55 protein-coding genes and 1 riboswitch (2 of these 56 cut by a window edge) are annotated in these 56841 nt (G+C 57.3%); of the genes, 24 read left to right on the forward strand and 31 right to left on the reverse strand.

Features of this window, described 5'->3' with window-relative positions; all coding sequences use genetic code 11:
* Positions 1-605, forward strand: the 3' end of a protein-coding gene (gene pitA / locus ACFQW4_RS19375; RefSeq protein ID WP_137386695.1) for an inorganic phosphate transporter PitA. It extends 895 nt beyond the left edge of the window; the window shows 605 of its 1500 coding nt (coding positions 896-1500); its start codon lies beyond the left edge, outside the window; it ends in the stop codon at positions 603-605.
* 164 nt (positions 606-769) lie between these two features.
* Here the strand turns inward: pitA and uspB are convergent, their stop codons facing one another.
* Complete coding sequence (uspB, locus tag ACFQW4_RS19380) at positions 770-1105, reverse strand: universal stress protein UspB (RefSeq protein WP_008108136.1); 336 nt, start codon at positions 1103-1105, stop codon at positions 770-772.
* A gap of 418 nt (positions 1106-1523) precedes the next feature.
* On the opposite strand from uspB, the gene uspA reads away from it, so the two are divergent.
* Positions 1524-1961 carry a universal stress protein UspA gene (gene uspA, locus ACFQW4_RS19385; protein WP_007889892.1) on the forward strand — a complete coding sequence of 146 codons (438 nt, stop codon included), beginning with the start codon at positions 1524-1526 and terminating at the stop codon, positions 1959-1961.
* Between the two features lie 66 nt (positions 1962-2027).
* Here uspA and rsmJ read toward each other — a convergent pair whose 3' ends face one another.
* The 4 genes from rsmJ to ACFQW4_RS19405 all read right to left on the reverse strand — a co-directional run bounded on the left by rsmJ (position 2028) and on the right by ACFQW4_RS19405 (position 6811).
* On the reverse strand, positions 2028-2777 hold the full coding sequence (gene rsmJ / locus ACFQW4_RS19390; RefSeq protein WP_110867661.1) for a 16S rRNA (guanine(1516)-N(2))-methyltransferase RsmJ: 750 nt from the start codon (positions 2775-2777) through the stop codon (positions 2028-2030).
* Positions 2778-2785: 8 nt separating this feature from the next.
* Positions 2786-4828, reverse strand: a complete 2043-nt coding sequence (gene prlC / locus ACFQW4_RS19395) for an oligopeptidase A (protein ID WP_110867662.1) — start codon at positions 4826-4828, stop codon at positions 2786-2788.
* Positions 4829-4968: 140 nt separating this feature from the next.
* Positions 4969-6234 (reverse strand): hypothetical protein, encoded by a 1266-nt coding sequence (locus ACFQW4_RS19400; protein ID WP_377726786.1) that lies wholly within the window; start codon positions 6232-6234, stop codon positions 4969-4971.
* Between the two features lie 127 nt (positions 6235-6361).
* Positions 6362-6811, reverse strand: coding sequence for a hypothetical protein (locus ACFQW4_RS19405; protein WP_255602812.1), 450 nt, complete (start codon positions 6809-6811; stop codon positions 6362-6364).
* 329 nt (positions 6812-7140) lie between these two features.
* Between ACFQW4_RS19405 and ACFQW4_RS19410 the strand changes: the two genes are divergently transcribed.
* The gene (locus tag ACFQW4_RS19410) at positions 7141-7983 is read left to right on the forward strand and encodes a 23S rRNA (adenine(2030)-N(6))-methyltransferase RlmJ (RefSeq protein ID WP_101762727.1); all 843 of its coding nucleotides are present in this window, start codon (positions 7141-7143) and stop codon (positions 7981-7983) included.
* A gap of 40 nt (positions 7984-8023) precedes the next feature.
* The gene (locus ACFQW4_RS19415; RefSeq protein ID WP_377726791.1) at positions 8024-8836 is read left to right on the forward strand and encodes a CPBP family intramembrane glutamic endopeptidase; all 813 of its coding nucleotides are present in this window, start codon (positions 8024-8026) and stop codon (positions 8834-8836) included.
* On the opposite strand, the gene rnz is transcribed toward ACFQW4_RS19415, so the two are convergent.
* The gene (gene rnz, locus ACFQW4_RS19420) at positions 8833-9744 is read right to left on the reverse strand and encodes a ribonuclease Z (protein ID WP_110867666.1); all 912 of its coding nucleotides are present in this window, start codon (positions 9742-9744) and stop codon (positions 8833-8835) included. The genes ACFQW4_RS19415 and rnz overlap by 4 nt on opposite strands.
* 126 nt (positions 9745-9870) lie before the next feature.
* On the opposite strand from rnz, the gene gorA reads away from it, so the two are divergent.
* The 4 genes from gorA to ACFQW4_RS19440 all read left to right on the forward strand — a co-directional run bounded on the left by gorA (position 9871) and on the right by ACFQW4_RS19440 (position 13271).
* Entirely contained in the window at positions 9871-11223 is a 1353-nt protein-coding gene (gene gorA / locus ACFQW4_RS19425; RefSeq protein WP_377726794.1) for a glutathione-disulfide reductase, read from the forward strand.
* Positions 11224-11443: 220 nt separating this feature from the next.
* The gene (locus ACFQW4_RS19430; protein WP_101762731.1) at positions 11444-12376 is read left to right on the forward strand and encodes a nucleoside recognition domain-containing protein; all 933 of its coding nucleotides are present in this window, start codon (positions 11444-11446) and stop codon (positions 12374-12376) included.
* A 163-nt stretch (positions 12377-12539) separates the two neighbouring features.
* The gene (locus ACFQW4_RS19435; RefSeq protein ID WP_101762732.1) at positions 12540-12815 is read left to right on the forward strand and encodes a type II toxin-antitoxin system RelE/ParE family toxin; all 276 of its coding nucleotides are present in this window, start codon (positions 12540-12542) and stop codon (positions 12813-12815) included.
* Positions 12816-12902: 87 nt separating this feature from the next.
* The gene (locus ACFQW4_RS19440) at positions 12903-13271 is read left to right on the forward strand and encodes a helix-turn-helix domain-containing protein (RefSeq protein WP_110867668.1); all 369 of its coding nucleotides are present in this window, start codon (positions 12903-12905) and stop codon (positions 13269-13271) included.
* Between the two features lie 75 nt (positions 13272-13346).
* On the opposite strand, the gene ACFQW4_RS19445 is transcribed toward ACFQW4_RS19440, so the two are convergent.
* Positions 13347-14168, reverse strand: a complete 822-nt coding sequence (locus ACFQW4_RS19445) for an SDR family oxidoreductase (protein WP_217549863.1) — start codon at positions 14166-14168, stop codon at positions 13347-13349.
* Between the two features lie 95 nt (positions 14169-14263).
* Here ACFQW4_RS19445 and ACFQW4_RS19450 point away from each other — a divergent pair, with 95 nt between their 5' ends.
* Together ACFQW4_RS19450 and ACFQW4_RS19455 are read left to right on the forward strand one after the other, a co-directional pair.
* Entirely contained in the window at positions 14264-15166 is a 903-nt protein-coding gene (locus ACFQW4_RS19450; RefSeq protein ID WP_101762735.1) for a LysR family transcriptional regulator, read from the forward strand.
* A gap of 108 nt (positions 15167-15274) precedes the next feature.
* On the forward strand, positions 15275-16192 hold the full coding sequence (locus ACFQW4_RS19455; protein WP_192414752.1) for a bestrophin family protein: 918 nt from the start codon (positions 15275-15277) through the stop codon (positions 16190-16192).
* Here ACFQW4_RS19455 and ACFQW4_RS19460 read toward each other — a convergent pair whose 3' ends face one another.
* From ACFQW4_RS19460 to ACFQW4_RS19475, 4 genes are all read right to left on the reverse strand, one after another.
* A complete protein-coding gene (locus tag ACFQW4_RS19460) occupies positions 16193-17089 on the reverse strand; it encodes an alpha/beta hydrolase (protein WP_101762736.1) in 897 nt (298 codons plus the stop codon). It lies immediately after the preceding gene.
* Between the two features lie 275 nt (positions 17090-17364).
* Positions 17365-17712, reverse strand: coding sequence for a hypothetical protein (locus tag ACFQW4_RS19465; RefSeq protein ID WP_101762791.1), 348 nt, complete (start codon positions 17710-17712; stop codon positions 17365-17367).
* A 26-nt stretch (positions 17713-17738) separates the two neighbouring features.
* Positions 17739-19088 carry a sodium:proton antiporter gene (locus ACFQW4_RS19470; RefSeq protein ID WP_192236938.1) on the reverse strand — a complete coding sequence of 450 codons (1350 nt, stop codon included), beginning with the start codon at positions 19086-19088 and terminating at the stop codon, positions 17739-17741.
* 53 nt (positions 19089-19141) lie between these two features.
* Positions 19142-20347, reverse strand: coding sequence for an MFS transporter (locus ACFQW4_RS19475; protein ID WP_110867673.1), 1206 nt, complete (start codon positions 20345-20347; stop codon positions 19142-19144).
* A gap of 92 nt (positions 20348-20439) precedes the next feature.
* On the opposite strand from ACFQW4_RS19475, the gene ACFQW4_RS19480 reads away from it, so the two are divergent.
* Complete coding sequence (locus tag ACFQW4_RS19480; RefSeq protein ID WP_192236937.1) at positions 20440-21372, forward strand: LysR family transcriptional regulator; 933 nt, start codon at positions 20440-20442, stop codon at positions 21370-21372.
* 150 nt (positions 21373-21522) lie between these two features.
* Here ACFQW4_RS19480 and ACFQW4_RS19485 read toward each other — a convergent pair whose 3' ends face one another.
* From ACFQW4_RS19485 to ACFQW4_RS19530, 10 genes are all read right to left on the reverse strand, one after another.
* Positions 21523-22032: a TIGR00645 family protein gene (locus tag ACFQW4_RS19485; RefSeq protein WP_101762740.1), complete on the reverse strand. Its 510-nt coding sequence runs from the start codon at positions 22030-22032 to the stop codon at positions 21523-21525.
* A gap of 54 nt (positions 22033-22086) precedes the next feature.
* Complete coding sequence (gene kdpD / locus ACFQW4_RS19490; protein WP_377726807.1) at positions 22087-24759, reverse strand: two-component system sensor histidine kinase KdpD; 2673 nt, start codon at positions 24757-24759, stop codon at positions 22087-22089.
* Between the two features lie 89 nt (positions 24760-24848).
* A complete protein-coding gene (gene kdpC, locus ACFQW4_RS19495) occupies positions 24849-25421 on the reverse strand; it encodes a potassium-transporting ATPase subunit KdpC (protein WP_271461166.1) in 573 nt (190 codons plus the stop codon).
* 11 nt (positions 25422-25432) lie between these two features.
* Complete coding sequence (gene kdpB / locus ACFQW4_RS19500) at positions 25433-27481, reverse strand: potassium-transporting ATPase subunit KdpB (RefSeq protein WP_137386708.1); 2049 nt, start codon at positions 27479-27481, stop codon at positions 25433-25435.
* Positions 27482-27488: 7 nt separating this feature from the next.
* Positions 27489-29168 carry a potassium-transporting ATPase subunit KdpA gene (kdpA, locus tag ACFQW4_RS19505; RefSeq protein ID WP_061723482.1) on the reverse strand — a complete coding sequence of 560 codons (1680 nt, stop codon included), beginning with the start codon at positions 29166-29168 and terminating at the stop codon, positions 27489-27491.
* Positions 29168-29257: a K(+)-transporting ATPase subunit F gene (gene kdpF / locus ACFQW4_RS19510; RefSeq protein WP_081113208.1), complete on the reverse strand. Its 90-nt coding sequence runs from the start codon at positions 29255-29257 to the stop codon at positions 29168-29170. Before kdpF ends, kdpA begins: the two co-directional genes overlap by 1 nt.
* Positions 29258-29366: 109 nt before the next feature.
* Complete coding sequence (locus ACFQW4_RS19515) at positions 29367-30530, reverse strand: HD-GYP domain-containing protein (RefSeq protein ID WP_377726812.1); 1164 nt, start codon at positions 30528-30530, stop codon at positions 29367-29369.
* A 156-nt stretch (positions 30531-30686) separates the two neighbouring features.
* Positions 30687-31019 (reverse strand): HigA family addiction module antitoxin, encoded by a 333-nt coding sequence (locus tag ACFQW4_RS19520; protein WP_101762746.1) that lies wholly within the window; start codon positions 31017-31019, stop codon positions 30687-30689.
* 43 nt (positions 31020-31062) lie between these two features.
* Positions 31063-31371 carry a type II toxin-antitoxin system RelE/ParE family toxin gene (locus tag ACFQW4_RS19525; protein ID WP_101762747.1) on the reverse strand — a complete coding sequence of 103 codons (309 nt, stop codon included), beginning with the start codon at positions 31369-31371 and terminating at the stop codon, positions 31063-31065.
* A gap of 123 nt (positions 31372-31494) precedes the next feature.
* Positions 31495-32886, reverse strand: a complete 1392-nt coding sequence (locus tag ACFQW4_RS19530; protein WP_377726816.1) for an MFS transporter — start codon at positions 32884-32886, stop codon at positions 31495-31497.
* Between the two features lie 410 nt (positions 32887-33296).
* On the opposite strand from ACFQW4_RS19530, the gene ACFQW4_RS19535 reads away from it, so the two are divergent.
* Positions 33297-34211: a sugar ABC transporter substrate-binding protein gene (locus ACFQW4_RS19535; protein ID WP_377726819.1), complete on the forward strand. Its 915-nt coding sequence runs from the start codon at positions 33297-33299 to the stop codon at positions 34209-34211.
* Positions 34212-34293: 82 nt separating this feature from the next.
* Here ACFQW4_RS19535 and ACFQW4_RS19540 read toward each other — a convergent pair whose 3' ends face one another.
* Positions 34294-34788 (reverse strand): GNAT family N-acetyltransferase, encoded by a 495-nt coding sequence (locus ACFQW4_RS19540; RefSeq protein WP_336769084.1) that lies wholly within the window; start codon positions 34786-34788, stop codon positions 34294-34296.
* Positions 34789-34852: 64 nt separating this feature from the next.
* Here ACFQW4_RS19540 and ACFQW4_RS19545 point away from each other — a divergent pair, with 64 nt between their 5' ends.
* A complete protein-coding gene (locus tag ACFQW4_RS19545; RefSeq protein WP_217549848.1) occupies positions 34853-36685 on the forward strand; it encodes an ABC transporter ATP-binding protein in 1833 nt (610 codons plus the stop codon).
* Here ACFQW4_RS19545 and ACFQW4_RS19550 read toward each other — a convergent pair.
* Positions 36682-37806, reverse strand: coding sequence for a GNAT family N-acetyltransferase (locus ACFQW4_RS19550; RefSeq protein WP_280172185.1), 1125 nt, complete (start codon positions 37804-37806; stop codon positions 36682-36684). The genes ACFQW4_RS19545 and ACFQW4_RS19550 overlap by 4 nt on opposite strands.
* Positions 37807-38001: 195 nt before the next feature.
* Here ACFQW4_RS19550 and ACFQW4_RS19555 point away from each other — a divergent pair, with 195 nt between their 5' ends.
* The 3 genes from ACFQW4_RS19555 to ACFQW4_RS19565 all read left to right on the forward strand — a co-directional run bounded on the left by ACFQW4_RS19555 (position 38002) and on the right by ACFQW4_RS19565 (position 40559).
* Positions 38002-38901 carry a LysR substrate-binding domain-containing protein gene (locus ACFQW4_RS19555; RefSeq protein ID WP_377726824.1) on the forward strand — a complete coding sequence of 300 codons (900 nt, stop codon included), beginning with the start codon at positions 38002-38004 and terminating at the stop codon, positions 38899-38901.
* A 99-nt stretch (positions 38902-39000) separates the two neighbouring features.
* A complete protein-coding gene (locus tag ACFQW4_RS19560) occupies positions 39001-39942 on the forward strand; it encodes a glutathione S-transferase family protein (RefSeq protein ID WP_350261258.1) in 942 nt (313 codons plus the stop codon).
* Positions 39943-39953: 11 nt separating this feature from the next.
* Positions 39954-40559 carry an alpha/beta hydrolase gene (locus ACFQW4_RS19565; RefSeq protein WP_377726827.1) on the forward strand — a complete coding sequence of 202 codons (606 nt, stop codon included), beginning with the start codon at positions 39954-39956 and terminating at the stop codon, positions 40557-40559.
* On the opposite strand, the gene ACFQW4_RS19570 is transcribed toward ACFQW4_RS19565, so the two are convergent.
* The 3 genes from ACFQW4_RS19570 to ACFQW4_RS19580 form a co-directional block, all read right to left on the reverse strand.
* Positions 40556-41353, reverse strand: coding sequence for a sugar phosphate isomerase/epimerase (locus ACFQW4_RS19570; RefSeq protein ID WP_192236925.1), 798 nt, complete (start codon positions 41351-41353; stop codon positions 40556-40558). The genes ACFQW4_RS19565 and ACFQW4_RS19570 overlap by 4 nt on opposite strands.
* Positions 41354-41459: 106 nt before the next feature.
* Positions 41460-41837: a fluoride efflux transporter CrcB gene (crcB, locus tag ACFQW4_RS19575; RefSeq protein ID WP_101762757.1), complete on the reverse strand. Its 378-nt coding sequence runs from the start codon at positions 41835-41837 to the stop codon at positions 41460-41462.
* Positions 41838-41927: 90 nt separating this feature from the next.
* Positions 41928-42003: riboswitch (Fluoride riboswitch) on the reverse strand.
* A 145-nt stretch (positions 42004-42148) separates the two neighbouring features.
* On the reverse strand, positions 42149-43177 hold the full coding sequence (locus ACFQW4_RS19580; protein WP_377726832.1) for a zinc-binding alcohol dehydrogenase family protein: 1029 nt from the start codon (positions 43175-43177) through the stop codon (positions 42149-42151).
* Between the two features lie 135 nt (positions 43178-43312).
* Between ACFQW4_RS19580 and ACFQW4_RS19585 the strand changes: the two genes are divergently transcribed.
* On the forward strand, positions 43313-44215 hold the full coding sequence (locus ACFQW4_RS19585; RefSeq protein ID WP_377726835.1) for a GntR family transcriptional regulator: 903 nt from the start codon (positions 43313-43315) through the stop codon (positions 44213-44215).
* A gap of 174 nt (positions 44216-44389) precedes the next feature.
* Positions 44390-45742: an MFS transporter gene (locus ACFQW4_RS19590; RefSeq protein WP_101762760.1), complete on the forward strand. Its 1353-nt coding sequence runs from the start codon at positions 44390-44392 to the stop codon at positions 45740-45742.
* Positions 45743-45847: 105 nt separating this feature from the next.
* Here the strand turns inward: ACFQW4_RS19590 and ACFQW4_RS19595 are convergent, their stop codons facing one another.
* The gene (locus tag ACFQW4_RS19595) at positions 45848-46756 is read right to left on the reverse strand and encodes a LysR family transcriptional regulator (protein WP_192236921.1); all 909 of its coding nucleotides are present in this window, start codon (positions 46754-46756) and stop codon (positions 45848-45850) included.
* A gap of 2 nt (positions 46757-46758) precedes the next feature.
* Positions 46759-47814 (reverse strand): dipeptidase, encoded by a 1056-nt coding sequence (locus ACFQW4_RS19600; RefSeq protein ID WP_377726840.1) that lies wholly within the window; start codon positions 47812-47814, stop codon positions 46759-46761.
* A gap of 198 nt (positions 47815-48012) precedes the next feature.
* Between ACFQW4_RS19600 and ACFQW4_RS19605 the strand changes: the two genes are divergently transcribed.
* From ACFQW4_RS19605 to ACFQW4_RS19630, 6 genes are read left to right on the forward strand one after another with little or no spacing between them, the layout of a single operon-like run.
* Positions 48013-49608: an ABC transporter substrate-binding protein gene (locus ACFQW4_RS19605; protein ID WP_377726843.1), complete on the forward strand. Its 1596-nt coding sequence runs from the start codon at positions 48013-48015 to the stop codon at positions 49606-49608.
* Positions 49608-50618, forward strand: a complete 1011-nt coding sequence (locus ACFQW4_RS19610) for an ABC transporter permease (protein ID WP_377726846.1) — start codon at positions 49608-49610, stop codon at positions 50616-50618. The genes ACFQW4_RS19605 and ACFQW4_RS19610 overlap by 1 nt, the downstream gene beginning before the upstream one ends.
* Complete coding sequence (locus ACFQW4_RS19615) at positions 50615-51514, forward strand: ABC transporter permease (RefSeq protein WP_061719814.1); 900 nt, start codon at positions 50615-50617, stop codon at positions 51512-51514. The genes ACFQW4_RS19610 and ACFQW4_RS19615 overlap by 4 nt, the downstream gene beginning before the upstream one ends.
* Positions 51515-52342 (forward strand): ABC transporter ATP-binding protein, encoded by an 828-nt coding sequence (locus tag ACFQW4_RS19620; RefSeq protein ID WP_192415463.1) that lies wholly within the window; start codon positions 51515-51517, stop codon positions 52340-52342. It begins immediately after the preceding gene.
* A 3-nt stretch (positions 52343-52345) separates the two neighbouring features.
* Positions 52346-53086, forward strand: coding sequence for an ABC transporter ATP-binding protein (locus ACFQW4_RS19625; protein WP_101762764.1), 741 nt, complete (start codon positions 52346-52348; stop codon positions 53084-53086).
* Positions 53083-54594 (forward strand): serine hydrolase domain-containing protein, encoded by a 1512-nt coding sequence (locus ACFQW4_RS19630; RefSeq protein WP_377726851.1) that lies wholly within the window; start codon positions 53083-53085, stop codon positions 54592-54594. The genes ACFQW4_RS19625 and ACFQW4_RS19630 overlap by 4 nt, the downstream gene beginning before the upstream one ends.
* 150 nt (positions 54595-54744) lie before the next feature.
* Here ACFQW4_RS19630 and ACFQW4_RS19635 read toward each other — a convergent pair whose 3' ends face one another.
* The 3 genes from ACFQW4_RS19635 to ACFQW4_RS19645 form a co-directional block, all read right to left on the reverse strand.
* The gene (locus tag ACFQW4_RS19635; protein ID WP_377726854.1) at positions 54745-55581 is read right to left on the reverse strand and encodes a fumarylacetoacetate hydrolase family protein; all 837 of its coding nucleotides are present in this window, start codon (positions 55579-55581) and stop codon (positions 54745-54747) included.
* 159 nt (positions 55582-55740) lie between these two features.
* Entirely contained in the window at positions 55741-56562 is an 822-nt protein-coding gene (locus tag ACFQW4_RS19640; RefSeq protein ID WP_377726857.1) for a M55 family metallopeptidase, read from the reverse strand.
* Positions 56562-56841, reverse strand: partial view of a P1 family peptidase gene (locus tag ACFQW4_RS19645; protein ID WP_377726860.1) — the 3' portion only. The gene runs 761 nt beyond the window's last position; 280 of the gene's 1041 nt are visible here — the last part of the coding sequence; its start codon lies off the right edge, out of view; the stop codon is at positions 56562-56564. Before ACFQW4_RS19645 ends, ACFQW4_RS19640 begins: the two co-directional genes overlap by 1 nt.

Genomic DNA, 56841 nt, shown 5'->3' on the forward strand with positions numbered 1-56841 from the left:
TTGGCGGTCCGCAGGAGTTCCATTGCGACAGCAGCCGTGCGCTGCAGGCTATTGATCGTGCGCAGCTGCTGCTGAACAATCTGCAGAGCTACGATCAGCTGACGGTTGATCAACGCAGCCAGATGCGTCGCCTGCTGCTGTGCGTTTCCGATACCGTAGATAAAGTGGCCAAGCTGCCGGAAACCAGCGCGGACGATAAGCGCTTCCTCAATAAGCTGAAAAGCGATTTGCTGGGCACCGTTGAGTACGCACCGATCTGGATTATTGTGGCTGTGGCGCTGGCGCTCGGCATCGGTACCATGATTGGCTGGCGTCGTGTTGCCACCACCATTGGTGAGAAAATCGGTAAGAAAGGCATGACGTATGCGCAAGGGATGTCGGCGCAGGTGACGGCCGCAGTATCGATTGGCGTGGCCAGTTACACCGGTATGCCCGTTTCTACCACGCACATTCTGTCGTCGTCGGTGGCCGGTACTATGCTGGTCGATGGCGGTGGATTGCAGAGTCGCACCATCAAAAATATCGCTATGGCGTGGGTGTTCACCTTGCCGGTGTGTATTTTGCTGTCGGGTTCGCTCTACTGGATTGCACTGAAACTGATCTGATGGATACCCTAAATAATTCGAATGACAGCAAGGCGGCAAGTGAGTGAATCCTCAGGAGCTTACTCAAGTAAGTGACTGAGGTGAACTCGCGCAGCTAACGCGGCTGTGATTCGAAGTATGACGGGTATGAGGGCGACGCGATGTCGCCCTTTTTATTGCCCTTTTTATTGCCAGATCGCCATCGCAATCAAACTCACCACCACCAAAAAGCAGAGCCCGCTGGTCAGCACAAACTGCCCGCGCACGCGCTCACAGCGGCGAATGAACTCGTCGTCATGATGATCGTGATAGCGCTTCTCCCAGATATAGCGCACCAGCCGCACCTGCTTACTCGGCTGCCCGTGCGACGTGAAGAAACCCGCACCATCCACGTATTGATATAACAGCGGATCGCAACCGCGCAAAACGGCTAAAAGTGAGCGCAAAGAAGAGAAATAGCGCGCCATATTCACCAGACAAACCACACACAGAGCCCAAAAAAGCGCGATAGTGCTGATCATGTTCCCCTCCCGGCTGGAGCCGCAACGACGTCGAACGCAGCGGGGAATTGCTGTAGACGCCGCACGGGAAATAAACCAGCCATTGAATGATGTCGATTGCATTGTTGTTATGCGAACCTGAGTGCGCAACGCATATGGCAGTGGCACTTATTTTCAGTGTAGGAGATCTGTTGAATTTTTTTCCAGCGATGATTTTCGTTCAGGGCGAGTGAAAAAGCCGATAACGCTTGATCTTCCTCACAAGCGAACTTGCGCTTGCAGCATTTGTTAACAACTCTGGCTATACTCAGGACATAACAAAAACCGCCTGCAAGGCTGAAATAGTTGGTTGGTGGCGCTTCATCGCCGTCTCGCGCAAAGGAATCGCCGACCGTGAAAGCAGGAAGATTGCCCCGAATCTTGAGAAAGGAGTTTTATCATGGCTTATAAACACATCCTGATTGCAGTAGACCTTTCCCCGGAAAGCCAGTTGCTGGTTGATAAAGCCGTTTCGCTGGCCCGTCCTTATGATGCAAAAATCTCGCTGATCCACGTTGATGTGAACTATTCAGACCTCTACACCGGGCTGATTGATGTCAATCTGGGCGACATGCAGAAGCGTATTTCTGAAGAGACGCACACCGCGCTGAAAGAGCTGTCGATTAACGCCGGTTATCCGATCAGTGAAACCCTGAGCGGCAGCGGCGATCTTGGCCAGGTGCTGGTGGATGCGATTAAGAAATATGATGTGGATTTGGTAGTGTGTGGTCACCATCAGGACTTCTGGAGCAAGCTGATGTCATCGGCGCGCCAGTTGATTAACACCGTGCATATCGACATGTTGATTGTGCCGTTACGCGACGAAGACGAAGAATAAAAATCAGGCCGGGTTACCGGCCTGATTTTTTGTAGCGGCGCAATGTATTGCGCATTGTTTGCGTTATTACCCCTGCGGCGGATAAATATCAAAACGATGGCTTTTGGTCACCACCGCATCCTGCGTCACCACGCCCGCTAACGGCGGCGCGTAATCCGGACGCTTCACCACAATGCGCTTCTTCGCCAGACGGCGCGCCGGTTCCAGCAACGCATCAGCATCATCATCCGCACCGACCAACGACTGAAACACCCGCATCTCTTTCTTCACCATCGCGCTTTTCTGGCGATGCGGATACATCGGATCGAGATAGACCACATCCGGCGCGGGCGTGATATCGCTCAGCGCTTGCTGGCTAACAGCGTGCAGCAACGTCAGCCGATCGCGCAGCCAGCCGCCAATCTCCGCATCCTGATAACCGCGACGCAAACCATCGTCCAGCAAGGCCGCCACCACCGGATGGCGCTCCAGCATGCGCACGCGACAGCCCAGCGCCGCCAGCACAAACGCATCGCGCCCCAAACCGGCCGTTGCATCAACCACGTCTGGCAGATAACCGCTTTTGATGCCGACCGCTTTTGCCACCGCTTCGCCGCGACCGCCGCCAAACTTACGCCGATGCGCCATCGCGCCCGAGACGAAATCCACGAAGATGCCGCCGAGTTTCGGCTCATCCAGTTTACGCAGCTCAAGATGCTCTGCGGTTAACACCAGCGCCATCGTCGCCTGTTCGTCCTGCTGCAAACCCCAGCGCTCGGCTAAATGTAATAAGGCGCCGTCTCCGGCGCCCGTTTCATCGATTAAACCAATTTTCACAAGCCGGCTTATCCCTGAATTCCGTAGTGTTCCAGCATCGCATCGAGCTGCGGTTCACGACCACGGAAGCGTTTGAACAGCTCCATGGGCTCTTCGGAACCGCCACGCGTCAGGATGTTGTCGAGGAACGACTGACCAGTCTGACGGTTGAAAATGCCCTCTTCTTCGAAGCGCGAATAGGCATCGGCAGCCAACACGTCGGCCCACAGATAGCTGTAGTAACCAGCCGCATATCCGCCAGCAAAGACGTGGCTGAAGGCGTGCGGGAAACGGCCCCATTCCGGGCTTGGCACCACGGCAACCTGCTTCTTCACTTCACGCAGGGTTTCGAGGATGCGCGCACCTTGGGCGGGATCGAACTCGGTATGCAGACGGAAATCGAACAGGCCGAACTCCAGCTGACGCAGAATAAATAGCGCCGCCTGATAATTTTTCGCCGCCAGCATTTTATCCAGCAGTTCCTTCGGCAGCGGTTCACCGGTTTCGTAGTGGCCGGAGATAAACGCCAGCGCTTCCGGCTCCCAGCACCAGTTTTCCATAAACTGGCTCGGGAGCTCGACGGCATCCCACGGCACACCGCTGATGCCAGACACGCCCGGCGTTTCGATGCGCGTCAGCATGTGATGCAGACCGTGACCGAATTCATGGAACAGCGTGATCACTTCATCGTGCGTGAACAGCGCCGGTTTGCCCTGCAGCGGACGGTTAAAGTTGCAGGTGAGATAGGCCACCGGCTTCTGCAGACTGCCGTCGGCTTTACGCATCTGGCCGACGCAATCGTCCATCCACGCACCGCCACGCTTGTGTTCACGTGCGTAGAGATCGAGGTAGAAGCTGCCGCGCAGTTCACCGCTTTCGTCGAACAGGTCGAAGAAGCGCACGTCTGGATGGTAAACATCGACGTCTTTACGCTCTTTAGCGGTGATGCCGTAAATGCGTTTAACCACCTCGAACAGACCACTTACCGCGCGCGCTTCCGGGAAGTACGGACGCAGCTGCTCGTCGCTGATGGTGTAGAGATGCTGTTTCTGTTTCTCGCCGTAATACGTCAGATCCCACGGATTCATCTCGTCGACGCCGTACTCTTTCTTCGCGAAGGCGCGCAGCTGAGCCAGCTCTTTTTCACCCTGCGGACGGGCGCGTTTCGCCAGATCGGTCAGGAAGTCGATGACCTGCGCCGGATTTTCCGCCATTTTGGTTGCCAGCGATTTGTCGGCGTAAGAGTCGAAGCCCAGCAGCTGAGCCAGTTCATGACGCAGCGCCAGCTCTTCCGCCATCACCGGACCGTTGTCCCATTTGCCGGCATTCGGGCCCTGTTCGGAAGCACGCGTTGAATACGCGCGGTACAGCTCTTCACGCAGCGCAGCGTTGTCGCAGTAAGTCATGACCGGCAAATAACTTGGGATATCCAGCGTCAGAAGCCAGCCTTGTTGCTCTTTGGCTTCGGCCTGCGCTTTGGCGGCGGCCAGCGCGCTTTCCGGCATACCCGCCAGCTCCGCTTCATCGGTCACCAGCTTGCTCCAGCCCATGGTGGCGTCGAGCACGTTGTTGCTGTAGGTCGAACCCAGTTCAGAAAGACGTGCCGCGATTTCGCCGTAGCGCTTTTGCTTCTCTTTATCGAGGCCAATACCGGACAGCTCGAAATCACGCAGGCTGTTATCCACCGCTTTCTTCTGCGCGGTATCCAGCGCCGCGTAGCTATCGCCCTCTTTCAGGTTGCGATAGGCCTGATACAAACCTTCATTCTGGCCGACCCAGGTGCTGTATTCGGACAGCAGCGGCAGCGTTTGCTCGTAAGCTTCGCGCAGTTCCGGGCTGTTTTTCACCGAGTTCAGATGGCTGACCGGCGAGAACAGGCGACCTAAGCGATCGTCAACTTCAGCCAACGGCTGCACCAGATTTTCCCAGGTGTAAGGCGCGCCTTGCGCCACAACGCGCTCTACCGCTGCGCGACAGTCGTTCAGCGCTTCGGTAACCGCAGGAACCACATGTTCAGGTTTGATAGCAGAAAACGGGGGCAGCGAAAAAGGCGTGAGTAACGGATTGGTCATAAGCGCAGTCCTTTCATGATGAAGTAGTGGCGCGAATGCTCGCGCGACGCATTTTACTAACATGCGGCTTGATGACAGGAAAATCAATGCCACTGAGCCTGTACCCATGAAGAAAAGCCCGCCAGAAGGCGGGCTGAAGATTATTTAATCGCGAGTTGGTAGTGAATCACATCGTAGGGCGCCACCCACGGCGGCAGCGGTTCGCGTTCGATGATATCTTTTGCCAGTGCCCAGCCTTCTACTGCGCCGCCGGCTCCCGTTAACGACATCCCTTCATACAACATGGGAGGCAGATTGTTATCAAACGGCACTTTGTCATCAGCAAAATCGTTAATCACTTTGCCGCCTAAGGTACTGACTTTCACGCTGACTTCCACTTGCTGGTCAGGAATAAGCTTAGCTTTGGCTGTTTTTACGGCAAACCAACGCACACCATTTTGCGTCACTAACGCTTTGCGCTGTTCTAAATGTTTGTTGAGCTGGTCATAGCCCTTCTCAATCAGCGATCCCATCTTTTTATTGATCGTCTCCTGCATCGCAGCATATCGCCGTGACATCTCTTCACTATTCATTACCGAAGTGCCGGTTTGTAACTGCGTGCTGAATCCCGCGATCAACTGATCAATGCTGATGGTGAGACCGGTATCTTTTACCATCTGTAGTTGAACGACCGCATTGCTGGCGATCGATTGCCCCAGCATATAGCCATCGCGCTCAGCATCGGTTTTGGGTTCTGCGGCTGCAACCACTGCTGCTGGCTGCTTTTTCGCAGCCTCCAGTTCAGCGGTGAGTTTCACTATGTTTTGCTGCTGCATCACTTTTACTTCATTCAGTGACGCGAGCTTTTTCTCACTCTCAGATTGTTGTTTTTGTAGTGCCTGCGACATTTTTTCACTTTCGGCCAGCTGAGTTTTTAGCGCATCCTGATCGCGCTTAGCAGCAGCCTGCGCTGCGGTAAGTTGCTTACGTAGCGCGGTTGCATCCGTCGTTTGCTGCTGTGCGGCTTTGAGCTCTTGAGTCAGCCGGATGGTATTTAGTGTTTGCTGCTGTTTTTCTTCATCCAGCGCCGCCCGTTTGTTATCACTGTTCGCCTGCTGTTCTTTCAGCGCTTTTTCATGCTGTTCATTCTTTAGTTGCAGTGCGGCTTTCTGTTTTTCCAGCTCGCTTATTTGCGCACGCAGCTGGTAAAACTGCTCCGGCGTTTTCGATTTTACGGCAGGTTTCTCAGCTAATTTTGGCGCTACCGGTTTTAGCTGAGGTTTTGGCTTTTGCACTGGAACAGGAGGCAACGTGCGGGCTGCATCGCCAAACGCTTGCAATACATCATCTTCAGCGGCCGCGCAGGCCAGAGCAGGGAAGAACAATGCGATGATAATAAAGACAAACGGCAGATGACGCTGTGTCATCACAATCTCCTGTAACAGCCTTAAGAACACAAAAGGCTTCATCTCTATTAATAAAATAGAGATGAAGCCCATCCTCAGCGCGAAATTTCGCGCTGCTACTTAGCGAATGCAGTTAAATAGTTATGGTTTAACCGGCCTGACGAATAATTAACTGTGACAGACGTGTCTTAATACGGAAGCACAATTCACGAATCTGGAATTGATAACGCGGCATCACTAAGTCGTTAATATCCGCGCCAATCGAATCTTTAATTTGCAGATATTTATTGGTCTGGGCACCGATTTTCTGGAATTCGGCTTGATAGCTATCATATGACGCTTGGCTATACAGACGCATCGCGTCGAGCTCTTTACGGCACTGCTGAATGTTGCTGGAACGGTCGTCACTGAGTGAAGCCGTCGCGGGTTGCGCCGGCGCTGAAGCCACAAATGGCGTACCTTGCTGCTCTGGCGCGGTTTGCGCGGCGGATTGTTCGTCCGCAGTCGGCGGCGTTACTAAACTATGAACGGGTTGTTGTTTCGCGCAGCCAGTCAGTACCAACAGGCTTGCCACCGCGACACCAGTCATTTTTTTCATTATTGTCACCAGGAGTTGTTTGAGATGCTTTAAGCAAAAAATTATACGGTCTTCACCGGAAAGTTTCCTGCCAGAACCACCTGGCATTTCGCTCATGACCGCTTCGTTATCGGAAACTAACTTACTTAATCCGCGATGAAATTTCGAGTATCACGTCATTTCGTAGCAAATTACCGATAAGAAGTCTGATCGCAACCGGCTATAGCGGCGCATTGGCGCAAAACTTAAGCGGCAGCCAAAACGTCAGCAATTTTTATGCAGCGCGGCTATAATCGCGCCACACACGATGTTTTCACTCCCTTTGATGCAACCGCGGACCCCCTTTTTTTATGCTGAGTTATCGCCACAGTTTTCATGCCGGCAACCATGCCGACGTGCTGAAACACACCGTTGAAAGCCTGATCCTCACCGCTCTGATGGAGAAGGAAAAACCTTTCCTCTATCTGGATACCCACGCCGGTGCCGGACGTTACCTGCTGAGCGGAGAGCACGCCGAGCGTACCGGTGAATATCTGGAAGGCATCGGCCGCATCTGGCAGCAGCCGGATGTACCTGAGTTGCTCAAGCCGTATCTTTCGGCGGTGCGTAATCTCAATCCGCACGGCACCTTAAAGTACTATCCTGGTTCGCCGTTGATTGCCCGCTTCCTGCTGCGTGAAGAGGACAAAATGGAGCTGACCGAGCTGCACTCCAGCGATTACCCGCTGCTGCGCACCGAGTTCAGCAAAGATTCCCGCGCGCGCGTGGCGCGTGGTGATGGCTACCAGCAGCTGAAAGCCAAGCTGCCGCCGCTGAGCCGCCGCGGCCTGATTCTGATCGATCCGCCATATGAGTTGAAAAGCGATTATCAGGATGTGGTGAAAGGCATTCAGGAAGGTCACAAGCGTTTCGCCACCGGCGTGTTTGCGCTGTGGTATCCGGTGGTGATGCGTCAGCAGATCAAACACATGGTTAAAGATCTGCAGGCCACCAATATCCGCAACATTCTGCAGATTGAACTGGCGGTGCGTCCAGACAGCGATCAGCGCGGCATGACGGCTTCCGGCATGATCGTGATTAACCCGCCGTGGAAGCTGAAAGCGCAGATGGAAGAGCTGCTGCCGTGGCTGCATCAGAAGCTGGTGCCAGCCGGAACCGGTCACTTCAGCGTCACGCAGATCGTGCCAGAATAAATTCGCCTTACCGCGTCGCCAGCCTATTAGGACTATTATCATGTGGATCATTCTGGCTGGCGCGCTTGCTATGCTGTCGCCCGCCAAACGTTTTTCGGTACTGCTGCTCACGCTCGCCACCATTCTTGGGCTGTTCCAGGATGTGCTGGATTGGCCGGCGATGGTGCTGCTCGGCGCCATTGCCGTCATCGCCTGGATTCGCGTGGAAAATAACGCGCGCTGGATTCAGTGGGTGAGTGAAGTCGCGCTGGTTGCCATTGCCATCGGCCTGTTTGTACACTTTTTCCCGGGCTTCAAAAATCCGCGCCAGGTGGAAGATGTGCAGGCCGGGCCGCTCAGCCTGCCCTTTAGTTTCTCGTACAACTTCGATAAAGCGCTGATTCCGTTTGTGCTGCTCGTCTGCTTGCCGCAGCTGTTCCGCACCCAATCCGCGCCGCCGCGACTTAAAATTTTGTGGCTGGCGCTGCTGGCGGCGATTCCGCTGCTGCTGTATGTCGCGGTGCAGTTGCGTTGCCTGGCCGTTGAACCCCACTGGCCGGAATGGTTGGGCAGTTTTATGCTGGCGAACCTGTTCTTCGTGTCACTTGCAGAAGAAGCGTTCTTTCGTGGCTATCTGCAACAGCGTCTGCGCCAGCACATTGGTGCCGTGGCGGCCCTGTTGCTGACGTCGCTGCTGTTTGGTCTGGCGCATTTCCCTGGCGGACCGCTGCTGATGATCTTCGCCACGCTCGCCGGATTGATTTACGGCCTGGCGTGGCAGTGGAGCGGACGCCTGTGGGTCGCCACCGGCATCCATTTCCTGTTCAACATGACGCATCTGCTGTTCTTCACCTATCCGGCGCTACAGCACTAAACCTCGAACACCGCGAAATCATGTGCCAGCTCGGTCGCCGCAAACACCGACTGGCACTCCGCCAACAGTTTTTCCCGATCCTTAGACAAATAGCGCGAGCTGAAATGCGTGGCGATCATGCGCTTCGCCCCCGACTGTTTCGCCACTTCCGCAGCCTGAATGGTGGTTGAGTGGCCGCGTCCATTGGCTTTCTCCTGCAGCGCCGCCTCCAGCGTGGTTTCATGCACCATCACATCGGCATTAGCCGCCAGCTGGAGCGCCACGTCGGTGGGCGCGGTATCGCCAAATATCGCCAGCACTTTGCCTTTGGTAGCCGGGCCAAGATAATCCGCACCGTTGATCTCGCGACCATCTTCCAGCTGGATGCGCTTACCCGCTTTCAAATCCTGATACCACGGCCCGCGCGGTACGCCTTCCGCTTTAAGACGCGGCGCATCAAGGAAGCCCGGTTTATCGTGCTGCTCGATGCGATAGCCATAACACTCAATCACATGATTCATCGGCCAGGCCGTCACGCGCACTTCGCCGTCATCCAGCACTAAACCGGCTTCGATCTCGATAATCTCCAGCGGATAAGAGGTGTACGAGCCACTCAAACTGAGCGCCGTCTCGATAAACTGGCGAATACCTTTCGGCCCGTAAATGGTCATCGGTTCGGGGATGCCGGCCATGGAGCGGCTGGTGAGCAAACCCGGCAGCCCAAAGATGTGGTCGCCGTGCAGATGGGTGATAAAGATTTTCTCCAGCTTGCCCGGCTTTAGCGCAGAGCGCATGTATTGATGCTGCGTCGCCTCGCCGCAGTCAAACAGCCAGGTGTCGCCACGTTTCGATAGCGTCAGCGCTATCGCCGTGACGTTACGTTGCAGGCTGGGCGCACCGCCGCCGGTGCCGAGGAATGTCAGTTGCATGCTATGCTTCCCTGTAATCGGACATAAAAATCAATGCTATTACAATCATAGGTGCAATCTTTGCGTCAATAATCATCCTGGCGTTAAACTCTATGCCAATTTTCTTCCAACAGACGGACATAACGGATGACCAGACATTTTGACTACCTCGCCATCGGCGGCGGCAGCGGCGGTATCGCCTCGATTAACCGTGCTGCGATGCATGGCCAGAAGTGCGCGCTGATTGAAGCCAAAGAGCTGGGCGGCACCTGTGTCAACGTCGGCTGCGTACCGAAAAAGGTTATGTGGCATGCGGCGCAAATCGCTGAAGCTATTCATCTTTATGGGCCAGATTATGGCTTTGATACCACGGTAAACCGGTTTGACTGGTCAATTCTGGTGAAAAACCGCAGCGCCTACATCGACCGCATTCACAGCTCGTACGACAACGTGCTAGGTAAAAACAAGGTTGAGGTGATCAAAGGTTTCGCGCGCTTTATCGATGCCAACACCGTGGAAGTGAACGGTGAAACACTCACAGCCGATCATATTCTGATCGCCACCGGCGGGCGTCCAAGCCATCCAAAGGTGCCGGGCGCGGAATACGGTATCGATTCTGACGGTTTCTTCGAACTCGATGTGCTGCCAAAACGCGTGGCGGTCGTGGGCGCGGGTTACATCGCGGTTGAGCTGGCGGGCGTGGTCAATGCGCTGGGCGCGGAAACCCATCTCTTCGTGCGTAAGCATGCGCCACTGCGCAGCTTCGATCCGCTGATCGTCGATACGCTGGTTGAAGTGATGCAGGCCGAAGGCCCAACGCTGCACACCGAATCGATTCCAAAAGCCGTGATTAAAAACGCCGACGGCAGCCTGACGCTGCAGCTGGAAAGCGGCCACGAGCAAACCGTGGATTGCCTGGTGTGGGCGATTGGCCGTGAGCCGGCGACCGACAACCTCAACCTGACAGCAACCGGCGTGGCGCTGAACGACAAAGGTTACATCAACGTCGATAAGTTCCAGAACACCAGCGTGAAAGGCATCTACGCGGTAGGTGACAACACCGGCGCGGTGGAACTGACGCCGGTGGCCGTGGCGGCAGGTCGTCGTCTTTCCGAGCGCCTGTTCAACAACAAACCGGACGAGCATCTGGATTACAGCAACGTGCCGACCGTGGTGTTCAGCCATCCGCCGATTGGCACCGTGGGCCTGACCGAACCGCAGGCGCGCGAACAGTACGGCGACGATCAGGTGAAAGTATATAAATCTTCTTTCACCGCGATGTATACCGCCGTTACCCAGCATCGCCAGCCGTGCCGTATGAAGCTGGTGTGCGTTGGCCCGGAGGAGAAGATTGTCGGCATTCACGGTATCGGTAACGGTATGGATGAGATGCTGCAAGGCTTCGCGGTGGCGCTGAAAATGGGCGCAACCAAGCAAGACTTCGATAACACCGTAGCGATTCACCCAACGGCGGCGGAAGAGTTTGTGACGATGCGTTAATATTTCCCGCCGGAATTGGAAAACCAGCCGTTTAATATGGCTGGTTTTTTTATGGCTGCAATTTATATACCTTTTTCTTCACTACTCAATAATCCACGCACAGGATAAGATTTATTTCTTTGCTGCAGGGTGAGCATTAATGCGCACCGCAAACTTCATGGCATTGCCAGCTTATTTATTTTTACGGGGAGAACGGTGTGAGAAAAGGTCGGAATCGGGCATGAATATTATTGATATCATTATGTCCGCAGGCAAAGCCTCGGTAGACGTGGCGCTCTACACATTGATTCCGATTATGGTGGTGATGTTATTCATCATGAAATATCTGGAGGTCAAAGGCGTACTGGATTTTGTTGTACGTCATGCCACACCGTTATTAAAACCCTTCGGTATTACCGGGCTGGCATTTTTTGCCATGATTCAACTTAATTTCGTCAGCTTCGCGGCCCCGCTGGCGGCGCTGGCCATCATGGAAAAGCGCGGTACGTCCGATCGTCATATGGCGGCCACGCTGGCGATGCTGTTTGCGATGGGCCAGGCCAGCACCTTTTATCCCCTGATTCCGGCGGGATTACACTGGAGCACAGCGCTAATTATTTCGATCTGCGGCGGTGTATTAGCGGCGGCGGCAACCTATCACCTGTTTGGCCGCAAACTTTCCGATGCGGCGCTATTAAATGAAGATGAGGCCGTTACCAATAGCGAAAATAAAATGGGGCTGATTGGCATCATTAATAGCGCCGGATCCGATGCGATTCGTCTGGCGCTGGGTTCGCTGCCGATGCTGATTATTTCATTATCGGTGGTTGGCATGTTGAAAGAAGCGGGCGGGATTGAAATGCTGACGCGTCTGGTGTCGCCACTGCTGGATAAGCTGAATATTTCCGAAGTCTATATTCTGCCGGCGCTGACCAAATGTCTGGCGGGCGGCACCGCCTATTACGGCGTGGTGGCGGGATTGGTGGAGAAAGGATTATACAGCGCGCACAACATCAACGCCTCGGCAGGATTACTGATTCAGACCTTTGACCTGCCCGGCATCGGGATTTACCTTGGCCTGTCGAGCCGATTCCCGCGCCTGTTCCGCTTTGCCGTGCCTGGCATTCTGCTCGGTATTGCGCTGCGTGCGACGGTGCACGCCATTCTATTCTGAAGATGGCTCAAAAGCGTTGATGATGGATAGCCGCCAAACCCTCTGCTTTGTGATTATATAGAACTAAAACACAGCAAAAATCTATATACATTGCAGATATAGAAAAGAATATCTATAATATCTAAATCCAGTGAGGAGTGTTTGTAACAAGTGAGGTAAGGGAATGCCAGAGCTACATTGGCGCAAAGCTGCTCTGAAGCAGATGCGAGCCATTGCAGACGCTAACGAAAGGAAGAAGCTGAATGAGCAAGTGAATGAGTTAAAAAAGTTTCCGCTTGTTCCGCCCAATCTGGATGTTAAGTCTTTGAAAAATGGTCAGGCTGACTATCGGCTTAGATGGGGAAATTATCGTGTTTTGTTCGACTATAACAAAGGCGAGGAACCGAAAATCATCGCTATTCAGCAGGTAATGAGACGTACCAGCGGAACATATAAATAATCAAGGTAGAGATTTGCTGCCTTAATTCACAGATTCTCAACTCGTTTTCAAAAAACTGATAACGCTGAATACTGGAACATACATCCTATGATCGAATTCATCACTGACAGTGCTGGCAACCGCAAAGCGGCAATTGTTCCCATCGAGCTGTTCGAAAAAATGACTCAACATGCTGATTTCACTGAACTATGGGAATCAATCCCTTACGAATCCGGTATTAATGATGACGCCTTGATTCCAGGTGACGTCGTAGACATCGCCATTAATAAGGGTGTCACTCTTCACGCCGCTTGGCGCATCTATCGTAAACTGACCCAAAAGCAGGTTGCTGAAGCGCTTGGCATCACGCAAGCGTCTGTCTCTGCGATGGAAAAAAGCGAAAAACCGCGTGATTTTAATCTCGCCAAGCTCGCTGAGCTTTACGAGTGCATGCCAGAACAACTTACCGATGATTAAACAAAAAGCCGGTCTTCCCGGCTTTTTTGTGCCACGCGTTCTGCATGGCACTCGCGTGATTTTTAAATTATACGATTACACATCCGCGCCGAATGCCACATCCCGTTGCCCGCGCAGCTCCGCCAACCGCCCTTCCAGCGCAGCTTCGATGTTCTGATACGCCGTACTGCCAAGCGCTAAACGCAGCGGCATGCTGGCCTGATCCAGCGTGGCGATCATCGCCGTGACGCATTTCCCGGCATCGCCAGCAATGGTGAAATCGCCTGAAAGAATTGCCTGGCGCAGCTGGCCTGCAGCGTTTTCACGATAAACTTCTAGCGCATCTGCCACGTCCAGCCCGGCGCCAAAATGGGTTGCGGTGGGGCCCGGCTCGACCAGCAGGAAATCGATACCGAAACTGGCGACTTCCTGGCGTACCGCCTCGACAAATCCCTCAATCCCCCATTTCGTGGCGTGATACAGGCTGAAATTGGGATAAGCAACCTGGCCGCCTTCCGAAGAAACCTGTGCGATGCGCCCGCCGCCTTGCTGGCGCAGGAACGGGATCACCGCGCGAATCAGCTGGATTGAGCCGGTAAGATTGGTGGCGATCTGCCGATCAATCTGCGCATCGCTCAACTCTTCAGCTGCGCCGAACAGGCCGTAAGCGGCATTGCTCACCACCACATCAATGCGATCGATGGCGGCAAAGGCGCGTTTAATGGTGGGCGCGATGCTGGCGGTGTGCGCCAGATCGAGCGTAATAACCTGCAGCCGTTCGCCATAGGTTTGCTGCAGATCGGCCATCACCTGTTCACGCCGCACCGTCGCTACTACGCGATCGCCACGCGCCAGTAAACGTTCACTCATCAATCGGCCCAGCCCGCTGCTGGCGCCGGTGATCAACCAGGTTTTCATCTTGTGCTCCTCATATTGAAAACCTGATGGTAGATCGCTTTACTGGTGGAGATAATCCACCTAATCGCGCATGACCCAGTGAGGAAAAGCCACCAATGAGACGTCCTTCCTGGCACGAACTGCAGGCCATCAAAACGCTGGGCGAGCAGCGCAGCTTTCGTCGTGCCGCTGAAATGCTCGGCCTCAAGCGCTCGTCACTCAGCCATCTGGTGAAAACGCTGGAGCACAATCTGGGCGTACAGCTGTTTCAACGCACCACACGTAGCGTGTCGCTCACCGATGCCGGGCAGCAACTGCTGGATCGACTGTCGCCGCTGCTGAACCAGATGGATGATGTGCTGCACGACATCTCCGCCAGCCGCCATCAGCATTACGGCACGCTGCGCATCAGCGCCAGCGATGCCGCGATCGCTTTGCTGCTGGAGCACGTGGTGGCGGACTTTAGCGCGCGCTATCCCGATATCCAGCTCGATTTCGCCGCGCAAGGTGCGTTGGTGGATATCACCGCCGCCGGTTTTGATGCCGGCATTCGGCTGATTGAGGATGTGCCGCAGGATATGGTGGCCGTTCCGCTTGGCGGCCCGCTGACGTTTGTCACCGTCGCCGCGCCCGCTTATCTGGCGAGAAACGCGGCGGTTAATCATCCGCGCGATCTGCTACAGCAACAGTGCATTCGCCAGCGCTTACCGAGCGGAAAACGTTATCAGTGGGAATATGCGCAGGCGGAAGAAAAGCAGGAGATTGACGTGCCAGGCACGCTGACTTTGGACAGCAACGCGCTGATGGCGCAGGCCGCTCTCGCCGGTTTAGGCATTGCTTATGTGCCGTCGCTGTATGTCGAGAAGGAGATGCGCAGCGGCCAGTTGGTGGAGCTGCTGGCCGATTGGCGGGTGCAATCGGCGGGGATTGCGCTGTGGTTCCCGCCCAACCGGCATCAATCCATGGCGCTACGGCTGTTTATCGATGCGCTGAAAGTCGGCCTGCCACGTCATGCGTGAGGCGAGCAGCACGGCTTTTGTCTTAAAACCTTTGGCAATGGCGTTGATCCTTTGATGCCCGGCGGCGTAACCTGTCGCCACAAAACCTAAAAAATACACCATCGCAAAATGATTGTACGTCCTCACCAACACTGGTTTCTCCGGCTGTTTGACTGGCATGGATCGGTGCTCAGCAACATCGTGTTCCGCCTGTCGCTTAACCTGCTGATGTCGCTGATCGCCATCTTTGGCTATCCGTGGTACTCCACTTTCGGCATTCACCTCACCACCGCGCCTTTTAGCCTGGTCGGGGTGTCGATCGCCATCTTCCTCGGCTTTCGCAATAACGCCAGCTATGCGCGCTTTCTTGAAGCCCGCACCTTGTGGGGCAGCCTGCATATCACCCAGCGCTCGCTGCTGCGGCAGATCAAAAGCATGCGTGGCGTGAGCGAAGAACAGGTGCGGGAATTTACCGGCTTGCTGCTGGCGTTCTGCTGGTGCCTGAAACATCGCCTGCGTAAAACCGATGTGCAGGCCGATTTAAAGCGTTTGCTGCCGGCTAACTGGCGCAGCGCGGTGTTGCATCATCCGATGCCGACGTCGCAGATTTTAGTGTGTTTGAGTGAATGGCTGGCGCTACGCCGCGATGAAGGGTTGGTGTCGGATATTGTCTGGCAAAGCATTGATGAGAATCTGAATCAGCTATCAGCGATTCTGGGCGGTTGCGATCGCATTGCCAGCACACCGATTCCGTTCGCCTACAGCCTGATTCTGCATCGCACCGTTTATCTGTTCTGCACGCTGCTGCCGTTTGCGCTGGTAGCGGATTTGCACCTGATGACGCCGCTGGTGTCGATGTTTATCTCCTACACCTTTTTATCGCTGGAAGCGCTGGCGGAGGAGCTGGAACATCCGTTTGGCACCGCACCGAATCATCTGCCGCTCGATGCGCTGTGCGTCACTATCGAACGCAATTTGAAAGCGATGAATGGCGATATGCCGCTACCGGAACCACTGCAGCCGGATGCGCATTTCAATTTGACGTAATCAGCTCTGATTATCCAACCAACGCACATACGCCTGATCCCACAATGCGGCAGGCGTGCCCGCTTTGCCGAGACCAAAACCGTGACCGCCGCTGCTGAGCTCAATCAGCTCAACCGGCACGCGCATGCGGCGGCAGGTATCGCGCATCAGTTCAGTATTATGAGGATTGGAGGTGCGATCGTCCTCGGCCTGCGCGAGGAACGTCGGGGGATAGTGACGTGTGACGTAATTTTGCACTGACCAGTTGGCTTCCTGGCTTGGCGTGGCGTTTTTCCCCACCATCATCAGATGCGTGTTGGTGTGCTGATATGGCGCTTCAAGGGTGATCACCGGATAAATCAGGCCAACGCTATCCACCTTCGGCCTGATCTGGTCAAGCGGATCCTGCGCCGGATAGGATTCGAAATCCGGACGCGCCGCCGCCATGCCAAGTAGATGGCCACCGGCAGAAAAGCCCAGCACATGCACTTTGCGCTCCATCGAACGCACCAGACGAATGGCGCGCTGCGCATCCTGCAGCGGTGCCAGATTGCCCGCCTGCCACTTCTCACCCGGCAAACGGTAGCTGAGCACATACACGGTATAACCGTTGGCATTAAGCCAGCGCGCTACCGGCCAGGCTTCGCGGCCCATGCCGATAAAACGATAGCCGCCGCCCGCCGCCACAATCACCGCTTCGCCGTTGGGATTTTCCGGGCGGAAACGCTGAATCGCGGGTGAAACGATATTGGTCCAGGAGCCGTGCGAATTCACTTTAAGCAAGCCGGAAGGACCGCCGCCGCCCGGCGGATCGTCGGGCCACAACGGAATGACGTCATCGCGGGCAAACAGCTTGCCCGTGGTCATCGAGAGAACGGTTGCTCCAGTAGCCAACAAAAAGTGACGACGTGTAATCATCTTGCCCAGTGCCAGTATGCAAAAAATGCCAGCTTCAACAGCTGAATCTCATTATGTGACGCGCGTCTGATTTCGACGTTGGCGATTATGTACGTAAATCGTACAAAAAAGCCATAAAAAAACGCGCCTAAAAAGGCGCGAGCTTTTTCGAATACCCTAAATAATTCGAGCTGCAGGAAGGCGGCAAGGGTGTTAATCCCCAGGAGCTTACAAAAGTAAGTGACTGGGGTGAACACACGCAGCCAACGCACCTGCAGCTTGAAGTATGACGGGTATTAGTCCTGTTGCTGGAACTGGGTCATTACCGTTTGTTCGCACTGCTGCTGATCTTTACGCAGTTTACCGCGCTCATCTTCGCCCAACTCCAGCCACGCGCTAATCACTTCCTGCGCGATTTCTTCATTAAATTCAGGCTGCTGCATGGCCGATGAAGACTGGCTGGCCGCGAGTTGCGACTTCAGCTTCTCGGTGTAACCATCCAAATCACTGGTCTTCTTTTCACTGCTCACCAGATGACACAGCTGGCTGGCATAAACATTCTCTTCCTGATTATTGTCACCGTCGGCAGCCAACGCACCGGCCGACAGCGACAGCCCAACGAGGGCGAGTAATAACGCTTTCATAATAGGCTCCAATAATTTCCAATAAATCATTTTTCGTTCTGTTCGGCGCGGGCGGCCTGACGGGCAGCACGCCAGTTTAACAATGGCGTGACCGTGATGCCGTGCAACACAATGCTGCACACCACTAACGTCAGCGCCATGTCCACCATCTGTTCCGCCTGCGGTCCACGCATGCCGTGCACCCATGCATAGGCAATATAATTGATACTGCCGATGCCGCGAATACCCAACCAGCCAATTAGCAAACGTCGCATCAGCGGAATATCGCAGCGCCATGTGGTGATCCACACCGCCAGCGGGCGCACCACCACAAACAGCAGCAGCGCCAGGCCAATGCCGGTGAGATTCCAGTGCTGCGCCAGCGTAATACCGAGCACCACCATCATGCCCGCCGCCAGCAAACGCTCGATAGTATCACCGAAGGAGAGCGCATCGCCTATCACCAAACCCACCGATTTCACCATGCCGCTGCTGCCCTGCGCCATCCGCTGACCGGTATTCACGCGCGCTTCAGCCGGTAAGAAACGCTCCTCTTCAGACATCTCATCTTGCGGATAGTGCTTCACCACGCGCAATTCCGCGCGACGTAAACCAACGCCGGCCGCAAAGGTGGCGAGGAAGCCGGAGGCATCCACCGACTGCGCGGCGGCATAGCTGAGCGCAATCAGCGCCAGTGCGAACAGATCGTTGGGTGCCAGATCCTGATTGGCGGTACGTAAATGCGTCGCCAGCTGGCCGATCAGCCAGCCCAGCGCAAAGCCGATTCCCAGCCCGCCGCCAATCGCCCACAGCGCATCTTTGGCGAACCATTCGCCCAGCGCAGCGGTGCTGAGCTCGCCCGGCTGCAACAGTAAAATTGCCAGCATCAGCAGCGGCAGCGCCGAGCCGTCGTTCATGCCCGCTTCGCTGGAGAGCGCCACGCGCAGGGCATCGTCATCCCGCGCATCGTTCACTGAAATCAGGCTGGCGAGCACCGGATCGGTTGGCGCGACAATGGCACCAAACGCCAGCGACATCGCCCAGTCAAAGCCGGTAATCCAGTGCACCAGCACCGTCATGCCGCCGACGGTGAGTAGCATCGCCGGAAACGCCAGCCTGACGCCAAGCCGCCACGCATGCGCGTTGAGCGGTAAGCGCAGTTTCAGCCCGGTGATAAACAGCGAGGCTGCCATCGCGATTTCAGTAAGATGCGCGGCGAGGTTGGCGTGACCGATGATGTCGACTTGCAGCAGATTGAGCATCCACGGGCCACACAGAATGCCCGCGAACAGGTAGAGACCAAATGAGGTCACTGGCCCGCGGTGTATCCAACCGGAAGCCAGTGACATAAGAAGTAAAAGACCGCCGGTGGCGGCGGTCCAGGCCAGGAAATTCATAACGCTCCGTTTTTAAATAACATTCTCCTTTAAGCCTGGCACATGTTAGGCGATCAGTTTTTCAGATGACGGCTTGCGAGGCGAATCATCAGGGCAAGCGCAGCGGCCAATGTTGAGAGTGCGACCACGCCGGTCCAACCCCAATGTGCCAGCGCCAGGCTACCCAGCGCCGCGCCGGTCGCCATGCCAATGAAAACAACGGTAAACATCAAGGCGTTAAGGCGGCTGCGTGCTTCTGGCGCCAGGCTGTAAACCAGCGTCTGATGCGCCACCAGCGTGGCCTGCACCCCCAAATCAAAACCGATGGTGCTGATGATAATCAGACCAAGCTGAGCCGGCATCGGCAGCAGCGGCAGCAGGAACATCAGCGCGAACGACACCATCACCAGCGTGGCACCGTACTGCGTAACACGCGCCGGACCGATGCGATCCGCCACACTGCCCGCTAACGGCGCGGCTAGAGCGCCTGCCGCACCCGCAAGGCCGAATGCGCCAGCGACCGCGCTATCCAGATGGAAGTTTTGACTCAGCATCAACGCCAGCGTTGACCAGAAGGCGCTAAAGCCCACCGACAACAAACCTTGTGCCAGCGCGGCGCGGCGCAGCGTTTGATGGTGCTGCCACAGATGCGCCAGCGACAGCAGCAAACGCGGATAGCTCACCGACGTGCCCGGCGTAAAGCGAGGCAGCACGCGCCACAGCGCCACGCTAATCAGCAACACCGCCGCCGCCGCAATCATGTACATGGTGCGCCAGCCGAAATACTCCGCCACCACGCCGCTTACCACGCGTGACAGCAAAATCCCCACCAGCAATCCCGTCATTACCGTGCCGACGATTTTGCCGCGGCTGCGCTCCGGCGCTAACGCCGCTGAAGCGGGCACGATGTCCTGCGCCACGGTGGCGGTTAAACCGGTGACGAAGCTGGCGATCAGCAAGGCGTTCAATCCGCCCGAGAAGCCACACAGCAGCAGCGCGGCAACCAGCAGCAAACCTTTAATCAGGATAATGGTACGGCGATCGTGGCGGTCGCCGAGCGGGGCCAGCAGCAAAATGCCCAGCGCGTAACCGGCTTGCGTCAGCATCGGCACCATGCCGACGCTGCCAATCCCAACGTTGAACTGTTTGCTGATGATATCCAGCATCGGCTGGCTGTAGTAAATCGATGCGACGCTGAGTCCGGCACCGGCCGCGAGCGTAAAGACCAGCGGCGCGGGCAGTTTTTCAGCTGGCATGGCTGACGTTGATATAGCTGACATAGTGGATTCCCCCGTGAAAGTGCGCTTATTAAAGCGCGTTGCCGCCATACGCGGTAGACTGCTCAAACACAGAACTGTTATGCGCGGTGCGTATGAACAACCCATCCAGCCTTGATCGTATCGAACTGATGCAGACCTTTATCCGCATCGTCGAGAGCGGCTCGCTCTCCGCCGCCGCCGCCCAGCTCGGCACCACGCAGCCCACCATCAGCCGAAGGCTGCAGGCGCTTGAGCAGCGGCTCGGTCTCAAACTGATTATGCGCACCACGCATGCGCTGAAACTCACCGACGATGGCGAACGCTGTTATGCGCAGGCGCGTCAGCTGGTCGCGACCTGGCACGCGCTGGAGGATGATCTCACCGGCGCCAGCGACGACCCGATTGGCACGCTGCGCGTGCGGGCGCCGCATGCGTTTGGTCAGGATCAGCTAATTGAACCGCTGATTGATTATCTGCATCGCTATCCGCGCTTAAACGTGGAGTGGACGCTGAATGACCGCACGCCAGACTTCATCAGCGAAAACATCGACTGCGCCATTCAGGTCGGTGCGCCCAGCGATGCGTCCATCGTGGCGGTGCTGCTGGCGGAAGTGCCGCGCTTTGTGGTGGCGGCACCGTCGCTGCTGGCCGCGCACCCGCCGATTGAGGACGTCTCGCAGCTCACCAACCTGCCCTGGCTGGCGCTGACCAGTTTTTATCGCAACGAAATCGCCCTGCAGCGTATTAACGATGGCAAGCCGGTGAACCTGGCGATTGCCCCGCGCCTCGCCAGCGACAGTTTATACGCGGTGCGCAAAGCCGCCGTTGCCGGGATGGGCGCGGCGGTGGTGTCATCGTGGGTGGTGCAGGAGGATTTAGCGAAAGGGGATTTGATTCAGCTGTTGCCGGAGTGGCAAGCGCCGCCGCTGCCGGTGTGGCTAACTTATCCGTGGGCCAGCTACTATCCGGCGCGGTTACAGAAGTTTTTCGCCATGATTCGGGACGTGATGCCGAAGTTAGCCGGGACGCAGCCAGCGACGCGGTAGCGGTTTTCCCTCACCCTAACCCTCTCCCAACGGGAGAGGGAACCGATGGTAGCGCGGTCAGCCTCCTCGCCCGCTTGTGTCGATGGTAGCACCCTCAGCCCCCTCGCCCGCTTGCGGGAGAGGGCTGGGGTGAGGGACAGCGCGCACAAACTACATCTTCACCGCTTTCTTATCCCCCTTCGACATATTGTCCAGCCAGCCCATCACAAAGGCCGACAGCACAAACGTCAGGTGGATAATCACGTACCACATCAGCTTGTCGTTTTCGATGTTGCGCGCGTCCATAAAGATACGCAGCAGGTGAATCGACGAAATCGCCACAATCGAGGCCGCGACTTTGTTTTTCAACGAGCCGGAGTCCATTTTACCGAGCCAGCTCAGCTTCTCTCTGTGCTCATCAATATCCAGCTTGGAGACAAAGTTCTCGTAACCCGAAAGCATCACCATCACCAGCAAACCGCCGACCAGCGTCATATCCACCAGCGACAGCAGCAGCAGAATCAAATCGTTCTCCGCAATGCTGAAGACGTGCGGCAACAGGTGAAAAATTTCCTGGAAGAATTTGATGGTCAGCGCCAGCAGGCCCAACGAAAGTCCCATGTAAACCGGAGCCAGCAGCCAGCGCGATGAATACATCAGGTTTTCGATAAAACGTTCCATAAGTTCCCATTAATCAACAGACAAGTGGGCGAGTATAACCGAACTTATGTGAAGTTATTTCAGCCCTTCTTCAGAAATTTCAGGCGCGGCGGGCAGCGGCAATGACAAACGGAACACCGCGCCGCCTTCCGGCCGATTCTCCGCCCAGATGCGCCCGCGATGGGATTCGATAATGGTTTTACCGATCGCCAAACCCAAGCCGACGCCCGGCACCGCCGACTCTTTATCACCGCGCACAAATTTGTCAAAAATACGCGTGAGGTTCTCCGCCGCGATGCCGGGACCGCTGTCCCACACCGCAATCTCCAGCCGATCGCGATCGCGCCACGCCCGAATACCGTGCTGCGCCGCGTTGCCTGCGTATTTCAGGCTGTTTTCGATCAGATTGGTAAACACGCGCTCCAGCATGGCGCTGTCGCCTTTGATCAGCACCATCTCGGGTAAATCGAGGATAAATTCATGGCCCTTCAGCGACGGGCCCATGCTGCTCAGCGCGCCGCCAATCACCTCATCCAGCGCCACCCACTCTTCGCGCAGATTGAGTCCACCGGATTGTATGCGCGCCATATCCAGCATGTTACTCACCAGCCGGATAGTACTCAGCGTCTGTTCACGAATCTGATTGGCCTGGTCGACATACTTCGACTCTTCGCTGGCGAGATCGAGCATCAGCATCTCCGCCTGACCAAACAGCACCGTCAGCGGCGTGCGCAGATCGTGCGACAGCGCTGACAGCAGCGCATTGCGCAGCTGCTCGCGCTCGGCGGCCAGCCGCGACGCCGCCTCACTGTGCGACAGCGCCATGCGTTCCAGCGCGTTAGCAATCAACACGGTGAAGGTTTCCAGTAAACGCTGCTGCTCGGGGATCATCAGCTGACGCAGGTTTTCCGGTTCCACCACCAGCAAGCCGCGACAGTGATTACCACTTTTCAGCGGCAGAATCTGGTACGGCACCGCCGGCAAGGTATCGGTGCCCGCGCCCGCCGGTTGGCCTTTGCTGTAACTCCATTTGGCGATGGCCAGATCCGGCGGCGTACCGATCGCGGTATCGCCCACGGTTTGCAGCTCGCCCTGCTCATCCGGCAGCAGCAGTAAACTGCGCGCCTGCAGGGTGACATCGATGATGCGCTGGCTGGTGGTGGCGATATCCTGCGGCGTCAAATCGCTGCCGAGCGCTTTCGCCATCTCATACAGATGCCGCGCGCGCTGTTCACGGTAGCGCGCCACTTTGGCCTGATAGCGCACGCCCGCTGTCAGATTCCCAACAATCACGCCCACCGCCAGCATCACCGCGAAGGTCACCAGATACTGCAAATCCGACACCGCCACGGTGCCGGTAGGCGCGACAAAGAACAGGTCGAAAGCGATGATGTTGATCACCGTGGCGAACACCGATGGCCAGCGGCCATAGCGCAGCGCCACCAGCACCACCGCCAGCAGATAAATCATCACGCTGTTGGCGGGATCAAACGCCACCAGCAGCCAGCGGCCGACGCCGGTGACCAAAATACACAGCAGCAGCGCCATCACACAGCCGCGCAGATAGAGCCGCCATTTTTCGTTGCTGGCGCGCTGGCCGCTGAGCGGATGCGGCGCATCGCGCACCGGTTCATCCAGCGCCACCACCAGCAAATCGAGATCCGGGCCGAGTTCGCCGAGGCGCTGGGCAAAGCTGTCGCGCCGCCAGCGCCGTTGTGGCTGACGGCCGGTCACGATTTTACCGAGATTGTGCTCGCGCGCGTAACGCAGCACCGCGCGCGCTTCATCGGGATCGGAGAGCGTGGCGGTTTCAGCGCCAAGTTCCTGCGCCAGTTGCAGCGTGCGTAAAATGGCGCGACGGCGCGCTTCCGGCAGCCGATTGAGGCGCGGCGTTTCCACATACACCGCGTGCCATTCGCTGCCGAGCCGTGCCGCTAAACGCGCGGCGGTGCGCACCAGCTTTTCGCTGCCGGTATCGTCGCCGATGCACAGCAGAATGGCATCACGCGTGTGCCACACTTTGTCGCGGCCTTGCCGATCGCGCCAGGCACGCATCTGGTCATCCACGCGATCGGCGGTACGACGCAACGCAAGCTCACGCAGCGCGAACAGATTGCCTTTACGGAAGAAGTTTTCGATGGCGCGTTCGGCGCGGTCGCCGACGTAGACTTTGCCCTCTTTCAGCCGCTGACGCAGATCGTCCGGCGGCAGATCCACCAGCACCACTTCGTCGGCGCTATCAAAGAAGGGATCGGGCACGGTTTCACGCACCTGAATGCCGGTGACGCCGCCGACCACATCATTCAGGCTTTCCAGATGCTGGACGTTAACGGTGGTGATGACGTCAATGCCCGCTTCGAGCAGCTCTTCAATGTCCTGCCAGCGCTTGGGATGACGCGAACCCTGCACGTTGGTGTGCGCCAGTTCATCCATCAGGATCACCGCCGGATGGCGCGCCAGCGCGGTATCGAGATCGAATTCGGCATGGCGCGAACGGCCGGTGGTACGCCGTGGCAACAGCGCCAGCCCGTTGAGCAGCGCGGCGGTCTCTGCACGATCGTGGGTTTCTACCACGCCGGCTAACACGTCGAGACCTTGCGCCCGCAGGCGCTGCGCCTCCTGCAGCATGGCGAACGTTTTGCCCACGCCCGCACAGGCGCCAAAGTAGATTTTCAGCTTACCGCGATGGCTGTCGCTGTGGTTCAGCAGCAGCGCATCGGGATCGGGGCGGGCAATTTCGTCGTTCATCGATCGTCCATCGTAAAAACAGCGTGATAAATCGCGTCGCTACGATTGCGTGCATATACCGTAGCGGCGCAATGCATTGCGCGAGGTGTTTATCCTTGTAAATCATCCAGCGCCAGATTCAGACGCAGCACGTTTACCGTCTCTTCGCCAACAAACGGCAGCAGCGGGCGCTCGGTGTGGCGCACAATCAGCGCCTCGACATCTTTCAGCGCCATCTTGCGCGCGGCGGCGATGCGCGGTGCCTGCCACAACGCGGCTTCTGGCGAAATATCCGGATCTAATCCGCTCGCCGATGCGGTGACCAACTCCACCGGCACCGCTTTGGGCGCTTGCGGATTCGCCGCACGCAGCACGGCGACGCGTTCCGCTACCGCTTTATCCAGCGCCGGATTGCTGCCTGCCAGATTGCTGCCGCTGGAGGCCAACGCATTATAAGGCGCATCGCCGGTAGCGGAAGGTCGACCCCAAAAGTGGCCCGGCTGATTAAACATTTGACCAATCTGCTCGGAACCGCGTACCGCGCCATCCTGCTCAATCAGCGAACCGTTGGCCTGCGATGGGAACCACCACTGCGCCAGACCGGTGGTCAGCAGCGGATAGACCGCGCCGGTGAGCAGCGTAAGCACCAGTAACAATACAATAGCCGGACGTAACTGACTCATTTCTCTTCTCCTTAAGCCAGACCAAGCAGCGTTAGCAGCAGGTCGATGGCTTTAATACCTATAAACGGCACCACTAATCCGCCCGCACCGTAAATCCACAGGTTGCGACGCAGCAGCGCCGCCGCGCTCAGCGGACGATAACTCACGCCTTTCAGCGCCAGCGGGATCAGGAACACAATCACCAGCGCGTTAAAAATTACCGCCGACAGAATCGCCGAGTTCGGCGAATGCAGCCCCATCACGTTGAGCATGTTGAGCTGCGGATAGGTGGCGGCAAACGCGGCCGGAATAATGGCGAAATACTTCGCCACGTCGTTGGCGATACTGAAGGTAGTGAGCGAGCCGCGCGTCATCAGCATCTGTTTACCGATGTGCACCACTTCCAGCAGCTTAGTCGGATTCGAGTCGAGATCGACCATGTTGCCGGCCTCTTTCGCCGCCTGGGTTCCCGAGTTCATCGCCACCGCCACGTCGGCCTGCGCCAGCGCCGGTGCGTCATTGGTGCCGTCGCCGGTCATCGCCACTAAGCGCCCTTCGGCCTGATACTGACGAATCAGCGCCAGCTTGGCTTCCGGCGTCGCTTCAGACAGGAAGTCATCGACACCCGCTTCCGCCGCAATCGCCGCCGCGGTTAATGGGTTATCGCCGGTGATCATCACCGTTTTGATGCCCATCTTGCGCAGCTCGGCAAAGCGCTCTTTGATACCGCCTTTGACGATATCTTTCAGCGCCACCACGCCCAGCACCTGCGCGCCTTCGGCCACCACCAGCGGCGTGCCGCCAGCGCGCGCCACTTCTTCGACGGCGGCATTCACTTCTAACGGGAAGCGGCCATGATTGGCTTCAATGTGGCGACGAACCGCATCGACCGCGCCTTTGCGGATCAGACGATCCTGCACGTTCACGCCGCTCATGCGCGTTTGCGCCGAGAAGGGAATGAAGCTCGCCCCCATGCTGCTCAAGTCACGCTCACGCAGGTTAAATTTCTGCTTCGCCAACACCACGATGCTGCGCCCTTCCGGCGTTTCATCGGCCAGCGATGCCAGCTGCGCCGCATCGGCCAGCTGCTGTTCGCTGACGCCCGGCGCGGGCAGAAACTGCGTCGCCTGACGGTTGCCAAGCGTGATGGTGCCGGTTTTATCCAGCATCAGCACATCGACGTCGCCCGCCGCTTCCACCGCACGGCCGCTGGTGGCGATGACGTTCGCGCCCAGCATGCGGCTCATGCCCGCCACACCGATGGCCGACAGCAGGCCGCCGATGGTGGTCGGGATCAAACACACCAGCAGCGCCACCAGCACCGTGATGCTGACCGGCGTGCCGCCATACGCTGAGAACGGCCACAGCGTGGCGGTCGCCAGCAGGAACACAATTGTCAGCGACACCAGCAGAATGGTCAGCGCCACTTCGTTCGGCGTTTTACGGCGTTTCGCGCCTTCCACCATCGCAATCATGCGGTCAAGGAAGGTTTCGCCCGGATTGACGCTGCACTGAATCACCAGCCAGTCGGAAAGAATGCGCGTACCGCCGGTCACCGAGGAGAAATCCCCGCCCGATTCACGGATCACCGGCGCGGATTCACCGGTGATGGCGCTCTCATCCACCGATGCGCCGCCCTCCAGCACCTCGCCGTCGCACGGAATGATGTCACCGGCTTCCACCAGCACCACATCGCCTTTGCGCAGCGTATCGGCCGCCACGTTGTGCCAGGCTGCGCCGTAGCGCGCTTCGGCCAGTTTTTTCGCATCGCTGGTTTTACTGATGCCTTTCAGACTGTTGGCCTGCGCCTTGCTGCGCCCTTCCGCCAGCGCTTCAGCGAAGTTGGCGAACAGCACGGTGAACCACAACCAGATGGCGACGCCGGCGGTAAAGCCCGCGTTACCGCTGAGCGCGCCGCTGGCCATGCCCACCGCCAATACCGAGGTCAGCACGCTGCCGATCCACACTAAAAACATCACCGGGTTGCGGAACTGCACGCGTGGATCGAGTTTTTTCAGCGCATCCAGCATGGCAACGCGGGTTAGCGCCGCATCAAACAGCGCCAGTTGTTGACGACTCATGATTCCGTTATCCCTGAATTAATTGCAGATGTTCCGCGACCGGGCCCAATGCCAGCGCGGGGATGAACGTCAATGCGCCCACCAGCAAGACGGTGCCAATCAGCAGCGCGATAAACAGCGGGCCGTGCGTTGGCAGCGTGCCGTTGCCGACTGGCTGAATTTTCTTCGCCGCCAGCGAACCGGCAATCGCCAGCACCGGAATGATGATGCCGAAGCGGCCCACCAACATGCAGAAGCCCAGCAGCAGGTTCCAGAACGGCGTGTTAGCGCTCAGTCCGGCGAAGGCGCTGCCGTTGTTATTGGATGCCGAGGAAACCGCGTACAGCACTTCGCTGAAGCCATGAATACCAGGATTGGCCATACCGGCGCGACCGGCGTCGGTCATCATCGCCAGCGCGGTACCGAGCAGCACCAGCGTTGGCGTCACCAGAATCGCCAGCGCGGTCATCTTCATCTCCCACACGTCGATTTTTTTGCCCATGTATTCTGGGGTGCGACCGATCATCAACCCGGCGATAAACACGCCGAGCAGCACGAACAGCAGCATGCCGTACAGGCCAGCACCGACGCCGCCGAACACCACTTCACCCAGCTGCATCAACCACATCGGCACCATGCCGCCGAGCGCAGTGAAGGAGTCATGCATGGCGTTGACCGCACCGCACGACGCCGCCGTGGTGATCACCGCAAATAAGCTGGAGTTGAGAATGCCGAAGCGCGTCTCCTTGCCTTCCATATTGATGGCGCTGTCCGCGCCGAGCGCGAGGAAGTGCGGATTACCGCGCAGTTCGGCCCACATCACGGTGATCACCGCCAGCACGAACATGATGGTCATCGCCCACAGCAGCATGTGACCCTGACGACGATCGCCCAGATGCTGACCAAAGGTGAAACAGAGCGCTGCCGGGATCAGGAAGATGCTCAGCATCTGCACGAAGTTGGTCAGCGCCGTTGGGTTTTCGAACGGATGTGCCGAGTTGACGTTGAAGAAACCGCCGCCGTTGGTGCCGAGCATTTTGATCGCTTCCTGCGACGCCACCGGACCGAGCGGCAGCGTCTGCTGCGCGCCTTCCAGCGTGGTGAGCGCATGGTAAGGTTCGAAGGTTTGAATGCTACCCTGGCTGATAAAGAACAGCGCGATAACCAGGCTGATCGGCAGCAGCACGTAAACAGTAATGCGCGTCAGGTCACGCCATGCGTTGCCGAGCGTATCCAGCGAACGGTTGGCAAAACCACGAATCAGCGCAAACGCCACGGCGATACCGGTCGCCGCCGACAGGAAGTTCTGCACCGTGAGGCCCGCCATCTGACTGAAATAGCTCAGCGTGCTTTCCCCGGCGTAGGATTGCCAGTTGGTGTTGGTGACGAAGCTGATAGCGGTATTGAGCGCCAGATCCCAGCTGAGATTAGGCAGATGCTGCGGGTTCAGCGGCAGCGCAGCCTGCGTCATCAACATCAGCAGCAGCAAGGCAAAACCCAGCGCGTTAAACAGCAGAATCGCCAGCAGATAGTGCGGCCAGCGCATGGCATCGCCGTCGGCACCGGCCAGTCGCCACAGCGCGCGTTCGGTGCGCGGCAGCAGCGGCTTGTCAGCGACAAACAGGGCGAGATAACGTCCCAGCGGTTGTGCCAGCACCATCAGTACCAGCAGAAACACCGCAATTAGCATAAATGCATTCGCCGCCATCAGAATGCCTCCGCATTAAGCAGGGCATAAATCAGGTAGCCCAGAAGAACAAACACCAGCACGATGCCGGCTATCACGCCCACGCTCACAGCAACCTCCAGAGGATTTTGGTAATGCTGCAAGCATGCGCGGCGCGGCATAAAGAAGAGGTAAAAAGGCGGGAAGCGGGCGTAAATAAAGTATAAAAATGGTGAAGAATTAAGCGCTTTCTAACGCCCAGATGCGGTTCAGATCGATGTTCTGCCATAAGCCGCTGTCTTCCGCGCCGGTGATGCTGTCGGTGCAGAAGCTGTCGCCAAGATCGAGCGCTTCCGGTTTCACTTCGCGCTGCGCGTGCAGCGACCAGAACACATGTACTTTGGGCTTGAGCAGCGATTTTTCGCCAGCCTGTACCACCAGCGCCACGCGCCCGGAAGCCAGTCGCACCAGCGATCCCACCGGATAAATTCCGATGGTGCGTACGAAGGCGTGCAACAGCGTGTTGTCGAAGTGTCCACGCCAGCTCAACATGTTGTGCATCGCTTCGGCAGGCGTCCAGCCTTTGCGATAAGGGCGATTCGAGGTAACGGCATCATAGACGTCGCACACCGATGCCATGCGCGCATACAGTGAGATTTCGTCGCCTTTCAGTCCGTGCGGATAACCGTTGCCGTCATACTTTTCATGGTGATGCAGGGCGATATCCAGCAGATCTTCACCGGCATTGGCGTCCATTAACATCTGCGCGCCCACGATCGGATGCTGACGCATCACGGTGAACTCTTCATCGCTGAGCTTGCCGGGTTTGTTGAGAATCTCCAGCGGCACTGCGGCTTTACCCACATCATGCAGCAAACCGCCCATACCAACGCGCCGCAGCTGATGCTCATCGAGGCCCATTTTTTTGCCGAGCGAGATCATCAAACCGCACACCGCCATTGAGTGCAGATAGGTGTAATCGTCGTGATTCTTCAGGCGCGCCACGCTCAGCAGCGCCGTGGGTTCGCGGGTGATCGAACCGGCAATTTGATCAACCAGATCAAGGGTGTAATCGAGGTCGAGGCCTTGTCCCATGCGCGCCTCGTTAAACATCGCCAGCACCTGCGGTTTCCCCTGATTGAAGATGCTTTGCGCCTGATCCATCTCCTGGAAAAACGGGGTTTGAGGAATCTCTTTTTTCGGCGCAGGCGTGACGGGTGCCTTTACCGATTTGTCGAGATCGATCCATAACTGCAGGATCCCCTCATTGCGGATCATCGCGATCTGGCGTTTATCAGTGATCAGCATTTGGTTGCGAATGCGCTTATCTTTGACCCACCAAACCTCCAGTTTGTGGATAAACATTCCCTGCCGCAGTTCGTCAACATTAATCAGCTTTATCACGATATCGCTCCTTAATATCAGTGGGTGGTAAGGAGGTATCGGCAGCTGAGCAAAAAATCTTCAGAGTGGATTTGTGCGATCGGTGAGGTTTGCGCGCGAGGTACGTATAAATGCGAATTTTACGACGTTGGATCGCCATTTATGGCGACCATGATTTTAGGCTACAACCGCTGAACGCTGCGCCAGAAAGGCACTTAACGGCGTTACCCTGCTCAACTCTTCCTGTGTTCTGGCATCGTTTTCCACTTCCCATAGATCCAAATGGCGCTGCAGATTCAGCCAAAAATCGACTGAAGTATCGAAAACAGCTGCCAGCCTATAGGCCATTTCGGTGGTCAGTTTACGGTTGTTATTCACCAATGCACTGACTGTATTGCGGTGCACGTTCAACATCTCTGCCAGGTCATTCACTTTGAGGTTAAGCGGCTCGAGGAACTCGTACTGCAGAACATCGCCAACGCTGGTCGGTTTACGCATCGCCTGTTTCATTGTTGCTTCTCTTTAACGGTTAGCAGTTGGCCACAAGTGGCTGCTAGCGGTGTTTACGATAAGTGTGTGGATCGAGATAGAGATCTCTTGCCGTGCCATTAACCCATTGAAAAATTAGTCGATACTGCTCATTTATCCGTATTGAATAATATCCCAATAGCGGAGGTCTTAAGGCCTCAAAGCGATTACCCGGTGGTGAACGCAAATCATGATGCGATGTTGCGGCATGGATGATGTCGAGCTTGCGCGCCAATGCGGACTCAATCATGGCCGGGATATGCTTATGCGGTGTTGCATAAACAAAAAATAATCGCAGCCAATCGTCCCTGAAACTGTGAATTGAACCCTTCATCTACTACCACACCTGATGTAAACATGGTGGGCAACTTATTGCACTGACGCACTGTGCTCAAGTGCATTTTTTAACATCATAACGAATTTCAGATCGGGATTCCAAAAATTTATGAGCCGATGATTAAACCGCTTTAATACCGCGCGCTTTCTCCTGCTTTTCATAAGAAGCTGCGGAATTCTGCTCCTCACCAATACGTTCAATCGGTCCCATCACCAGCAGGAACAGCAGTGCAGCAACCACGCAGTGCGCGCCGACAAACACCAGCCCGATGCTGTAGCTGCCGGTCAAGCCGACGATGATGCCGAACAGCAGCGGCGTGATAAAACCCGCCATATTGCCGATGCCGTTAAAAATCGCGCCCGCCAGGCCAACCGCTTCTTTCGGTGCGGTATCGCTGACAATCGTCCAGGTTCCGGCGCCCGCCGCCACGCCTTTACCAAAGAAGGCGAACGACATCATGGCGATAATGCCGACGTTGCTGGGGATCACCGCCGCCAGAACCAGCGATGCCGCCATCAGCATGCCGACGATATACGGCGTTTTACGCGCCCAGGATAAACTCCAGCCGTTCGCCAGCAACTTATCAGAGATATAGCCGCCGCTGATGCCGCCGAGGAAACCAAATAACGCTGGTGCGATGGTGGCAAAACCGGCATCAAGAATATTCATGCCGCGCGCCTGCACCAGATAGATCGGGAACCAGGTAATGAAGAAGTAGCTCAACGCGATGATGCAGTATTGGCCGATATAGGCGCACCACAGCATGCGGTTGCTGAGCAGCTTCCTGAACATCGCTTTGCTCAACGGCGGACGCGCTTTTAGCGTTTGTGCCGAATCGATATCAACCAGCGCACCGCCCTGCTCAATGTAGCGCAATTCATTTTCCGAGACCTGCGGATGATGGCGCGGGCTGCGCATTAAGCCCATCCAGACAAACACTGCCAGCACGCCAATGCCGCCCAGCACAAAGAACGGCCATTCCCAGCCGAAGCGCGACACCAGCCAGCCGGAAAGCGGCGAAAAGATGGCGACGGCAAAATATTGCGCCGAGGCAAAGAGTGAAGAAGCACGGCCGCGTTCAGCGCTGGGGAACCACATGATCACTGCGCGCGCATTGGCGGGAAAACTCGGTGCTTCAATCAGGCCCAGCGCGAAACGCAGCGCAAACATCAGCGTGAGCGCCATGGTCATGCCGCTGGAGAACTCGCCGACAAAGCCCATCAGCAACGTGGAGATCGACCACAGCGCCAGCGTCACGCCATACACTTTTTTGGTGCCAAAGCGATCGAGAAACAGGCCGCCGGGGATCTGGCCGATCACATAGGCCCAGCTAAATGCCGAGAGGATCAGACCAAGCTGGATCGCCGAAAGTCCAAACTCATCTTTGATCGCCGATCCTGAGATCGACAGGATCGAGCGGTCGGCATACGCCACCACGGAAAGAAACAGGATCAGGCAAAGGATCCCAACGCGTACGTGGCTGTTCTGTGGACGATGATTGGCTTTTAGCATGGGCTGAATTCCTCAAATGAACGTGCCGGAATACCGCTTTATTTCCCTGTTGAGCAACTATAGGAAGCGGTTTCAGGCGTGGTCATTGGGCGAATGGCGGAATCGACAGTGCTAATTAGCGCCAGAATTGGCAGCCAGCACAAAGCAAGGTGCGGCGCTGCACAGAACCTCAAAAATCAGCAGGCTGTTGCACCGCAATGTGCGCCAACTCTAAGAAAATCCTTCGCAGTGCAACTATGAGCGCGCAAAGTAAGACGCACCCGAGAGCAAAGTGTGCGCTTAGCTGCAAAATCCAACCTTGCCGATTGTCAGCCGCGTGGCGGGCTCGTAGGCTGAAAATGATTTCATTGAGCCATTTTTAATATCGATGAAACATTCATTCTAATAACCAGCTTACTCTGGAGTCTGCGATGAAAATCCTCAAGGCGATTGTGTTGCTCGGCCTGCTCTCAACGTCAGCCTCGGCGCTGGCGGAAAAAATTGGCGTGTCGATGGCCTACTTCGATCAAAACTTCCTCACCATTATTCGCCAGTCGATTGATAAAGAAGCCAAAGCGCGTGGGCTTGATATTCAGTTTGAAGATGCACGCGGCGATGTGGGACGTCAGACCGATCAGGTGCAGAGTTTTATCGGTGCGGGCGTGGATGCCATCATCGTCGATCCGGTCGATTCCGCCAGCACGCCGCAGCTCACCAGGCTGGCGCAACAGGCAAAAATTCCGCTGGTGTACGTCAACCGCACGCCGGGCGATAAATCGCTGCCGGCCGGCGTGGTGTTTGTCGGCTCCGACGAGCGTGAATCCGGCACCTTGCAGATGGAAGCGCTGGCGAAAATGGCTAACTACAAAGGCAATGTGGCGATCATGATCGGTAACCTGACCGACGCCGGTGCGCTGCAACGCACCAAAGACGTTGAGCAAGTGGTGGCGAAATATCCCGGCATGAAAGTGGTGCAGAAACAGCCCGCCAACTACGCGCGCAATGAAGGCATGGATTTGATGAATAACTGGCTGGGCAACGATGAAGCGATTGATATCGTTGCTGCGAACAACGATGAGATGGCGATTGGCGCGGCGATGGCGCTGGCTAAAAGCAATAAAAAGGTGCTGATTGGCGGTATTGATGCCACGCCAGACGGCCTGAAAGCGCTGTCGCAGGACAAAATTCAGGTCACGGTTTTCCAGGATGCGGTCGGCCAGGGCAAAACGTCGGTGGATGTGGCGCAGAAGCTGATCAAAGGCGAGAAAGTGGATTCACACGTGTGGATCCCGTTCGAGCTGGTGACCAAAGAGAATATGCAGAAGTACGTTGAGAAGAGTCAGTAAAAGGTCAAACGCGAGCGATGAATCGCACCGCTACGAATGCGTGCACAATTCCGTAGCGGCGCAATTTATTGCGCAAAACCCATCAGTTTTTTAGTTTAGCCATCTGCACGATATCGTGATATTCGCCGTCGCGCAGGCAGGCTTTGCGCTTCACGCCCTCGCGCTCGAAGCCCAGCTTTTGATACAGGCGCAGCGCGCGTTCGTTATCGTGGAACACTTCCAGCTCAATACGCATGATGCCGAGCCAGTTGAAGGCGTAATCCATCGCGTTGCGGATCAGCTTTTCACCAATGCCGCGCCCGCCAAACGCCGGATCGACGCTGATACCAAAACTGATGCTGTGGCGCGTACGCGGACGCTGTTCGACAAACAGCGTGAGCTCACCGACCATCGCACCCTCAATCTCCGCAACAAAGCCGATGTATCCCAGCTCATCCATCTTTTCGAATTTTTTCTGCCAGGTCGCTATGCTCGGACACGGCAACTGCGTGGTCCAGCGATAGACTTCAGGATGGCTGTAAAGGCGTTGGTAGGCGGCGGCATCGCCCGGCTCACGACCGCGAATGTGTAAATCCATGTCGGTAATCCCTTTTCACATGCACTAAGCTGTTAACTCTCACCATTTCGGGAAGAGTGATTCTATGTTGTATCGCCGTTTTGAACGTTTTATCAATATTTTCCAGGATGCGCCAACCGATTCCCCACCCGCCAGCGTCTGGCCGTTCTACTTCTACTATCTGCGTCAGGTGTGGCCGAGCTTTGTCGCGCTGCTGATTGTCGGGCTGGCACAAGCACTGATCGAAGTGGCGCTGTTCAGCTATCTCAGCCGCATCATTGACCTGGTTAATCACTCGACGCCCGCTTCGCTGTTCAGCGATAACTGGCAAATATTACTGTGGATGGGTTTTGTCGCGCTGATTCTACGGCCGGTGGTGATTGCTGCGCACGATATGCTGGTACATCAAAGTATTAACCCGAGCATGACCAGCATGATCCGCTGGCAGCATCACAACTACGTGCTGCGTCAAAGCCTGAATTTCTTCCAGAACGATTTTGCCGGGCGCATTGCCCAGCGCATCATGCAGACCGGTAACTCGCTGCGTGATTCGGCGGTACAGCTGGTGGACGCCATCTGGCACGTGGTGATTTACGCGGTGACCTCGCTGGTGCTGTTCGCCGAAGCCGACTGGCGCTTGATGATTCCGTTGATGATCTGGATTGTGGCTTACAGCGTGTCGCTGGGCTTCTTTGTGCCGCGCGTTAAACAGCGTTCGGTGGTGTCATCGGAAGCGCGCTCGAAATTGATGGGCACCATTGTCGACGGCTACACCAACATCGCCACCATCAAACTGTTTTCGCATAACGATCTGGAGAAGCGTTACGCGCGTGAGGCGATTCAGGAGCAAACCGACAAAACCCAGCACGCCAGCCGCATGGTCACCACCATGGATATCACGCTCTCGACGCTGAATGGCTTGCTGATTGTCAGCACCTCCGGCCTGGCGCTGTGGTTGTGGAGCCAGTCGCTGATCAGCGTTGGCGCGATTGCGCTGGCGACCGGTTTGGTGATTCGTCTGGTGAACATGTCCGGCTGGATCATGTGGGTGGTGAACGGCATCTTCGAAAACATCGGCATGGTGCAGGACGGCCTGAATACCATCGCGCAGCCGCTGAGCGTGCAGGATGAACCGAATGCGAAAAACATGCAGGTGACGCGCGGCCAGATTCGTTTTGAGGATGTGCGCTTTGATTATGGCGGCAGTCGTCAGGTGATCAATCGCCTCAACCTCAACATCAAGCCGGGCGAGAAGATCGGTTTGATTGGGCCGTCCGGCGCCGGTAAATCCACCCTGGTGAATCTGCTGCTGCGGCTGTATGACATCAACAGCGGCCGCATTGTGATTGACGATCAGAACATCGCCGAAGTGACGCAAGAGAGCCTGCGCGGGCAAATCGGTATGATCACGCAGGACACGTCGCTGCTGCATCGCTCAATTCGCGAAAACCTGCTGTATGGGCGTCCGGATGCGACGGAAGAGGAGTTGCAGGCGGCGATTATCCGCGCGCGCGCCGACGAGTTCATTCCGCTGCTCTCCGATCCACAAGGCCGCACCGGGCTGGATGCGCACGTGGGCGAGCGCGGCGTGAAGCTGTCGGGCGGTCAACGTCAGCGTATCGCCATCGCGCGCGTGTTGCTGAAAGACGCGCCGATTCTGATCATGGACGAAGCCACCTCAGCGCTGGATTCCGAGGTGGAAGCGGCGATTCAGGAGAGCCTGGAAACGCTGATGCAGGGCAAAACGGTGATTGCTATCGCGCACCGTCTTTCCACTATCGCCAAAATGGATCGTCTGGTGGTGCTGGAGCAGGGTGAGATTGTCGAGATGGGCAACCACCGCGAACTGCTGGCGCACGGCGGACTTTACGCGCGCCTGTGGCAGCATCAGACCGGCGGTTTTGTCGGCGCGGATTAATCACCACGCCGATACGGTAAGGCGTCGCGCGCTTCAATCGCCCAGCCGCGCACGCCTTCCCGTTCCTGCAGCAGAAAATCCGCCACCGCATCGCGCAAGCCGGGATGACACAAATAGTGCCACGAATGGGTGATGTGCGGCTCAAAGCCGCGCACCAGCTTATGCTCGCCCTGCGCGCCCGCATCAAAACGCTGCACACCTTCCGCGATGGCGAAATCCATGCCCTGATAGAAGCAGGTTTCAAAATGCAGCCGATCAAACTCCGCCAGACAGCCCCAATAGCGGCCGTACAGCGTGCTGCCGTCCATTAAGCAGAACGCCATCGCTGCCGGTTGCCCTTGTAGCGAGGAAATCACCACGCGAATCGAATGCGGCATGCGCTCCGCCAGCAGGCTAAAGAAGTGGCGCGTCAGATAGGGCCGCTGGCCGCGCACCGCGTAAGTGTTGGCATAACAGGTGTAAACAAAATCCCATTGATCCTCGCGCAGCTCATCGCCGCGATACCAGCTGAATTCAAAGCCGCTGCTCATCACCTGCTCACGCTCTTTACGCAGTTGTTTGCGCTTGCGCGACATCAGCGTGTCGAGGAAATCCTGAAAATCGCGGTAGCCTTTGTTATGCCAGTGATACTGCAAGCCGAGGCGCTCCAGCCAGTCTGGCTGCTGCTGCATGATGTGGTTGGCGAACGGCGTGGTGAAGTTGATGTGCGCGCCGCTCAGACCGTGTTGATAGAGGTTATCCGGCAGCACGCTGAGCAGTTTCAGCACCGCTTCTTCATCGCCCAGCAGGCGTGCGCCAGTCACCGGACTGAACGGAATCGCGCCCAGCCATTTCGGATAGTAAGGAATACCGGCGCGCTGACAGGCATCCGCCCACGCATGGTCGAACACATATTCACCGCGCGAATGGCGTTTGCGATAGCCCGGAATCGCGGCACGCAGCGTGCCGTTTTCGCGCCACAGCAGGTGATCCGTCTGCCAGCCGTTTTCGGGCCGCACGCTGCCGCTCTCTTCAAGTGACAAGAGAAATGCGTGGCGTAAAAACGGTTGATCGTCAGGTAACAGCGCATCCCATTCGACGGCGGCAATCTCCGCCAGCGATGACAGATGTAGCAAAGACATTCACGGCTCCCGGCCTGATGAAAGCAGGCGCCTAGTTCAACAGGTTTTCCCGCGTGGGAAAAGGTGCAGCGCACTGAATGTGTATACCTTGCTTTGTGCCCGCAACCGACCTGTGGATAGTTCCGTAGCGGCGCCATTTATCGCGCGCCCTTTAGGCATGTGTATACTCAGGCTTTTTAGCCGTCAGGAAACGCCATGGATCGCCTCGATTGTGACCGCATGTTTGTCGCCGTGCTGGAAGTGGGCAGCTTTGCCGGTGCGGCTGAACGCCTCGGCACCAGCAGCGGCCAGGCGTCGAAGCTGGTCTCCCGGCTGGAGCAGGAACTCGGGGTGCAGCTGTTTAAACGCAGCACGCGCGCGCTCTCGCCCACCGAAATCGGTCGCGCCTATTACGAGCGGGTAAAAACCCTGCTGGAAGCCTTTGATACGCTGGATGCCACGGTGCGCGACAGCGCCACTACGCCGAGCGGCCGCCTGAAAATCAGCGCGCCCGGTACCTTTGGTACTGCGGTGTTGGCCAGCGTGCTGGTGGAGTTCGCGCGTCATTATCCGGAGATCGAACTCGACGTGAACTTCTCCGATCGTGCAGTTAACATTGTCGATGAAGGCTTTGATATGGCGATTCGCATCGGCAAGCTTGATGACAGCAGCCTAATCGCGCGCCGCCTTGGCGATGTGCCGATTCGCGTGGCGGCGTCTTCCGGTTATCTGCTGCAACACGGCACGCCGCAGCACTGGCGCGATTTGGCGGCTCATCAGTGCATCAGCGATACCAATTTCCGCGATCCCTGGCACTGGCCGTTCGTGACGCCGTGCGGCGACAGCGTCAGCATGCCGATTCGCGGTCGTCTCTGTTTCTCCAATACCGAAGCCTGTTTGCAGGCGGCGATCGCCGGATTGGGCATTGCGCGGCTACCAGGTTTTATTGCCGCACCCGCCCTGCAGCGCGGTGAAATCGTCTCGCTATTAGAGGAATTCGCCACGCCGCCCATGGGCCTGTTCGCGCTCTATCCGCCGGCGCGTCATCTGGCGCAGAAAACCCGGCTGCTGATCGATTTCCTCGCCGCCCATTTCCAGCACCATCCGCCCGGCTGATTCCTTCCAATTTGGAAGCAATGAAAGCCATTTTGCCCGGATTATCGCCTAACCAGCAGCGCTGTATGCTCACTTCATCAACACTGAGGAGAGAAGACGATGCTGGTAAACGGTAAGTGGAGTGCAGAGTGGCATCCGGTGCAAGCCACCGATCAACAAGGCGGATTTGTGCGCCAGACATCCCGTTTTCGTCACTGGATTAGCGCAGATGGTTCCAGCGCATTCGCTGCCGAGCCGGATCGTTATCACCTCTATGTGGCGCTGATTTGTCCGTGGGCCTCGCGCACGCTGCTGGCGCGCAGTCTGAAAGGGCTGGATAAGGTCATCAGCGTGTCGGTGGTTGAGCCGCAGCTCGGCGCGCAAGGCTGGCGCTTCGGTGATTATCCTGGCGCAGATCGCGACTGGCTGAATAAAGCCGAATACCTTCACGAACTCTACACCCGTGCCGATGCCGATTTCACCGGCCGCGCCACCGTGCCGGTGCTGTGGGACAAAAAGACGCAAACCATCGTCAATAATGAGTCAGCCGATATCCTGCGCATGCTGAACAGCGGCTTTGGCGCGCTGGCGGACGATCGCATCGATCTTTATCCCGAGGATCTGCGCGCAGAGATCGACGCGCTAAACGAATCGATCTATCCGCGCCTGAATAACGGCGTCTATCGCACCGGTTTTGCTACCACGCAGGTGAGTTATCAGCAGGCGTTTAACGATGTGTTCAGCCAGTTGGATGAGCTGGAGCTGCGCTTGCAGGATGGCCGTACTTTCCTGCTCGGCGAGCGCTTAACCGAAGCGGATATCCGCCTGTTCGTCACGCTGGTGCGCTTTGACGCCGCCTATCACGGCCTGTTTAAATGCAACCTGCGCCGCCTGCGCGACTATCCGCTGCTCGATCGTTATCTAAAGAGTATGCTTTCGGTCTCTGGCGTGCGTCAGACGGTGAATATCGATCACATCAAGCAGGGCTATTATTCAATTAAAGCGCTGAATCCCAACGGCATTGTGCCGGTTGGCCCGGATATGGCGGCCTACGATTTATAAGGAACAGGGCGATGGCAAAAGCGTTAGTGATTTTTTTACATGGCGTCGGCAGCAACGGCGATGATCTCGCGGTGCTCGGCGAACATTGGGCGCGCCTGCTGCCGGATGTGGCGTTTGCCTCGCCGAATGCGCCCTATCCTTTTGAACACGCGATGGGATATCAGTGGTTTAGCCTGACCGGCATCACGCCCGAAAACCGCCCGTCGCGCGTGCGTGAAGCGCGCGCGGCCTTTGATAACACGCTGCAGCAGCTGATGGCGCAGCACGGCATGGCGGATGCGTGGGACAAAGTGATTCTGGTGGGCTTTTCGCAGGGTTCGATCATGGCGTTAGATGCGCTGGCGTCGGGCCGTTATCCGCTGGCTGGCGTGGTGGCCTTTTCCGGCCGTCTGGCGTTTGATGGCGCATTAACGCCGCAGCCGTATACGCCCGCGCTGCTGATTCACGGCAAAGCCGATGAGGTGATTCCGTTTAGCGAAAGCGTATCGGCGGAGCAACGTTTACAGCAGGCTGGCGTGACGGTGGAAGCGCGTTATGAAGCGGCAACCGGCCACACCATTTCATCGCAGGGTGCGATGGATGCCGCCGGTTTTATTGCGCAATGTTTGCAGGATTAAGGCCAGTAACGATTTAACGCCTGCCACGCTTTTTGCGCAGCCACGTCTGCTGGCTGCGCCTTCAACTTATCGTTGAACACTTCAATGCCGACCGGCCCGCTGTAACCGGCACTTTTCAGCTTATCGACAAAGCGTTCCACTTCGATGATGCCATCGCCCGGCAACAGGCGCTGGTGACGCGCGTACTCGCTGAGCGGCTGCTTATCCTGCGGTGGCATGTCGGCCATATCGCACAGCTGCACTTCGTAGATACGGTCAGCGGGAATGCCATCCAGCTGCGACGCATCGCCGCCTAACGCGCAGATGTGGAACAGATCGACCACCAAACCGATATTCGGCTGGTCCAGCCGTTGCAAGCGTTCCCACGCCAGCGGCAGCGTGTTATCTACGCTGCACCACGCCATCGGCTCATACATGATGCGCATGTTGTAGCGCGCGGCTTCCGATGCCATCCAACGTAAATCTTCATCAATACGCGCCGCCACACAATCTTCACGCGTGCTGGCCGGTGCCTGAATGGTGTCGCAGCCGATGGTTTGGGCAATCTGAATAAACTGACGCAGCTCTTCGCGTTTTTGCTGGCGGTCGCGATCCGGCGCACCGGTGAAATCGCGTAGCACCTGCACATTGGTGAAGCCAAGCTGCAACTGCTTCGCTAACTGTGGCGTACTGGCTTGTACATCGTCGCGCCAGATCTCAACCTGATCGAAACCGGCGGCGCGTGCGGCACGCAGCTTCTCCTCAGGTTCACCGTTTAACAACACCAGGTTAAGGAATTTAGGGTTACAACGCATGACACAGCTCCTTAATCGTCCGGATAATCGGTGACAAATTCTGTGCGTCACGCGCACAGAATGGCGATCAGTATCTACCTCTGAGGAGTTATTTCAAGCGCGATGGTTATCCGAGCAGATTGACCGCGGCAAAACCGGCGAAGGTCATCAGCAGCGAACCAATAACATGCACCATCACGCTCGACATCGCCCAAAGGTATTTACCTGATTGTAGCAACCCAACAATTTCTGCAGAAAAAGTGGAAAAGGTGGTTAAGCCGCCACACAAACCAGTGACAATTAACAGTTTCCAAAAGGGATCGATATGCGGATTACGCACAAAAAAGGCCAGCGCCGCGCCGATGATAAAACCGCCTACCAGATTCACCATCAAGGTGCCGGGCGGCAAATTGGGAAACAGTGCGTTAAAACGTAATGAGATCAACCAACGCAGCGTACAGCCCACCGCACCGCCCAGCACCACCGCCAGTAACGATTTCAACATAGTTTGGAGCTCCTGATATGAATGACGCGCAGGGCCGCGGCAGGACAGAATAACACCTGACACACCGCCGTCTCCCGCGCAGGGATACGAGTGTTGTCAGGCGTCATCAGCCGTCTGTGACCAGAACGGCGGTTGGGGAAGGTGGCACGCCATCACCTTAGGCGGGAGATAATACGCTGGCTTGGCAATGCAGACAATATGGTGAAGGAGGCACAGTGTTGTCGCGGCGCAATCTATCGCGCGCATCAGTGAAGGCACCGTGCCAACCCCTTTTTGCGTAATAAATTGCGCCGCTACGGTTGGTGCCAATATCAACGTTCGAAGTGAATCACGCCCTTAATCAGTTCCCGGTTGTTAATCACATCCGCTTCAAAGCGCTCTGCCAGCGTAGAAAAATCATAATGGCGATTGAGCATCATGTCGGCACGAAGCTGCCCGTTCGCCATCAGTTCGCCTACTTTCGCGAAATCTTCCAGCGTGGCGTTGCGGCTGCCCAGCAGCGTGGTTTCTTTTTTGTGGAACTCGATATCCGGGATCACCAGATCGCCTTTATGCAGGCCGACAAACACGATGATGCCGCCGTGACGAATCAGTTTCACCGCGCCGTTCATCGCCGCTGGGCTGCCGGTGGCATCGATCACTTTGGCCGCCAAACGTCCACCAAACTCAGCCCGCAACTGCGCCTCAAAATCCGCTTCTAAAGGATTCAACGTCGCCAAACCCAGCTTCTGCGCTACGTGCGCGCGGCGCTGCTCGCTGGTGTCGGCCACCACCACATTCGCCCCCGCTGCCGCCGCAATCGCGGCCACGCCAAGACCAATCGGACCTGCGCCCACCACCAAAACCTGCTCATCCGCCGTAACGGCCGCACGGCGCACCGCATGCGCGCTGATGGCGAAGGGTTCAATCAGCGCGGCGGCTTCGGGATCAACCTCATCCACCGCCAGCAAATTGCTGGTCGGCACGCTAAGGTATTCGCAAAAACCACCATCCTGATGCACCCCAATCACCGAGATTTTTTCGCAGCAGTTGGTTTTGCCACTTAAACAGGCATCGCACTGCTGGCAGGCAACGTAGGGAATCAGCGCCACGCGCTGGCCCAGCCTGAAGCCGCTGGTCTGGCTGCCGAGTTCTACCACTTCGCCACACAGCTCATGCCCCAACACACGTGGATAGCTGAAAAACGGCTGATTTCCGGCCCAGGCGTGGATATCGGTGCCACAAATGCCGGCGGCGATCGGTTTGATCAGAACTTCATGGGCGGCGGGCGTCGGCTTCGCGCGCTGCTGCCATACCATCTGGCGCGGCTCGGCGACCACCAGCGTTTTCATCGTTGTCATTGGCTTCTCCTGTGCTGTTGTCGCAGTTATGGCGAAAATCGCCGATGGCAGCGTTTTGCGTTGGGGGAAGTGTGAAGCCAACCGCTTTTTTTGGGCTTTGTATGGTTTTTAATAGATAAAAAACCGGAGACGCGTATGAGCCGCAGCCAGAATCTACGTCAGAACGTGATTAACCAGATGCTGGAAGGCATTGCCAAACGGCATATCCGTTCGCCGTTGCCACCGCAGGCGGCGCTGGCTGAGATGTTCAACATCAGCCGCACTACGGTGCGCCACACTTTGCAGCATCTGCATGAGCGCGGCGTGCTGGAAAAGGTGGATGAAACCTACGTTATCGTGCGCGATCCCAGCGAAGAAGATGGTTTTAACGCCCTGACGCCGCCGATCGATCAGCAGGCGCTGCAGTTTGAGCAGACCTTTTTCAACCTGATCAATCAACGTCAGCTGATGCCGGGCGATACCTTTAGCGAGCTGCAGTTAGCCCAGCAGGTGAAGGTCAGTCCGGTTGTGGTACGTGAATTCCTGCTGCGCTTTATGCGTTATGACCTGCTGGAACCGGTGAAGCGCGGACAATGGCGCATGAAGAAGTTCGATCAGAAGTATGCCGAGAACCTGTTTGAGCTGCGTGAAATGCTGGAAACCCACGCGCTGACCCGTTTTCTCAACCTGCCCTCGCAGGATGAGCGCTGGATGCAGGCGCGCGACCTGCTGGATCGCCATCGTTCGCTGCGTGACACCATTGCCAGCAATTACCGCCACTTCGCCGCGCTGGATAAAGAGATGCACACGCTGATTCTCTCCGCCGCCAACAATCCGTTTTTTAATCAGTCGCTGGAGATTATTTCCGTGATTTTTCACTCGCATTATCAATGGGATGAAACCGATCTTAAGCAGAGAAATATCGTGGCGCTGGAGGAACATATGGCGATCCTGACAGCGCTAATTAGCCGTCAGGATGTCGAAGCGTTATGTGCGCTACACAATCATCTCGGCACCGCCAAAACATCGATGATCCGGTCTATCCGCCAGTACAATTAAAAACCGATTAAAAACCGCAAAGCATTAGCTCCCGCACGAATCTGAAACATCTCCGCAACATCCCGATCTGATTGCTTCTAGTCTCGAAGTCAATCCGTTGGGGCAGCACCGTTTTGCTGCCCCAGGATCCCACACAAACGCATAACGATAAGTACCCAGATCCGGGAGGTCGCAATGGAAAATACTTCGGCTCGTGGCCGCGAAAACGCGCCACAACCGGCTGCAGACGGGCAAGATTTTATCCCGGCACGCAGTGACGTGGTGCGCTCGCCGCGCATCAGAAAGATCCAGATTACCGCCATGCTGCTGCTGCTGTTCGCCGCCATGATCAACTATCTCGACCGCAGTTCGCTGTCGGTCGCCAATATGACCATTCGGGGAGAACTGGGTTTATCCGCGACTGAAATTGGCGTGCTGCTATCGGCCTTTTCGCTGGCGTATGGCTTAGCGCAGCTGCCGTGCGGTGCGCTGCTCGATCGCAAAGGGCCGCGCATCATGCTGGCGATTGGTATGTTCTTCTGGTCGCTGTTCCAGGCCGCCGCCGGTTTGGTGCATAACTTCACCCAGTTTATTTTGGTGCGTATCGGGTTAGGTATTGGCGAAGCGCCGATGAACCCCTGCGGCGTGAAGGTGATCAATGACTGGTTCAACATCAAAGATCGCGGCATGCCGATGGGCATGTTTAACGCCGCTTCGATGATTGGCTTGTCGATTGCGCCACCGATTCTGGCCGCGATGATGATGGTGATGGGCTGGCGCGGCATGTTTATCACTATCGGCGTGCTCGGCATGTTTCTCGCCATCGGCTGGTATCTGATGTACCGCGATCGCGATAACAACACGCTGAGCGGCGAAGAGATTCACTATCTGCAGGCGGGCAGCGTGGCATCGCGCAAAGAGCCGCTGAGTTTTGCCGAGTGGCGCGGCCTGTTTAAGCAGCGCACCATGTGGGGCATGATGATTGGCTTCAGCGGCATCAACTACACCGCGTGGCTGTACATCGCGTGGCTGCCGGGCTATCTGCAATCCACTTATCACCTCGATCTGAAAAGCACCGGTTTACTGGCTGCGATTCCATTCCTGTTCGGCGCGGCGGGCATGCTGCTGAACGGTTATGTGGTCGATGCGCTGGTGCGTCGCGGCCATGATGCGGTGAAGGTGCGTAAGATCTCAATCGTCACCGGCATGCTGCTGTCCGCCGCGTTTACCGCTTTCGTAACGCGTGCCACCGACACCACCAGCGCGGTCACCATGATTGGTATGGCGCTGTTCTGCATCCACTTTGCCGGTACATCGTGCTGGGGTTTGATTCACGCCAACGTCACGGCGCGCATGACCGCCTCGGTCGGCAGCATCCAGAACTTCGCCAGCTTCGTGTTCGCCTCGTTCGCCCCGGTGATCACCGGTTGGGTGCTGGATACCACCAAGTCGTTTAGCCTGGCGTTGATGATTTGCGCCGGTGTGACGGTGGTGGGTGCGCTGGCCTATTTGCTGCTGGTGCGTAAGCCGATTACCGATGGGGTTTGATCGTGCATAGCGCCGCACATACTGTAGCGGCGCGATTTATCGCGCATGTCGATGTCAGCAACGTGCCCAACCGAGCAATGCGCAATACATTGCGCCGCTACAGATTCAGGGGGTGAAAAACTGCGATTCACACTGGCGCGCGATCTCCCACAGCTTGTTGCGAATCACCTGTTTCAGCTGCAGCGTTGATTGCGACTGCGGCTGATCGCGGCGACTGATTAACATCACTTCAAACGGTAGCGGCTGCGCGACCGGCAACAACTTGAGCTGGTCGGCATAACGGCACGCGGTAAACAGATCGACAATCCCGACGCCGCCGCCCGCCAGCACCATATCGGCAATCACCGAATAGGTTTTAATCGACAGTGATACCGCCGGATTGAGCCCTTTATCGCGCAGCGCGCGGTGCAGCACCCGACCGAGCGGATCCTGATTCTGCATCATCAACAGGTTGTTGGCGCACAGCCACTCCAGCGTCACCGGCTCATGGTGGGTGTGATCGCGCGGCAGCAACGCCACCATCGACGACTGAAACAGCGGTTCCGCCAGTAAATCGGCATCCACCTGCTGACCAAACACCAGCGCGAAATCGAGCTGATTATCCATCAGCATGCGGCACAAGGTGCTGAAGTGCTCGGTGACCAGTTCCACGCTGACCGACGCCGCCTGTTGCCGCCAGTTCACCAGCGCGGGTGCTAATACCATCTGACCAAACGCATGCGCAGCACCGACGCGCACCGTTTGCCCTTCGCCGCGCCGTAGCTGCTCGGTCAGCTGGGTAATCGCCTGTAAACGCTGATAGATATCTTCCACTTCCGGCAGCAAGCGCCGCCCTTCTGCCGTCACCACCATGCCCTGCGCGCGCCGCTCAAACAGCGCAAAACCGAGCTGCTGCTCGGCGTGATTAAGCACGCGGCTGACATTCGGCTGCGACACATTTAGCAAACGCGCCGCCGCACTGATGCTGCCGGTCTGCACAATCGCCTGAAAGACTTCAATATGCCGCAGCCGCATGATTATTCGCCCCAGGTGGCTTCAAGCACGCGCAGCCAGTTGCCGTGGCAAATCTTCTCCAGCAGCTCGCGTGAATAGCCGCGCTGCGCCAGCGCCTGCACCAGCAGCGGGAATCCGGCCACGTCCTTCAGATCGCCCGGCATGGTGGCGCCATCAAGATCCGAACCAAAACCGACGCCCTCTTCCCCCACTTTTTCCAGCAGATACTCAACGTGGCGCACGATGGCATCGACGCCGGTCGGCGCATGGCGATCGCCATCTTCACGCAGGAACGGAACGGCAAAATTGACGCCGACAAAGCCGTTGGTTTCGGCAATCGCCGCCAGCTGGCGATCGGTGAGATTACGCGACTGCGCGCTGAGCACATGCGCGTTGGAGTGGCTCGCCACCAGCGGCGCATCGCTGATTTCCGCGGTGTGCCAGAAGCCTTTCTCATCCATATGCGACAAGTCGACCATGATGCGGCGGCGATTACAGTCGCGCACCAGCTGCTTGCCCGCAGCCGTCAGGCCGTTGCCGATATCTGGCGACGAGGGATAGAGGAACGGCACGCCGTCGCCGAACTGATTCGGGCGGCTCCACAGCGGTCCCAGCGTGCGCAAGCCGCTGGCGTACAGCATGTCGAGCAGCTCGCCGTGGGTATCCAGCGCTTCCGCACCTTCGACGTGCATCACCACCGCTAACACCTTGTTCGCCATGCAGTGACGAATCTCGCGCACGCTGCGGCAAATCTTCACCTGGCCATTCGAGGCCTGCTCAATGCGCAGCAGCAGCGCCAGCATGGAAAACGTCGCGTCGCGCGCTGAGTTGATAATTTCCTGAGGAAAATCTGCGAGGTCTGGCGCACTTCTTGCAATCAGAGGGTGGGACGGCACCCAGGCGGCGAAAATGCCACCTGCCATATTTCCCTGACGGATACGCGGCAAGTCCATTTGGCCCGTTTTGGTGCCAGTAAAAAAGGCATTAACCGCGTCCGGCTGATGGTGCTGCCACAGCTTATTCAGCACATCGTTGTGGCCGTCAAAGACCGGAATATCGAGGGTAATCGAGTCAGACATGTTGTTCAGTTCCATGTTCGGGGGAAAGCGCAGCACTGCCAGCTGGCGGAGCAAATTGCACCATAAAAGGGCAAAACCACACGCGTGAAACAAAGGACGTAGAACCGGTATTAATCCTCCGGTGGGTGCCTAAAGTCAAGACAAAAAACAATCAAATAACGATTTTTTATTTTAATTATCAATAAGTTGGGAGTTTACATGGTTACCAGAAGACGTTTTCTTGCAGGATGCACTGCTGTACCTGTTGTTTCCTACCTCAGCCTGAATTCTTCCTTTGCCGCGACGCCGCCGACCATGCTGGTGATCGCGATGCAGCTCGATAACATCACCAGCCTCGATCCACACGAAAGCTTCGAAGCCACCGGCGGCCAGATCTGCGGCAACCTCTATCAACGTCTAGTCACGCCCGATCCCAAGCAAGCCGATAAAGTGATTGGTCAACTGGCGCAAAGCTGGGACGTCAGCAGCGATAACGGCACTTACACGTTCCATCTCGATCCGGCGGCCAAATTCGCCGATGGTTCGCCGCTTACCGCAGAAGACGTGGCGTTCTCCATTGAGCGTATCGTCAAGCTGGATAAGAGCCCGGCCTTTATTATCAACCAGTTCGGCTTTACCAAAGACAATGTGACGCAGCGGGTCACCGCGAAAGATGCGCACACCGTGGAGATGAAACTCGGCGCGCCGGCGGCCGAAACCTTCCTGCTCTACTGCTTGTCCGCCACCGTCGGCAGCATCGTGTCGAAGAAAGCCTGTCTGGCGAACCAGCAGAACAATGACTTCGGTAACGGCTGGCTGAAACAGCACAGCGCCGGTTCCGGTGCCTTTACCCTGCGCACCTGGAATGCCAGCGAAACGGTGATTCTGGAGATTAGCCCGCAATATAAAGGCGCCAGCAAAACCAAACGCGTGATCCTCAAACACATCGCCGACCCAGCCGCGCAGGCGCTGATGCTGAAAAAAGGCGATGTCGATGCCGCGTATGACCTCACCACCGAACAGCTGCTGCAGGTGAAAAACGACAGCAACGTGTCGCTGGTGAATCAGTCGCTGTCGGCCATCATGCTGATGTCGTGTAACACCAATAATCAGTACCTGAAAAAACCGCAGGTGTGGCAGGCGCTGAAGTGGGCGCTGGATTACGACAGCATTCAGAAAAACATTCTGTCGATGAGTTTTGTCACCCATCAGAGTTTCCTGCCGAGCGGCTTCCCGGCGGCGCTGGACGATACGCCATTCCACAAAGATGTGGCGAAAGCCAAAGCGCTGCTGGCCGAAGCGGGATATCCGGACGGTTTCGAAATCACCCTCGATCACTACTCCATGCAACCCTATCCGGACATCGCGCAGGCAATTCAGACGCAATTGGGCGCGATTGGCATCAAAGTGTCACTGATCGCCGCCGAAAACCGCCAGGTGCTGACCAAGATGCGTGCGCGACAGCATCAGCTGGCATTGACGGTTTGGGGCGCCGATTATTTTGATCCCAACTCCAACACCGAAGCCTTCTGCGTTAACACCGACAACAGCGATAACGCGCGTGCGCGAACGCTGGCGTGGCGCTGCAGCTGGTCAGACGATGAATTTAACAAACTCACCGAGCAGGCGCTGCATGAGCCGGATCCGACGAAGCGCATCGCGCTCTATCAGCAGATTCAGCAGTTAGGCCGCGAGAAGAGCCCGTTTATTTTCATGATGCAAAAGACCAAAAACGTGGCCACCAGCAAAGCGCTGAGTGATGTCCACATGACCGTACTGGAGCAGTGGCCGTATGCGCAGGTGAAAAAAGCCTGATGCCGTTACTGAAGAGAATCGTCAGCACCCTGGGAAGCCTGGTGCTGACGCTGTTTGGTCTGTCGGTGTTGACCTTTTTCATTGGCCGCGTCATGCCCACCGATCCGGTGCTGGCGGCGGTCGGTGATAACGCACCGCAATCGGTGGTTGAGCGCGTACGTGCGGAAATGGGGCTGGATCAGCCCCTTTACGTGCAGTTTGGTCACTACCTCAATCAACTGCTGCATGGCGATCTCGGTAAATCGATTCTCACCTCGAATCCGGTGATTACCGATATCGCCCGCTTCTTCCCCGCCACCATGGAGCTGGCAACGGCGGCCATCGTCATCGCGGCGCTGATCGGCATTCCGCTCGGCGTGTGGGCGGCGGTACGACAACGTTCGTGGGTCGATCAAACCATTCGCGTGATCTGTCTCGCCGGCCATTCGCTGCCGGTATTCGTGCTGGCGCTGCTGAGCCTGCTGATATTCTACGCGGTGCTCGGCATTGCGCCCGGCCCCGGTCGGCAGGACATCATCTGGCAGGATATGGTGCCGCAGGTCACCGGCTTCCTCACCATTGATTCGCTGCTGGCCGGGGAAATGGACGCCTTCTGGGATGCGCTGGCCCACATGGCGCAGCCGGTGCTGATTCTGGCCTACTTCAGCATGGCCTACATCACGCGTATGACGCGCACCTTTATGCTTAACGCGCTGAGCGGCGAGTTCGTGATCACCGCGCGCGCCAAAGGTTTGTCATCACGGCGGGTGATTTGGCGGCATGCGTTTCCCACCGTGGCGGTTCAGCTGGTTACGGTGCTGGCGCTGACCTACGCCGGATTGCTGGAGGGCGCGGTGGTGACGGAAAACGTCTTCGCCTGGCCTGGCATCGGCCAATATCTCACTACATCGCTGATGAACGCCGACATGAACCCGGTGATCGGCGCCACTTTGCTGGTCGGCACCGTGTATGTGCTGCTCAATCAGCTGGCTGATCTTCTCTATCGACTTTGGGACCCGCGCGTAAAATGATCTTCTTCTCACGAGAATGGCTGCTCGACGACACGCCAGCCAATCGCCGCCAGGCGGTGTGGGGCCGGCGTTATCGCCTGTGGCTCAGCCTGCGCAGTAATCCGCTGGCGATGGCCGGATTGCTGGTGGTGGCGGTGATGCTGCTGCTGGCGCTGTTTGCGCCCTGGCTGACGCCGTTCGAACCCGGTATGCAGCATCTGGAAAACCGTCTGGCGGCCCCTTCCGCCGCGCACTGGCTCGGCACCGATGAGCTGGGGCGCGATGTCTGGACGCGCATTATCTACGGTGGCCGCACCACGCTCGGCATGGTGATCGCCGTGGTGCTGCTCACCGCGCCGCTCGGTCTGCTGATTGGCTGCATCGCCGGCTATGCCGGCGGTTTCATCGATAAAGCGCTGATGCGTTTGACCGACATCTTCCTCGCCTTTCCGCGTCTGATTCTGGCGCTGGCGTTTGTCGCCGCGCTGAAACCCGGCGTGGAGAGCGCGATTCTGGCGATTGCCCTGACGTCGTGGCCGCCATATGCGCGTCTGGCGCGGGCCGAGACCCTGCAGTTCCGCCACAGCGACTTTATCGCCGCCAGCCGTCTGACCGGCGCTTCGCCGCTGCGCATTATCCTGCGCCACATCATGCCACTGTGCGTGCCGAGCCTGATTGTGCGCGTCACGCTGGACATGAGCTCCATCATCATCACCGCTGCCAGCCTCGGTTTTCTCGGCATGGGCGCGCAGCCGCCGTCACCGGAATGGGGCACGATGATCGCCACCGCGCGTCGTTTCCTGTTCAGCGAATGGTGGGTGCCATTGATGCCGTGTATCGCGATTTTCCTGACGTCTCTGGCGTTCAACTTTCTCGGCGACGGTCTGCGTGACGTGCTGGATCCTAAGGAGCGCTAAATGTTGGTGGAAATTGAGAACCTGCGCGTTGCCTTCCGCTCGCGCAGCGAAACCGTTGAAGCAGTGCGCGGCGTCAGTTTTAGCGTTGGCCACGAGAAGTTTGCCATTGTCGGCGAAAGCGGCTCCGGCAAATCATTGACCGCGCGCAGCCTGATGCAGCTACTGCCGGGCAACGCGGAAGTGAGCGCCGATGTGCTGCGCTTTGACGGCATCGATCTACGCGGAGCCAGCGAGAAAGTGCTGCGCAAAATTCGCGGCAAGCGCGTCGGTTTTATCCTGCAGGATCCGAAATATTCGCTCAATCCGGTGATGACCATCGGCCAGCAGATTGCCGAAGCCTGGCGCGAGCACAAAGGCGGCAGCCATAAAGCGGCGATGCAGGCGGCGATTGAGCTGCTGGAGCAGGTGAAGATTCGCGACCCTGAAGCCGTGGCGCAACGCTATCCGCATGAAGTGTCGGGCGGCATGGGTCAGCGCGTGATGATTGCCATGATGCTGGCACCCGATCCGGAACTGTTAATCGCCGATGAACCCACCAGCGCGCTGGATGCCACGGTGCAGGCGGAGATCCTTAAGCTGATTGATGAGCTTGTGTCGGCGCGCGGCATGGGGCTGATTCTGATTAGCCACGATTTGCCGCTGGTGTCGCACTTCTGCGATCGCGTGGCGGTGATGTACGCCGGCCGCATCGTTGAGCTGCTCGATGCCGGGCAGTTGCAGCAGGCGCAGCATCCCTATACGCGCGGTTTGCTGGCGTGTTTGCCGTCGTTGCGCCATCCGCGCGAGCGTTTACCCGTATTGCAGCGCGATGCCGCGTGGCGAGAATAATTTATGATTCAAATCGATAACCTGCGCATCAATTTCGGTGCGCACACGGCGGTGAAAGACGTCAGCTTCACGGTCGGTAACGGCGAAAGCTTTGGCCTGGTTGGTGAAAGCGGTTCGGGCAAATCCACCATCCTGCGCGCGCTCGCCGGACTGAATGCCGACTGGCAAGGCAGCATGCTGTTTGGTGGCATGCAGCTCAGCGCCAAACGCAGCCGCGCCTTCTATCGTCAGGTGCAGATGGTATTTCAGGATCCGTTTGGTTCGCTGCACCCGCGCCAGACCATCGATCGCATCCTGCACGAACCGCTGCTGGTGCATCAGCTTGATCGCGCCGAACAGCGCATCAGCCAGGCGTTAAGCGAAGTGGGCTTGCCCGCGTCGGTGCGTTTCCGCTATCCGCATCAGCTGTCGGGCGGCCAGCGTCAGCGCGTGGCGATTGCGCGCGCGCTGATCGCTGAACCGGAAGTGCTGCTGCTGGATGAGCCGACCTCGGCGCTGGATGTGTCGGTGCAGGCCGAAATCCTCAATTTACTCAGCGATCTCCGCAGCGAGCGCAAACTCACCTACATTATGGTGACGCATAACCTCGCGGTGGTAACGCACCTGTGTCAGCGCATTGGCGTGATGCAGAATGGCGAGATGGTGGAACAGCTGAGCGCCGACGATCTGCGCGCGCGGCGCATCCAGCATCCGCATACCGCCCAACTTTTCGATCTCAGCATGACGCTGGAGGAACCGGCATGACCGCTTACTGGCAACGCGCCGCGGATGTCGCACAACAGATCACTGAAAGCTGGCAACAGCCAGGCGCGCCGGGCGGTGCGATGATCCTGTTTGATGCGCAGCAGATTCACTCAACGCACTGCGCCGGATTGGCTGATTTGGCGCAGCAAACGCCGTTTAGCGCCGACAGCGTGGTGCGTTTCGCCTCCATCACCAAACATCTGTTTGCCGCGCTGGTGACCGGACCGGGACGCCGCTATCTCAAGCTCGACGATCCGCTGGTGCAGCATCTGCCGCAGCTGCGCGGCGCCAACGGCCAGATCACCGTCGGCCAGGCGCTGGATATGAGCAGCGGTTTGCCGGACGTGCGTGAAACCTTATCGCTGCTGGGATTGTCGGTGTACAACGCCACCCGCGCCGACGACCTGCTGGATTTTGTCGCGCGCGAAGGCGATCTCAACTACGCGCCCGGCAGCGAAATCTCCTACACCAACACCGGCTATCGGCTGGTTGAAGAGGCGCTGAAAGCCAAAGGCGTGTTATTTAATGACCTGCTGCAGCAGTACATCTGTGATCCGCTGGACATCAACCTGATTGCGCCGGAAAGCTGGTTCGATATTGTGCCCGGTTTAGTGCCCGGCTACTGGCAAAACGGCGCGCAGTGGCAGCTCTCCAGCGCCGGTTTGCATCTCTCGGCATCGGGCAGCGTCACTGGCAGCCTGAATCATCTGACGCGCTGGCTGCAAAGCCTGCTGGCCGATAGCGGGCCGGGCGCGGGCGTGCTGCAGCGCCTGAGCGCGCCGCGTCATCTCAACGATGGTCGCACCAGCGGATACGGTTTGGGCATCACCAGCTCGACGCTCGGCAGCCAGACGCTGTTCGGTCACGGCGGTTCGCATGCCGGTTATAAGAGCTATTTCCTGCTGCATCCGGAGCTGAAAATCGGCGTGGCGCTGGTCGCCAACCGCGAAGATGTCATCACCTCAGAAAGCGTGCTGCGCGTGATGGCGGCGCTGCTCAATCGCGCGTTACCGGAGAAAGGACACGATTTAACGCCCGGACTTTACGTGGCGGAAGACGCCGCCGACTGGCTGGAAATCAAAGGCGCGACCGCCACCTGGCTCGGCGCAGGCGAAACCTTGTGGCGTGACGATGTGCACGGCACGGCGGTGTCGCTCTCCAGCACTTTCCCGATGCAACTACGCCATGCTGGCGCGGCGATTGTGGGAGAGATTGGTCATGCCGCCCGACGTTTTATGCCGGTGCAGGCCGATCAGGCCAGCCTCGATCATCTGCAGGGCCGCTGGTTCGCGCCGCAGTGGCGCAGCGAGTTGGTGATTGAGGGCGACAGCTTAATCATGGGCATCGGCCCGGCGGCGATTCGTGCGCGTTTGCAGTCGCTGGGCAACGATCGCCTATTAGCCACCGCGCAGGATGGACCGTGGGAGAAGCGCTTCGCGATTGCGCGCGAAGGCGACACGCTGCGGCTGCTGTTGAATCGTAGCCGCGTGGTGACGTTTACGCGTTGAAAATCGCGTAATGGTCAAACAGAGCGCACATACCGTAGCGGCGCAATTTATTGCGCAATGTCGTGTCGGTGCACGAAAGTCAAAACAACGCGATGAATCGCGCCGCTACGGTATGTGCACGTATTAGTAGCGGCGCAATTTATTGCGCATTTAGGCGATACGGTGGCGCAGGCGTCCTATCTTCTCGATTTCGACTTCAATCTCATCGCCGGGGAACATAAACAGCGGTGGCGTGCGTTTTTTACCGACGCCGCCCGGTGAACCGGTGATGATCACATCGCCTGGCGACAGCGGGCTGAACGCGGAGATGTACTCAATGATCTTCGCCACCGGATGCACCATGCTGGCGGTGGTGTCGTTCTGCACTTCGCGCTGATTGAGCCAGGTTTTGATCGCCAGCTGCTGCGGATCGGGGATCTCGTCAGCTGTAGTCATCCACGGTCCGAAACCGCCGGTCTGCTGCCAGTTTTTCCCGGCGGTGAACCAGGTAAACTGCATGTCGCGCACCGTGGCATCCATAAAGCAGCTGTAGCCCGCAACGTGCTGCAACGCATCGGCGGCTTTCACCTGATAGGCCGCTTGGCCGATGATCACCGCCAGCTCACCTTCGTAATCAAATTCCTGCGTGGTAGCGGGTTTCAGCAGCGGCTGCTGGTGCGCCGCCAGCGAATCCGCGAAACGCACAAACAGCGTCGGCGCTTCAAGGGTCTCGGCAAACTCTTTGCGTTTGTCAGCGTAGTTCATGCCAACGCAGAACACTTTGCCAGGATTTTCCACCACCGGCAGGAAGCGAATGGCGCTAAGCGGGTGATCAATCGGCTGTGACACATAGGCGTCGAGATCGCTTAACGCGCCGCGTTGCAGCAAGGTTTTCAGGTCCGGGCAGTCAGCGCCAAGACGCAAGCCGATATCAATCACGCCCTCTTGCTGCACAATACCGTAACTTTTTCTTTGCTGTTCAATAAGATAAAAACTGCAGAGCTGCATGACTGCCTCGTTGTTATATATAAATTGCGCGCAGGTTAGCAAAATTCAGCAGGAAATGCGGACCGACCTGATGACGCTATTTTCCACATCGCGCAATAAATTGCGCCGCTACGGTATGTGCACATATTGGTAGCGGCGCGATTTATCGCACATTTTACATTACGACTGCGTGGTCGCCAGATAGGAGAAGGCGCTCAGCAGGCTAATCAACGTGTTCATGTCATCGGCGCGATAGCCAACGGTAACCGCGTCAATGCGCGTCACGCCGGGGATCAGGCTGAACAGATCCGCCAGTACCGGTTTGCTGGCTTGCAGCTGCATCTCATAGGGCGCGATCAGGCGCGTGGTGCTGACCTGGCGTTTGCATTGCACGGCGGCCGTCGCTGCAGCGCGAATGGCATTTTGCGCTGCCTGCGGGCTAATGGATTCGGCGCAGGTGTGCGAGATGGCGCGTTTCACACAGACGTAATCCACCGAAGGATAATGCTCGGCAATCCAGCCTTTAAGCTGGTCGTCGCCGCTCACCAGCCACAGCGGCGTGCCCTGTTCAGCCGCGGCTGCAGCGTAGATGTCGCTTTCGCCCATCACCTTGCCGTTGATGTGAATGCGCCAGAACGCACGGCCGTTAATGGTGTGCGCCAGCACGCCCGGTTCGCCCGCCGCGCTGTGATAGCCGATAAAGAACAGGCCATCAAACGGCTGCTGCTCAATGCCTTCTACCATCGATAAGCCGCGCGGTTTGCCCTGCACCATGCGCGCGCGGGGATCGATATTTTCCGCACGCAGGTTGGTCATCTGCGCGTGGCTGTCGGCCACCACCACTTCCGTTGCGCCGCCAGCAAAGGCGCCATCGATAGCGGCGTTAACTTCCTGTTCCATCAGTCCGCGTGCCAGTTGGTATTCGGCGTGGCCGGGTGAACACTGTTCCGGCCGCATCACGCCGGCGATGCCTTCGATATCGGCTGAGATAAAGATTTTCATCACATTAATTTATCCAATACTTCCGTTAACGACGGCCGATGATGGCCACGAAAACCGGTGACAGATTCGGCGCTGAGTAAGGCATCCAGCACCGCGTGTTCGGTGGCATCGGCGGCGGCGGCGAGCAGCGGTTCCAACGTGGACTCTTCTGGCGGTTGCGGCTGCGGCTGGGTGGAAAACGCCAGCGCGATATCGCCCGAACCGTGGCCCCAATAGCTGCCCAGTCGTCCCAAACCGGCACCGGCGCGTTTGGCGACGCGCTTCAGCTGACGTGCATCG

It is taken from the genome of Pantoea sp. GCM10028869 (assembly GCF_042666835.1).
Classification (GTDB): domain Bacteria; phylum Pseudomonadota; class Gammaproteobacteria; order Enterobacterales; family Enterobacteriaceae; genus Pantoea; species Pantoea leporis.

Excerpts from the sequence above, each read along its gene's own strand:
- ACFQW4_RS19480 (WP_192236937.1), top strand. The coding sequence starts at position 20,440 with ATGAACAACCCATCCAGCCTTGATCGTATCGAACTGATGCAGACCTTT.
- ACFQW4_RS19630 (WP_377726851.1), top strand. The coding sequence starts at position 53,083 with ATGACCGCTTACTGGCAACGCGCCGCGGATGTCGCACAACAGATCACT.
- ACFQW4_RS19625 (WP_101762764.1), top strand. The coding sequence starts at position 52,346 with ATGATTCAAATCGATAACCTGCGCATCAATTTCGGTGCGCACACGGCG.
- ACFQW4_RS19525 (WP_101762747.1), bottom strand. The coding sequence starts at position 31,371 with ATGAAGGGTTCAATTCACAGTTTCAGGGACGATTGGCTGCGATTATTT.
- ACFQW4_RS19535 (WP_377726819.1), top strand. The coding sequence starts at position 33,297 with ATGAAAATCCTCAAGGCGATTGTGTTGCTCGGCCTGCTCTCAACGTCA.
- ACFQW4_RS19485 (WP_101762740.1), bottom strand. The coding sequence starts at position 22,032 with ATGGAACGTTTTATCGAAAACCTGATGTATTCATCGCGCTGGCTGCTG.
- ACFQW4_RS19455 (WP_192414752.1), top strand. The coding sequence starts at position 15,275 with ATGATTGTACGTCCTCACCAACACTGGTTTCTCCGGCTGTTTGACTGG.
- ACFQW4_RS19565 (WP_377726827.1), top strand. The coding sequence starts at position 39,954 with ATGGCAAAAGCGTTAGTGATTTTTTTACATGGCGTCGGCAGCAACGGC.
- crcB (WP_101762757.1), bottom strand. The coding sequence starts at position 41,837 with ATGTTGAAATCGTTACTGGCGGTGGTGCTGGGCGGTGCGGTGGGCTGT.
- ACFQW4_RS19560 (WP_350261258.1), top strand. The coding sequence starts at position 39,001 with ATGCTGGTAAACGGTAAGTGGAGTGCAGAGTGGCATCCGGTGCAAGCC.
- ACFQW4_RS19600 (WP_377726840.1), bottom strand. The coding sequence starts at position 47,814 with ATGTCTGACTCGATTACCCTCGATATTCCGGTCTTTGACGGCCACAAC.
- ACFQW4_RS19465 (WP_101762791.1), bottom strand. The coding sequence starts at position 17,712 with ATGAAAGCGTTATTACTCGCCCTCGTTGGGCTGTCGCTGTCGGCCGGT.
- kdpB (WP_137386708.1), bottom strand. The coding sequence starts at position 27,481 with ATGAGTCGTCAACAACTGGCGCTGTTTGATGCGGCGCTAACCCGCGTT.
- ACFQW4_RS19520 (WP_101762746.1), bottom strand. The coding sequence starts at position 31,019 with ATGAAACAGGCGATGCGTAAACCGACCAGCGTTGGCGATGTTCTGCAG.
- ACFQW4_RS19540 (WP_336769084.1), bottom strand. The coding sequence starts at position 34,788 with ATGGATTTACACATTCGCGGTCGTGAGCCGGGCGATGCCGCCGCCTAC.
- ACFQW4_RS19640 (WP_377726857.1), bottom strand. The coding sequence starts at position 56,562 with ATGAAAATCTTTATCTCAGCCGATATCGAAGGCATCGCCGGCGTGATG.
- ACFQW4_RS19470 (WP_192236938.1), bottom strand. The coding sequence starts at position 19,088 with ATGAATTTCCTGGCCTGGACCGCCGCCACCGGCGGTCTTTTACTTCTT.
- gorA (WP_377726794.1), top strand. The coding sequence starts at position 9,871 with ATGACCAGACATTTTGACTACCTCGCCATCGGCGGCGGCAGCGGCGGT.
- ACFQW4_RS19440 (WP_110867668.1), top strand. The coding sequence starts at position 12,903 with ATGATCGAATTCATCACTGACAGTGCTGGCAACCGCAAAGCGGCAATT.
- rnz (WP_110867666.1), bottom strand. The coding sequence starts at position 9,744 with ATGCAACTGACATTCCTCGGCACCGGCGGCGGTGCGCCCAGCCTGCAA.
- ACFQW4_RS19610 (WP_377726846.1), top strand. The coding sequence starts at position 49,608 with ATGCCGTTACTGAAGAGAATCGTCAGCACCCTGGGAAGCCTGGTGCTG.
- ACFQW4_RS19435 (WP_101762732.1), top strand. The coding sequence starts at position 12,540 with ATGCCAGAGCTACATTGGCGCAAAGCTGCTCTGAAGCAGATGCGAGCC.
- ACFQW4_RS19555 (WP_377726824.1), top strand. The coding sequence starts at position 38,002 with ATGGATCGCCTCGATTGTGACCGCATGTTTGTCGCCGTGCTGGAAGTG.
- uspA (WP_007889892.1), top strand. The coding sequence starts at position 1,524 with ATGGCTTATAAACACATCCTGATTGCAGTAGACCTTTCCCCGGAAAGC.
- prlC (WP_110867662.1), bottom strand. The coding sequence starts at position 4,828 with ATGACCAATCCGTTACTCACGCCTTTTTCGCTGCCCCCGTTTTCTGCT.
- uspB (WP_008108136.1), bottom strand. The coding sequence starts at position 1,105 with ATGATCAGCACTATCGCGCTTTTTTGGGCTCTGTGTGTGGTTTGTCTG.
- ACFQW4_RS19585 (WP_377726835.1), top strand. The coding sequence starts at position 43,313 with ATGAGCCGCAGCCAGAATCTACGTCAGAACGTGATTAACCAGATGCTG.
- ACFQW4_RS19430 (WP_101762731.1), top strand. The coding sequence starts at position 11,444 with ATGAATATTATTGATATCATTATGTCCGCAGGCAAAGCCTCGGTAGAC.
- ACFQW4_RS19415 (WP_377726791.1), top strand. The coding sequence starts at position 8,024 with ATGTGGATCATTCTGGCTGGCGCGCTTGCTATGCTGTCGCCCGCCAAA.
- ACFQW4_RS19545 (WP_217549848.1), top strand. The coding sequence starts at position 34,853 with ATGTTGTATCGCCGTTTTGAACGTTTTATCAATATTTTCCAGGATGCG.
- ACFQW4_RS19450 (WP_101762735.1), top strand. The coding sequence starts at position 14,264 with ATGAGACGTCCTTCCTGGCACGAACTGCAGGCCATCAAAACGCTGGGC.
- ACFQW4_RS19590 (WP_101762760.1), top strand. The coding sequence starts at position 44,390 with ATGGAAAATACTTCGGCTCGTGGCCGCGAAAACGCGCCACAACCGGCT.
- ACFQW4_RS19570 (WP_192236925.1), bottom strand. The coding sequence starts at position 41,353 with ATGCGTTGTAACCCTAAATTCCTTAACCTGGTGTTGTTAAACGGTGAA.
- ACFQW4_RS19530 (WP_377726816.1), bottom strand. The coding sequence starts at position 32,886 with ATGCTAAAAGCCAATCATCGTCCACAGAACAGCCACGTACGCGTTGGG.
- ACFQW4_RS19595 (WP_192236921.1), bottom strand. The coding sequence starts at position 46,756 with ATGCGGCTGCGGCATATTGAAGTCTTTCAGGCGATTGTGCAGACCGGC.
- ACFQW4_RS19605 (WP_377726843.1), top strand. The coding sequence starts at position 48,013 with ATGGTTACCAGAAGACGTTTTCTTGCAGGATGCACTGCTGTACCTGTT.
- ACFQW4_RS19475 (WP_110867673.1), bottom strand. The coding sequence starts at position 20,347 with ATGTCAGCTATATCAACGTCAGCCATGCCAGCTGAAAAACTGCCCGCG.
- ACFQW4_RS19620 (WP_192415463.1), top strand. The coding sequence starts at position 51,515 with ATGTTGGTGGAAATTGAGAACCTGCGCGTTGCCTTCCGCTCGCGCAGC.
- ACFQW4_RS19400 (WP_377726786.1), bottom strand. The coding sequence starts at position 6,234 with ATGACACAGCGTCATCTGCCGTTTGTCTTTATTATCATCGCATTGTTC.
- ACFQW4_RS19615 (WP_061719814.1), top strand. The coding sequence starts at position 50,615 with ATGATCTTCTTCTCACGAGAATGGCTGCTCGACGACACGCCAGCCAAT.
- kdpC (WP_271461166.1), bottom strand. The coding sequence starts at position 25,421 with ATGAGTCAGTTACGTCCGGCTATTGTATTGTTACTGGTGCTTACGCTG.
- ACFQW4_RS19460 (WP_101762736.1), bottom strand. The coding sequence starts at position 17,089 with ATGATTACACGTCGTCACTTTTTGTTGGCTACTGGAGCAACCGTTCTC.
- ACFQW4_RS19445 (WP_217549863.1), bottom strand. The coding sequence starts at position 14,168 with ATGAAAACCTGGTTGATCACCGGCGCCAGCAGCGGGCTGGGCCGATTG.
- kdpA (WP_061723482.1), bottom strand. The coding sequence starts at position 29,168 with ATGGCGGCGAATGCATTTATGCTAATTGCGGTGTTTCTGCTGGTACTG.
- ACFQW4_RS19410 (WP_101762727.1), top strand. The coding sequence starts at position 7,141 with ATGCTGAGTTATCGCCACAGTTTTCATGCCGGCAACCATGCCGACGTG.
- ACFQW4_RS19580 (WP_377726832.1), bottom strand. The coding sequence starts at position 43,177 with ATGACAACGATGAAAACGCTGGTGGTCGCCGAGCCGCGCCAGATGGTA.
- ACFQW4_RS19635 (WP_377726854.1), bottom strand. The coding sequence starts at position 55,581 with ATGCAGCTCTGCAGTTTTTATCTTATTGAACAGCAAAGAAAAAGTTAC.
- ACFQW4_RS19550 (WP_280172185.1), bottom strand. The coding sequence starts at position 37,806 with ATGTCTTTGCTACATCTGTCATCGCTGGCGGAGATTGCCGCCGTCGAA.
- ACFQW4_RS19405 (WP_255602812.1), bottom strand. The coding sequence starts at position 6,811 with ATGAAAAAAATGACTGGTGTCGCGGTGGCAAGCCTGTTGGTACTGACT.
- kdpD (WP_377726807.1), bottom strand. The coding sequence starts at position 24,759 with ATGAACGACGAAATTGCCCGCCCCGATCCCGATGCGCTGCTGCTGAAC.